Source organism: Acinetobacter sp. ANC_7634, assembly GCF_056779875.1.
In genome coordinates this window covers 57,672-115,342 of sequence record NZ_JBWYIT010000007.1, presented here as the reverse complement: position 1 = coordinate 115,342, position 57,671 = coordinate 57,672, and the positions used below count along the sequence as shown (strand labels likewise).

The 57,671-nt window shown below is 39.1% G+C and carries 61 protein-coding genes (1 of these 61 only partly in view); 28 read left to right on the top strand and 33 right to left on the bottom strand.

Going from position 1 to position 57,671, the window contains the following annotated elements:
• Positions 1 to 90: 90 nt before the first annotated feature.
• Positions 91 to 480 (top strand): hypothetical protein, encoded by a 390-nt coding sequence (locus AC1M9A_RS09045; RefSeq protein WP_481610066.1) that lies wholly within the window; start codon positions 91 to 93, stop codon positions 478 to 480.
• 195 nt (positions 481 to 675) lie between these two features.
• Here the strand turns inward: AC1M9A_RS09045 and AC1M9A_RS09040 are convergent, their stop codons facing one another.
• The gene (locus tag AC1M9A_RS09040; RefSeq protein ID WP_481610065.1) at positions 676 to 1,209 is read right to left on the bottom strand and encodes an HPP family protein; all 534 of its coding nucleotides are present in this window, start codon (positions 1,207 to 1,209) and stop codon (positions 676 to 678) included.
• 96 nt (positions 1,210 to 1,305) lie between these two features.
• Between AC1M9A_RS09040 and AC1M9A_RS09035 the strand changes: the two genes are divergently transcribed.
• The 3 genes from AC1M9A_RS09035 to AC1M9A_RS09025 all read left to right on the top strand — a co-directional run bounded on the left by AC1M9A_RS09035 (position 1,306) and on the right by AC1M9A_RS09025 (position 5,370).
• On the top strand, positions 1,306 to 1,845 hold the full coding sequence (locus tag AC1M9A_RS09035) for a TetR/AcrR family transcriptional regulator (RefSeq protein ID WP_481610064.1): 540 nt from the start codon (positions 1,306 to 1,308) through the stop codon (positions 1,843 to 1,845).
• A 500-nt stretch (positions 1,846 to 2,345) separates the two neighbouring features.
• On the top strand, positions 2,346 to 4,364 hold the full coding sequence (locus AC1M9A_RS09030) for a CocE/NonD family hydrolase (RefSeq protein ID WP_481610063.1): 2,019 nt from the start codon (positions 2,346 to 2,348) through the stop codon (positions 4,362 to 4,364).
• 373 nt (positions 4,365 to 4,737) lie between these two features.
• Positions 4,738 to 5,370, top strand: coding sequence for a hypothetical protein (locus AC1M9A_RS09025; protein WP_481610062.1), 633 nt, complete (start codon positions 4,738 to 4,740; stop codon positions 5,368 to 5,370).
• Positions 5,371 to 5,480: 110 nt separating this feature from the next.
• Here AC1M9A_RS09025 and AC1M9A_RS09020 read toward each other — a convergent pair whose 3' ends face one another.
• The 3 genes from AC1M9A_RS09020 to AC1M9A_RS09010 all read right to left on the bottom strand — a co-directional run bounded on the left by AC1M9A_RS09020 (position 5,481) and on the right by AC1M9A_RS09010 (position 8,813).
• Complete coding sequence (locus AC1M9A_RS09020) at positions 5,481 to 6,434, bottom strand: 2-hydroxyacid dehydrogenase (RefSeq protein WP_180028624.1); 954 nt, start codon at positions 6,432 to 6,434, stop codon at positions 5,481 to 5,483.
• A 70-nt stretch (positions 6,435 to 6,504) separates the two neighbouring features.
• Positions 6,505 to 7,245, bottom strand: coding sequence for a TetR/AcrR family transcriptional regulator (locus AC1M9A_RS09015; RefSeq protein WP_092766779.1), 741 nt, complete (start codon positions 7,243 to 7,245; stop codon positions 6,505 to 6,507).
• Positions 7,246 to 7,550: 305 nt separating this feature from the next.
• Positions 7,551 to 8,813, bottom strand: a complete 1,263-nt coding sequence (locus tag AC1M9A_RS09010; RefSeq protein WP_481610061.1) for a hypothetical protein — start codon at positions 8,811 to 8,813, stop codon at positions 7,551 to 7,553.
• 121 nt (positions 8,814 to 8,934) lie between these two features.
• Here AC1M9A_RS09010 and AC1M9A_RS09005 point away from each other — a divergent pair, with 121 nt between their 5' ends.
• Both AC1M9A_RS09005 and AC1M9A_RS09000 read left to right on the top strand, forming a co-directional pair.
• Positions 8,935 to 9,708 (top strand): class I SAM-dependent methyltransferase, encoded by a 774-nt coding sequence (locus AC1M9A_RS09005; protein WP_481610060.1) that lies wholly within the window; start codon positions 8,935 to 8,937, stop codon positions 9,706 to 9,708.
• A gap of 53 nt (positions 9,709 to 9,761) precedes the next feature.
• The gene (locus AC1M9A_RS09000) at positions 9,762 to 10,337 is read left to right on the top strand and encodes a hypothetical protein (RefSeq protein WP_481592251.1); all 576 of its coding nucleotides are present in this window, start codon (positions 9,762 to 9,764) and stop codon (positions 10,335 to 10,337) included.
• A gap of 49 nt (positions 10,338 to 10,386) precedes the next feature.
• Here the strand turns inward: AC1M9A_RS09000 and AC1M9A_RS08995 are convergent, their stop codons facing one another.
• On the bottom strand, positions 10,387 to 10,824 hold the full coding sequence (locus AC1M9A_RS08995; protein ID WP_180028899.1) for a protease inhibitor I42 family protein: 438 nt from the start codon (positions 10,822 to 10,824) through the stop codon (positions 10,387 to 10,389).
• A gap of 78 nt (positions 10,825 to 10,902) precedes the next feature.
• Positions 10,903 to 11,472: a hypothetical protein gene (locus AC1M9A_RS08990; protein ID WP_481610083.1), complete on the bottom strand. Its 570-nt coding sequence runs from the start codon at positions 11,470 to 11,472 to the stop codon at positions 10,903 to 10,905.
• Positions 11,473 to 11,713: 241 nt separating this feature from the next.
• Between AC1M9A_RS08990 and AC1M9A_RS08985 the strand changes: the two genes are divergently transcribed.
• Positions 11,714 to 12,346 (top strand): class I SAM-dependent methyltransferase, encoded by a 633-nt coding sequence (locus tag AC1M9A_RS08985; protein ID WP_481610059.1) that lies wholly within the window; start codon positions 11,714 to 11,716, stop codon positions 12,344 to 12,346.
• A gap of 31 nt (positions 12,347 to 12,377) precedes the next feature.
• Here the strand turns inward: AC1M9A_RS08985 and AC1M9A_RS08980 are convergent, their stop codons facing one another.
• Positions 12,378 to 12,845, bottom strand: coding sequence for a Holliday junction resolvase-like protein (locus AC1M9A_RS08980; RefSeq protein ID WP_481610058.1), 468 nt, complete (start codon positions 12,843 to 12,845; stop codon positions 12,378 to 12,380).
• A gap of 132 nt (positions 12,846 to 12,977) precedes the next feature.
• Between AC1M9A_RS08980 and AC1M9A_RS08975 the strand changes: the two genes are divergently transcribed.
• From AC1M9A_RS08975 to AC1M9A_RS08960, 4 genes are all read left to right on the top strand, one after another.
• Positions 12,978 to 13,622, top strand: a complete 645-nt coding sequence (locus tag AC1M9A_RS08975) for a ParA family protein (protein WP_180028902.1) — start codon at positions 12,978 to 12,980, stop codon at positions 13,620 to 13,622.
• Positions 13,623 to 13,748: 126 nt separating this feature from the next.
• The gene (locus tag AC1M9A_RS08970; protein WP_481610057.1) at positions 13,749 to 14,858 is read left to right on the top strand and encodes an AI-2E family transporter; all 1,110 of its coding nucleotides are present in this window, start codon (positions 13,749 to 13,751) and stop codon (positions 14,856 to 14,858) included.
• 120 nt (positions 14,859 to 14,978) lie between these two features.
• Entirely contained in the window at positions 14,979 to 15,557 is a 579-nt protein-coding gene (gene sodC / locus AC1M9A_RS08965) for a superoxide dismutase [Cu-Zn] SodC (protein WP_481610056.1), read from the top strand.
• Positions 15,558 to 15,825: 268 nt separating this feature from the next.
• A complete protein-coding gene (locus AC1M9A_RS08960) occupies positions 15,826 to 16,116 on the top strand; it encodes a DUF3817 domain-containing protein (protein ID WP_179998758.1) in 291 nt (96 codons plus the stop codon).
• A 29-nt stretch (positions 16,117 to 16,145) separates the two neighbouring features.
• On the opposite strand, the gene craA is transcribed toward AC1M9A_RS08960, so the two are convergent.
• Both craA and AC1M9A_RS08950 read right to left on the bottom strand, forming a co-directional pair.
• Positions 16,146 to 17,369 (bottom strand): chloramphenicol efflux MFS transporter CraA, encoded by a 1,224-nt coding sequence (gene craA / locus AC1M9A_RS08955; protein WP_035264265.1) that lies wholly within the window; start codon positions 17,367 to 17,369, stop codon positions 16,146 to 16,148.
• Positions 17,370 to 17,539: 170 nt separating this feature from the next.
• Positions 17,540 to 18,421: a pirin family protein gene (locus AC1M9A_RS08950; protein WP_481592255.1), complete on the bottom strand. Its 882-nt coding sequence runs from the start codon at positions 18,419 to 18,421 to the stop codon at positions 17,540 to 17,542.
• A 305-nt stretch (positions 18,422 to 18,726) separates the two neighbouring features.
• On the opposite strand from AC1M9A_RS08950, the gene AC1M9A_RS08945 reads away from it, so the two are divergent.
• Positions 18,727 to 19,455 (top strand): YoaK family protein, encoded by a 729-nt coding sequence (locus tag AC1M9A_RS08945; RefSeq protein ID WP_481610055.1) that lies wholly within the window; start codon positions 18,727 to 18,729, stop codon positions 19,453 to 19,455.
• Between the two features lie 61 nt (positions 19,456 to 19,516).
• On the opposite strand, the gene AC1M9A_RS08940 is transcribed toward AC1M9A_RS08945, so the two are convergent.
• The 3 genes from AC1M9A_RS08940 to AC1M9A_RS08930 all read right to left on the bottom strand — a co-directional run bounded on the left by AC1M9A_RS08940 (position 19,517) and on the right by AC1M9A_RS08930 (position 22,028).
• Positions 19,517 to 19,876 carry a hypothetical protein gene (locus tag AC1M9A_RS08940; RefSeq protein WP_228133217.1) on the bottom strand — a complete coding sequence of 120 codons (360 nt, stop codon included), beginning with the start codon at positions 19,874 to 19,876 and terminating at the stop codon, positions 19,517 to 19,519.
• Positions 19,877 to 20,112: 236 nt separating this feature from the next.
• The gene (locus AC1M9A_RS08935; protein ID WP_481592256.1) at positions 20,113 to 20,541 is read right to left on the bottom strand and encodes a hypothetical protein; all 429 of its coding nucleotides are present in this window, start codon (positions 20,539 to 20,541) and stop codon (positions 20,113 to 20,115) included.
• 77 nt (positions 20,542 to 20,618) lie between these two features.
• Complete coding sequence (locus tag AC1M9A_RS08930; RefSeq protein WP_180028909.1) at positions 20,619 to 22,028, bottom strand: FAD-binding oxidoreductase; 1,410 nt, start codon at positions 22,026 to 22,028, stop codon at positions 20,619 to 20,621.
• A gap of 352 nt (positions 22,029 to 22,380) precedes the next feature.
• On the opposite strand from AC1M9A_RS08930, the gene serA reads away from it, so the two are divergent.
• The 3 genes from serA (at position 22,381) to AC1M9A_RS08915 (ending at position 25,610) form a co-directional block, all read left to right on the top strand.
• Positions 22,381 to 23,613 (top strand): phosphoglycerate dehydrogenase, encoded by a 1,233-nt coding sequence (serA, locus tag AC1M9A_RS08925; RefSeq protein WP_035264273.1) that lies wholly within the window; start codon positions 22,381 to 22,383, stop codon positions 23,611 to 23,613.
• A 135-nt stretch (positions 23,614 to 23,748) separates the two neighbouring features.
• The gene (locus AC1M9A_RS08920; RefSeq protein ID WP_481610054.1) at positions 23,749 to 24,618 is read left to right on the top strand and encodes an EamA family transporter; all 870 of its coding nucleotides are present in this window, start codon (positions 23,749 to 23,751) and stop codon (positions 24,616 to 24,618) included.
• A gap of 113 nt (positions 24,619 to 24,731) precedes the next feature.
• Positions 24,732 to 25,610 (top strand): EamA family transporter, encoded by an 879-nt coding sequence (locus tag AC1M9A_RS08915; protein WP_481610053.1) that lies wholly within the window; start codon positions 24,732 to 24,734, stop codon positions 25,608 to 25,610.
• A gap of 35 nt (positions 25,611 to 25,645) precedes the next feature.
• On the opposite strand, the gene AC1M9A_RS08910 is transcribed toward AC1M9A_RS08915, so the two are convergent.
• From AC1M9A_RS08910 to truB, 3 genes are all read right to left on the bottom strand, one after another.
• A complete protein-coding gene (locus AC1M9A_RS08910) occupies positions 25,646 to 26,104 on the bottom strand; it encodes a hemerythrin domain-containing protein (protein ID WP_035264279.1) in 459 nt (152 codons plus the stop codon).
• A 148-nt stretch (positions 26,105 to 26,252) separates the two neighbouring features.
• The gene (locus AC1M9A_RS08905; protein WP_092766679.1) at positions 26,253 to 27,020 is read right to left on the bottom strand and encodes a sulfite exporter TauE/SafE family protein; all 768 of its coding nucleotides are present in this window, start codon (positions 27,018 to 27,020) and stop codon (positions 26,253 to 26,255) included.
• Between the two features lie 12 nt (positions 27,021 to 27,032).
• Positions 27,033 to 27,938 carry a tRNA pseudouridine(55) synthase TruB gene (gene truB / locus AC1M9A_RS08900; RefSeq protein WP_481593377.1) on the bottom strand — a complete coding sequence of 302 codons (906 nt, stop codon included), beginning with the start codon at positions 27,936 to 27,938 and terminating at the stop codon, positions 27,033 to 27,035.
• 146 nt (positions 27,939 to 28,084) lie between these two features.
• On the opposite strand from truB, the gene AC1M9A_RS08895 reads away from it, so the two are divergent.
• The 7 genes from AC1M9A_RS08895 to AC1M9A_RS08865 all read left to right on the top strand — a co-directional run bounded on the left by AC1M9A_RS08895 (position 28,085) and on the right by AC1M9A_RS08865 (position 36,087).
• The gene (locus AC1M9A_RS08895) at positions 28,085 to 29,125 is read left to right on the top strand and encodes a lipase secretion chaperone (protein ID WP_481610052.1); all 1,041 of its coding nucleotides are present in this window, start codon (positions 28,085 to 28,087) and stop codon (positions 29,123 to 29,125) included.
• Between the two features lie 37 nt (positions 29,126 to 29,162).
• Positions 29,163 to 30,149 (top strand): esterase/lipase family protein, encoded by a 987-nt coding sequence (locus AC1M9A_RS08890; protein WP_481610051.1) that lies wholly within the window; start codon positions 29,163 to 29,165, stop codon positions 30,147 to 30,149.
• Positions 30,150 to 30,432: 283 nt separating this feature from the next.
• Positions 30,433 to 31,416 carry an esterase/lipase family protein gene (locus AC1M9A_RS08885; RefSeq protein ID WP_481610050.1) on the top strand — a complete coding sequence of 328 codons (984 nt, stop codon included), beginning with the start codon at positions 30,433 to 30,435 and terminating at the stop codon, positions 31,414 to 31,416.
• A gap of 220 nt (positions 31,417 to 31,636) precedes the next feature.
• Entirely contained in the window at positions 31,637 to 32,626 is a 990-nt protein-coding gene (locus tag AC1M9A_RS08880) for a lipase family alpha/beta hydrolase (protein ID WP_081403225.1), read from the top strand.
• 158 nt (positions 32,627 to 32,784) lie between these two features.
• Positions 32,785 to 33,759, top strand: a complete 975-nt coding sequence (locus tag AC1M9A_RS08875; RefSeq protein WP_035264290.1) for an esterase/lipase family protein — start codon at positions 32,785 to 32,787, stop codon at positions 33,757 to 33,759.
• Between the two features lie 227 nt (positions 33,760 to 33,986).
• Entirely contained in the window at positions 33,987 to 34,964 is a 978-nt protein-coding gene (locus AC1M9A_RS08870; protein WP_481590092.1) for a lipase family alpha/beta hydrolase, read from the top strand.
• A gap of 142 nt (positions 34,965 to 35,106) precedes the next feature.
• Entirely contained in the window at positions 35,107 to 36,087 is a 981-nt protein-coding gene (locus AC1M9A_RS08865) for a lipase family alpha/beta hydrolase (RefSeq protein WP_481587371.1), read from the top strand.
• Between the two features lie 61 nt (positions 36,088 to 36,148).
• Here AC1M9A_RS08865 and rplS read toward each other — a convergent pair whose 3' ends face one another.
• From rplS to ispH, 12 genes are all read right to left on the bottom strand, one after another.
• On the bottom strand, positions 36,149 to 36,520 hold the full coding sequence (gene rplS, locus AC1M9A_RS08860) for a 50S ribosomal protein L19 (RefSeq protein WP_004787066.1): 372 nt from the start codon (positions 36,518 to 36,520) through the stop codon (positions 36,149 to 36,151).
• Between the two features lie 179 nt (positions 36,521 to 36,699).
• Positions 36,700 to 37,440, bottom strand: coding sequence for a tRNA (guanosine(37)-N1)-methyltransferase TrmD (gene trmD, locus AC1M9A_RS08855; RefSeq protein ID WP_092766672.1), 741 nt, complete (start codon positions 37,438 to 37,440; stop codon positions 36,700 to 36,702).
• 26 nt (positions 37,441 to 37,466) lie between these two features.
• Positions 37,467 to 38,015, bottom strand: coding sequence for a ribosome maturation factor RimM (gene rimM / locus AC1M9A_RS08850; protein ID WP_035264305.1), 549 nt, complete (start codon positions 38,013 to 38,015; stop codon positions 37,467 to 37,469).
• 18 nt (positions 38,016 to 38,033) lie between these two features.
• Complete coding sequence (rpsP, locus tag AC1M9A_RS08845; RefSeq protein WP_035264308.1) at positions 38,034 to 38,291, bottom strand: 30S ribosomal protein S16; 258 nt, start codon at positions 38,289 to 38,291, stop codon at positions 38,034 to 38,036.
• 144 nt (positions 38,292 to 38,435) lie between these two features.
• Positions 38,436 to 38,900 carry a type IV pilin protein gene (locus AC1M9A_RS08840; RefSeq protein WP_481610049.1) on the bottom strand — a complete coding sequence of 155 codons (465 nt, stop codon included), beginning with the start codon at positions 38,898 to 38,900 and terminating at the stop codon, positions 38,436 to 38,438.
• Positions 38,884 to 39,381 carry a type IV pilin protein gene (locus tag AC1M9A_RS08835; RefSeq protein WP_481610048.1) on the bottom strand — a complete coding sequence of 166 codons (498 nt, stop codon included), beginning with the start codon at positions 39,379 to 39,381 and terminating at the stop codon, positions 38,884 to 38,886. The genes AC1M9A_RS08840 and AC1M9A_RS08835 overlap by 17 nt, the downstream gene beginning before the upstream one ends.
• Positions 39,382 to 39,390: 9 nt before the next feature.
• Positions 39,391 to 43,062 carry a PilC/PilY family type IV pilus protein gene (locus AC1M9A_RS08830; protein WP_481610047.1) on the bottom strand — a complete coding sequence of 1,224 codons (3,672 nt, stop codon included), beginning with the start codon at positions 43,060 to 43,062 and terminating at the stop codon, positions 39,391 to 39,393.
• A gap of 12 nt (positions 43,063 to 43,074) precedes the next feature.
• Positions 43,075 to 43,818, bottom strand: a complete 744-nt coding sequence (locus AC1M9A_RS08825) for a pilus assembly protein PilX (RefSeq protein ID WP_481607267.1) — start codon at positions 43,816 to 43,818, stop codon at positions 43,075 to 43,077.
• Complete coding sequence (locus tag AC1M9A_RS08820; RefSeq protein WP_481610046.1) at positions 43,815 to 44,852, bottom strand: PilW family protein; 1,038 nt, start codon at positions 44,850 to 44,852, stop codon at positions 43,815 to 43,817. Before AC1M9A_RS08820 ends, AC1M9A_RS08825 begins: the two co-directional genes overlap by 4 nt.
• Positions 44,852 to 45,370, bottom strand: a complete 519-nt coding sequence (gene pilV, locus AC1M9A_RS08815; RefSeq protein ID WP_228143086.1) for a type IV pilus modification protein PilV — start codon at positions 45,368 to 45,370, stop codon at positions 44,852 to 44,854. Before pilV ends, AC1M9A_RS08820 begins: the two co-directional genes overlap by 1 nt.
• Positions 45,370 to 45,801, bottom strand: coding sequence for a pilus assembly FimT family protein (locus tag AC1M9A_RS08810; protein WP_481587375.1), 432 nt, complete (start codon positions 45,799 to 45,801; stop codon positions 45,370 to 45,372). Before AC1M9A_RS08810 ends, pilV begins: the two co-directional genes overlap by 1 nt.
• Before the next feature lie 153 nt (positions 45,802 to 45,954).
• Positions 45,955 to 46,905 carry a 4-hydroxy-3-methylbut-2-enyl diphosphate reductase gene (ispH, locus tag AC1M9A_RS08805; RefSeq protein WP_092766665.1) on the bottom strand — a complete coding sequence of 317 codons (951 nt, stop codon included), beginning with the start codon at positions 46,903 to 46,905 and terminating at the stop codon, positions 45,955 to 45,957.
• Between the two features lie 134 nt (positions 46,906 to 47,039).
• On the opposite strand from ispH, the gene gmk reads away from it, so the two are divergent.
• The 6 genes from gmk to bfr all read left to right on the top strand — a co-directional run bounded on the left by gmk (position 47,040) and on the right by bfr (position 51,826).
• The gene (gene gmk / locus AC1M9A_RS08800; protein ID WP_035264330.1) at positions 47,040 to 47,660 is read left to right on the top strand and encodes a guanylate kinase; all 621 of its coding nucleotides are present in this window, start codon (positions 47,040 to 47,042) and stop codon (positions 47,658 to 47,660) included.
• A gap of 75 nt (positions 47,661 to 47,735) precedes the next feature.
• On the top strand, positions 47,736 to 48,017 hold the full coding sequence (rpoZ, locus tag AC1M9A_RS08795) for a DNA-directed RNA polymerase subunit omega (protein WP_035264331.1): 282 nt from the start codon (positions 47,736 to 47,738) through the stop codon (positions 48,015 to 48,017).
• 204 nt (positions 48,018 to 48,221) lie between these two features.
• On the top strand, positions 48,222 to 50,324 hold the full coding sequence (locus AC1M9A_RS08790) for a RelA/SpoT family protein (RefSeq protein ID WP_481590097.1): 2,103 nt from the start codon (positions 48,222 to 48,224) through the stop codon (positions 50,322 to 50,324).
• Between the two features lie 75 nt (positions 50,325 to 50,399).
• Positions 50,400 to 50,783 (top strand): RidA family protein, encoded by a 384-nt coding sequence (locus AC1M9A_RS08785; protein ID WP_035264336.1) that lies wholly within the window; start codon positions 50,400 to 50,402, stop codon positions 50,781 to 50,783.
• A gap of 153 nt (positions 50,784 to 50,936) precedes the next feature.
• Positions 50,937 to 51,131 carry a bacterioferritin-associated ferredoxin gene (locus AC1M9A_RS08780; RefSeq protein WP_035264349.1) on the top strand — a complete coding sequence of 65 codons (195 nt, stop codon included), beginning with the start codon at positions 50,937 to 50,939 and terminating at the stop codon, positions 51,129 to 51,131.
• 230 nt (positions 51,132 to 51,361) lie between these two features.
• Positions 51,362 to 51,826, top strand: coding sequence for a heteropolymeric bacterioferritin subunit Bfr (gene bfr, locus AC1M9A_RS08775; protein WP_035264352.1), 465 nt, complete (start codon positions 51,362 to 51,364; stop codon positions 51,824 to 51,826).
• Between the two features lie 37 nt (positions 51,827 to 51,863).
• On the opposite strand, the gene AC1M9A_RS08770 is transcribed toward bfr, so the two are convergent.
• The 6 genes from AC1M9A_RS08770 to AC1M9A_RS08745 form a co-directional block, all read right to left on the bottom strand.
• A complete protein-coding gene (locus tag AC1M9A_RS08770; protein WP_481610045.1) occupies positions 51,864 to 53,486 on the bottom strand; it encodes a PglL family O-oligosaccharyltransferase in 1,623 nt (540 codons plus the stop codon).
• A gap of 62 nt (positions 53,487 to 53,548) precedes the next feature.
• Positions 53,549 to 54,847 carry an O-antigen ligase family protein gene (locus AC1M9A_RS08765; protein WP_481610044.1) on the bottom strand — a complete coding sequence of 433 codons (1,299 nt, stop codon included), beginning with the start codon at positions 54,845 to 54,847 and terminating at the stop codon, positions 53,549 to 53,551.
• A gap of 52 nt (positions 54,848 to 54,899) precedes the next feature.
• Positions 54,900 to 55,370, bottom strand: coding sequence for a pilin (locus AC1M9A_RS08760; RefSeq protein WP_481610043.1), 471 nt, complete (start codon positions 55,368 to 55,370; stop codon positions 54,900 to 54,902).
• A 182-nt stretch (positions 55,371 to 55,552) separates the two neighbouring features.
• On the bottom strand, positions 55,553 to 56,113 hold the full coding sequence (locus AC1M9A_RS08755) for a TPM domain-containing protein (RefSeq protein ID WP_481610042.1): 561 nt from the start codon (positions 56,111 to 56,113) through the stop codon (positions 55,553 to 55,555).
• Positions 56,107 to 57,171 (bottom strand): TPM domain-containing protein, encoded by a 1,065-nt coding sequence (locus tag AC1M9A_RS08750; protein ID WP_481610041.1) that lies wholly within the window; start codon positions 57,169 to 57,171, stop codon positions 56,107 to 56,109. Before AC1M9A_RS08750 ends, AC1M9A_RS08755 begins: the two co-directional genes overlap by 7 nt.
• 30 nt (positions 57,172 to 57,201) lie before the next feature.
• Positions 57,202 to 57,671, bottom strand: partial view of a LemA family protein gene (locus tag AC1M9A_RS08745; protein ID WP_481610040.1) — the 3' portion only. 121 nt of this gene lie beyond the right edge of the window; 470 of the gene's 591 nt are visible here — the last part of the coding sequence; the start codon falls outside the window, past its right edge — the gene reads right to left on this strand; its stop codon occupies positions 57,202 to 57,204.

The following is a 57,671-nucleotide window of genomic DNA, read 5'->3' as shown; positions in this document are numbered from 1 at the left end:
TACAACTTAGCACTTCATCTCAAAAAATATAGGCATCTCCCTATATATTCCATATACTCAACCTAACAATACTCAACAAGAAACAATCCTATGAAATTCCAAGGAACGGTATTTATTTCTCTTATCGCTGTATTTGTTAGCGCTTGCTCAACAGCTCCATCAAATCCAAATACCCCTATCGTATTAGAACAACATAAAAACATTGCTGTAGAACCTGAAACTCAACACAATATTGCTCGCCTCATTAAACAAAAAGACAACTGCCTCATCGAATTTACAGGCAACTTTGAAACAGGTAAAGCCACTGAATACTGGTTCTTCCAAGGAGAGCAACTGATTTCGGCTCATTCAAATTTAGATGCTGATGTCGAAAACAAACAAACCGTATTTGATATTCAAGATTCGGTGAAAAAATCCAACTTCAACGCGCTAAAAAACCACTTTAAAACGAAAAATCTTCAACAATGTGAACATTTCTAAGACTCTAAAAAACCATTCATCTGATCACTCATGAACTACAACAGCACAATTGGCTAAAACCAACTGTGCTTTTTTTATACGTGGGGAGTATAAAGTGACTCGACCAGTGCAAAGTCTCACAAAAGATAGGTTTGAGTGAAAGGCTATCTCAGGTATTTTCACATAAGATTAAAAAAAGAATGATGCAAATTTCAATCATGGCTTGGATTTGATTATACCTAAACCGTAAAGTGGCCATTTATGATTAGGTTTAATATTATTCACAACCATCGCAATCACTACTAAAGCCACAGATCCTAAAAGCACAGGAAATATGAGGAAATTCCATCCATAGCTGATTGAATCTGCTGTTAATAAAATGACCAATGGATTTGCTCCAGCTGGGGGATGCACACATCTAAAAAATTGCATTAAGGCAATCGCACACCCAACTGATAAAGCTACAGTCAAAATCGAATCAGGAAAGAATTTAAGAAAAAATAGACCGATAAAAGCAGAAATAAAATGACCAAAAATCACATTTCTAGGTTGAGCTAATGGCGACTGTGATACTGCATAAAGAATTACACAAGTTGCGCCAAAAGGCGCCATGATATAAATATTTCCCGTTAATTTACTCAACAAAAGTAGAAAAAAAATACTAATTGTTCCTCCAATAAAGCTCCGAATCATTTCGTGCGGTTTAGGAAAAGCAGTAAGTTTTTCTTTTCCTTCAAAAATTGAAAGCATACTGATATCGCCTTTTTAATATTGTTTTAAAAGCATAATACAGATAAAATAAAAATAGTACAGATCTGTACTATTTTTATTTTCAGGATTGCAAGGATGTCAAAATCAGCATTAAAAATTCTTGATACAGCAGAAAAACTATTTAACCAAAATAGCTTTGTTGGCGTAGGTGTAGACTTAATTCGAGATCAATCAGGGTGTTCGAAAACCACGATGTACACGTACTACAAAAATAAGATGCAGTTGGTTGAATCCGTTCTCAAAGCTCGTGATGAAAAATTTAAAGAGAGTTTGTTTCAATATATCGGCAAATCAGAAGATCTTGCTGCAATAAACAAAATTTTTGATTGGCATATGCAGTGGTTTCAGCAAGACTCCTTTAAAGGATGCTTATTCGTTAGAGCTGTTGCTGAATCGAACCAAGACGATAAATCTATAATCTCAGTTGCTCAAAATCATAAGCAATGGATAAAAGAATTAATATCAACACATTGCTTGAATATGGGCCGACAAGACTTATCGGAATTAATTTACACACTAATAGAAGGATTAATTAGCCGATTCTTGGTAGATGGATTTGATCCTCAACTTGGTGCTCTGATTAAGAAAAATATAAATCATCTATTAGAGGAATGACTTTGATTTAACGCTACGCATATTTTGCTTAAATCAGTTTTGCTTCAGATATCAAAGTAAAAAAATTTGATTAATCACGATTTTTTCATAAAGGTGAAAGTCTCACATAGCGCTGAGTTTCTACAGTTTCAATAAAAGCTCCTGATTGGCATAAATGCTCACAATTCATAATTTTCTTTAGAAATCAGATAGAAGAAATATCTTCTAAATTATGATTAATTTATATACAGTTGTATTTTTTAAACTGACCCAATCAATATTTTTTTATATTAAAAATAAAATACTTAATCAAAACATCATTGCCAATCCGACAAACAGCAAGACCCCAACTTGTTAGTTAAACTAAACAGTGATACAACATCAAAGCCTAATCTGAATTATCTTTTTTGATCAGATTAGGAGACATAAAAATAAAATGAATGGAACGATTTTGCTTTATGCATATTTCATTCTTCACTCAAGCACTACTAAAAAAATGAAAAACAAAAAGGAATTATGTAATGAAGTTGCTAAATTCTTTCTATGCTGCTGTTGGCATCGGTGTCACGATACTTGCGACCACCATTGGCATAGCGAATAAAACAATTAATCCAACTCCAAATGTGACACCAGACTTAAGCTATTTAAGTCCTCAACCCGACCCGGTGACCTCCCCAGATGTCACACTCCCAGGTACTCCCGTTGCATTAAAAAACACCCGACTCGGAACTAGACAATCTCCGAATCAACCTCAAGTCCCATTACTTTCCAATGCCAATGCTCAATGGCAATTGTATGATCGACCTGCTGAATATCCTAAGTCGGTGACCTTGCCAGCACAGTGGATTACCATGCGTGATGGAACGCGAATCGCCACTTATGTCACGCTCCCTGCGGATGAGTCAGGTCGTCCTATCAATGCAAAATTCCCTGTGATTGTTATTCAAACGGCCTATAGCGCAGGGGTTGCAGGTAAGGTTTCAGCAATAGCAGGTGGTGCAGACCCTGAAATGGTGAAACGTGGCTATGCAACAGTCGTTGCAGATGTTCGCGGAACAGGTAACTCTACAGGCAAGTGGGAAGCTTTTGGCAAAGTCGAACAACAAGATGCTTATGAAATTATTGACTGGTCAAGTAAACAAAGCTTCTCTGATGGAAATGTCGGCTTATATGGCGTTTCTTATTTAGGAATCACTGCGATGCTGGGTGCAGCGACACAACATCCAGCAATCAAGGCAGCGTTCCCAATCGTACCTATGGGTGATGCGTACCGCGATATTCTTTTCAATGGCGGGCAGCTAAATACGAACTTCATTCCACTTTGGATGAGTTTAATTACACTGTTGGGTACTTTACCGATTGATACCTTGGTGCAAGACCCGATTACTGGAAAACTGACCGCACTCGACAAAATTATTAACAGTACAGAATTCCAAATACCGCTTTTTGCCAATGCTCTAAAAGGCAAAGCTGATGCATTTGATAATGACTTTTGGCAAGAAAGATCGCTGTTAGAACAAGCCAATAATATTGAAGTTCCGACTTTTATTGTCGGGGGAACACGTGATTTGTTCCAACGCAGTGAACCGCTTTGGCATGAAGCATTAAAAGGTCATACAACTGTTAAAACCTTCATTGGCCCTTGGGCACATATTCAAGCAGCGCAACTTTTCCCAAGTTTGCCTAAAGGTAATGTACCGCGTTTAGACAAAATGCAACTTCAATGGTTTGATCAATATTTAAAAGGCATCAACACTGGCGCTGAAACTCTACCTAATGTCACACAATGGGTGCACGGTTATGAAGATTATGTCGTCAGTACGGATTGGCCGCATGTAGCATTAGAACCTGATCGTTTATTCTTAAATACACGTGGAAACCTTGCAAAAGATCGACCAACGTCAAGCTCTGGTGAAAACTACTTATTACAAGCACCAACTTTCGGTTTATGCTCAAGTACCGTTGAACAAGTTCTCATTGGTGCAACATCTATCCTACCGTTCCCATGTCTGGAAAATAGCAACTTAGCGAATATTCCTGCTTCGGTCTTTAACTCAGTACCTTTAACTGAAGACTATTATTTAAATGGGCCAATGCAAGCTGACTTGTGGATTTCATCCAGCTCTAAAGACAGTGGTTTAGTCGTACGTGTATCCGATGTGGACCCAAGAACGGGCAATGCTAAAACATTAAGCACGGGTATTATCACAGCGTCCATGCGTAAAGTTGACGAATCACGTTCTCGTTATATCAAAGGACAAATGATTCAACCTTGGCATACATTTAAAGCATCGGATATTGAGCCTTTAGAAAAAAACAAGCCAGTCTTGGTCAATGTTGAGATTCCAGCAACTGCTGCGCTTATTCCTAAAGGACATCGTATTCAAATTTCGGTGGTTTCCAGTGATGTATGGAAAGGCGTTGCCCCATTACCAAGTTTAACTTCATCGCTTTTGGGATCGATTTCGATCTATTCGAATTCACAATACCCATCCAGCGTGGTTTTACCAAAAGTCCCGACTCAATATCTGAAGCATTGATTTTTAGATTTCTTATAGACAGCGTCTGAGCATGAATCCTTGCTCAGACTTTTTTATGTTGAATATATTGGTTTGATCAACACCTGTCTTAGAATCGGAGGATAAACTTTACTTTTAATTTTATTGTCCACGATCCAATGCACACAATTTAGTGTTGTATCCTAAAAGCCTTTAAGCGATGCAAGATGAATAAAAATTGTAGCTTTAATCATTAAAACTGCCGAAGCACAACGTTACAGATACATTTCAACATTGAAACAGCCCCATCGCTCATGTAGTTTGCTTGAAAACTGATAAAAAATTCAAAAGTTTTGTACAGATGAGGCGATTGAGTCACAGCGCCACCCATACAGAACCGAGAAGAGGATCCTTCATGAATATAATGAAAACGATGCTGGTAAGTTGTATTACGCTATGCTCAGCAACTACATTTGCTCAAGACTCTACTTTAACAGGCAATAATCCTGCTTACGGTGACAATCCAAATTTAGCCAAAGTACTTGCAGTCAAAGCACAAGAGACTTTACAAAATACAGCCAATACCGTTGATGATGCGACCAAGCGTGGTATTGCTAAAATCAAACCATCCGTCGATTCAGCTTGGCAAAACACCAAAGAATTCACCAATGAAAAAGCGGTTGCATTACGTGACGGTGCTCGTCAAGGCGTAGATACAACTGTTAAATCTGTGCAGCATGTTAAACAGAACCTCGTCGGTGCAGGTGGTGTTCCCATCGAAAGAGGCAGTTTGAGTCAACCTAACCCAACGACAGCACCTGCTGCCATAGCCTCACCTGCTCCAACTACTGCATCGGTCGCTTTACCCATTCAAGAAAATTCAGTCACCCTTGAAACTGCGCAATCAGCCAACACCACGCTAGCAAGTCTAAATCAAGCACCTGAAGCAGAACCGACCATTCAGCGTCAAAGTGTTGCTTTACCTAATAGTGGAGCTACCACCTCTAGTCCAGCTGTAGATGACAGTGATGCAGGTGTCCCACGTTAAACCCTGTCGTTTTATTCAAACCTAAGTGGAGTTTATTTATTAGGTTGAGTTTATTTATATCTCTTCAAGAAAAAAGGTGCTTCTCACAGCACCTTTTTTATTACTTAACTTCAGTTAACTTGACGGATCGGTTGACCCGCCTTAAATGCAGCTGCGTTTTCCTGTACTTGTTGCACAATGCGTTGACGTGCTTCAACGCTTCCCCATGCGCTGTGTGGTGTAATAATGAGATTAGGGATATCCGAATTCAATAACACATTGCCTTGCTGAGGCGGTTCTATACTCAATACATCAGTCGCTGCCCCTGCGATTCTCCGATTGATTAGTGCTTCCGCCAATGCTTGTTCATTCACAATGCCACCACGAGCACAATTAATTAAATATGCACTTTCTTTCATTAGACTGAATGCTTCTGCATCAATTAAGTCGCGTGTTGTTTCAGTCAATGGACAATGTAAGCTAATAAAGTCTGATTGACGCAGCAAGCTTTCTAAACTGACACGATCAGCGGCTGCAGGTCGTCCTGGTAAATGAGCCACAATCACCTTCATACCAAAGGCTTCAGCCAATTTCGCTACGGCTTGACCAAGTTCACCATAGCCCAAAATCCCTAAGGTCTTACCATTCAATTCAGCAATGGGGAAATCTAATAAACAGAATTGTGATGCTTTATTCCATTCACCCGCACGAACTGCACGATCATATTGAATAAAAGACGTTGCCAAGTTCAGCATCAACATCATGGTATGTTGAGCTACAGCGGCAGTACCATATGCCTGACAGTTACATACCACAATGTTTTGAGCTTTTGCTTGGATTAAATCGACATTATTGGTGCCTGTGGCTGAAATTAAAATTAATTTAAGCTGCGGTCGTTGTTGCATCATGTCTGCCGTAATCACCACTTTATTGGTCACCACCACATCTACATCCGCAATGCGTTCAAGCACTTGATCTGGATCAGTGCGCTCAAAGAATGTTACCTCATCAAAGACTTGATACCACCCCGAAAAATCTAAATCATTCTGATCGAGAGAGAATTGATCCAAAAAAACAGCTTTCACGTTGAACCTCAGCAATATTGATCTGCATTTCGACTGCAAGATTTTCATGATAATTCAACTGATTGTAAGCTTAATTGTAAGTCAACAATAGTTGATTTGACTGGTTTTTTGTCTCAGATTGCGTCGTTGCTGCACGCTGTGCTTTTAGGGAAAATTGATCTTCTTTTAGTGCATTTAAATATGCAGTCGCCAAACGATACGCCTCTTCACAAATACGTTCAGAAATCCGATCTTCTGTGTAATAACCATGTTTCATACAAGTAAAGATCATTTCAATAATGATCAACATACTGTCAGGTTGTTGCGGTAAATAATCATCTACCCGAATTGCTTTAAGTGCATCTCTTAAATCTTGACTGAACTGTTTGAGTTCCATTTGATGACGTAAATACACTTGTCGGTTCAGTGGACCTGACAATATTAATAATCGTGCCACAGCAGATTCATTATAAAACTTGGCAGTGGTTTCAATCACAGCTGCAGCCACCATTCGACCATAAGCCGCCATACTTTCGTGCGGATGTTCGCGTATGACGTTTAAACCAGCTTCCTTGAGCAAGCTTACTAGTTTCTGCAAATGCAACTGTGCCATATGATGCAACAGATCATATTTTGTCGGAAAGAACTGATAAATACTCGCTCTTGGAATGTTTGAAGCATTGGCAATTTCAGGAATTGAAATTGACTCTAAGCCCATTTTAACTAAAAGTTTTTCAGCGGTTTGAATCACCTGCATAACACGACGATGTGTACGCGATTGTTTTGGAGGATTCATTCCTGTTTCAGTTTTTGCAATTTTCTTTTTATTCATTTGTCCCACCTAAATTCCATTTATATGGGTTTTTTTGTGCTCAAGTAGACACGTGAAAGATGCATGAATATTCCGATATTCATGAATACATCATCATTTGAATCATTCAAATTCGTTATATATTGCCTGATCTTAGCAACGAAACAGAGTCATTCCGTCGCTTTCGTTACAAAATAAACACGGGTAAATTTTAAACAATATCACTTTTTATGACAGATTGAGACCTATCACACACTCTATCTTTTTTACTTAAAGATAAAAAAAGCGCCGAAGCGCTTTGATCAATAACTATGAAAAATTCAGCCTTACTCCACTGAAAATTTTTCTGCTTCACCAACAGTATCTGATTCAAAAATACAGTTTCCTAACTCATCGCAGTGCATATAGAGATGCTTATAACTGATGCTAAAGAAACCTTCGCCCTTTTTCACAATCAAAGGGCTCATATCCGCACTGAGCGCATCATCCATTTTGATCAATTTGGTGACACGGCGATCATTCATACAAATGAGATAGTGCTGTTTTTTAATTTCAATCTGGGCCAATCCAGTACTTTCCACATGTAATGGAATAATATATTTACCATTAATATCAATCACATGTTGTTCATAGCTTTCTAGTTTTTGGGTGATCACGTTAAAGACCAACACTTTGCCAAAGCTGTCATGAAGTTGTGTTTTATTTTCAAACGGCAAATGAATCGAAATACCGAGCTTTTGTAGATCTTGCTCATCAACTCGTTTATTGGTCAGCAAAATACGGGTAATCGTCTGTTTAAGACTGGCATCAAAAAAGCTACTGTCTAGTTGTAAATCGATGGTTTTTAAAATATTTCCCAATGCTTCATTGTGAGTGCCAAGCAGATGTGCGATCACGCTTCGATAGTAAAATTTACTGTTCTTTTTAACTGCTCGAATCTGGCGATAAAAGTAGGTTGCATCAAATTCATGTTCAATAAAATCATGCAATAACGCAGAATTTGCTAATACAGCAACCGCATCATGGCCTGTATAAGGTAAATGTAGTGTATTGAGTTGAGGAATAAGTGGCTTAATCTTTTCATAGTGCTCGCGATCCAGATCAAAGTAAGGATCATAAACCACGATATATTCTGCATCGGACGCAATATCTGTCGCGTCAATTTGCATGTCAGCATTGACGTTAGGATCGTAAAAATCAGTATAACGGCGGTCTTCGATTTCAGCAGGATTAATTGAATATTGTGGCACCATAGAGATCACACGTGCTGCGCCCAATAGCTTACTGTACTTAATCGCTGCGTAGCCGCCCATAGAACCACCATAAGCCACGACACGCTGAAATTGATTCAACAAAGGTGATATTTGCTCGATTAAAGCGTGCATGCTCTGTGATGGGAACCATGACTTTTGTTTTGGCATGATACCTATGACATTGTAGTCATATTTGGCTAAGGATTTTTCAGCATTAATGGCATTGCCTTTGGCACGACTGATCAAGTCACCAAAAGAGAGAACCAATGTTTCTGTTGTTCCTTTTAAATAAATTGCTCTGATGTGTTCGTCTTCAAATACTATTTGCTTATCCATTGCAATTCCAAAAAAGGGTTCTCATCATCTGGTTTGCAAAATGAATCAATCGTTCACTTGCTTACATCACATTGTCGGTGTCATATTTTATAGATACTGTTCAGATTAAAAAGCGCAAAATATGACACATTCACTTCATCCTGCTGCTGAAAATGGGTTTAGTTCTGCGGCTGAACTTTATCAACAAGTCCGACCAAATTATCCACAGGCTATCGTCACGTGGTTGAAAGATGAATTGAATCTTCATCCTGATGCAGTTGCGATTGACTTAGGTTCAGGGACAGGAAAATTCCTGCACTATCTAAAACAAGTCACCTCGAACATAATCGCCGTTGAACCGATTCCAGCAATGCTCGAACAATTGAAAATAGTACATCCTGAGGTGAAGACACTACAAGCATCAAGCCATCAAATTGCGCAATCAACGCATAGTGTTGATGCTATTTTATGCGCACAGTCATTTCATTGGTTTGCTGAACGACAAACATTGCAAGAAATGCATCGCCTTCTTAAACCCCAAGGGCATTTAGGTCTAGTCTGGAACCAACGAGATATCTCAGTGGATTGGGTCAAAGCATTGGCAGATTACATCGCACCTTTTGAGTCCGATACGCCACGCTTTCATAGCAACCAATGGCAAAATGTATTTCAGCAGCAAGAATTATTTGAATTCCAAAGTTTAAGCACCTTCACTCAGCATCAAGTCGGCAGTGTTGAACAGGTCATCAGCAAACGACTCTTATCTACCAGTTTTATTGCGGCAATGTCAGCGGCAGACCAAGCAAAAATGAAGACAGCATTTGAATCGATAGTATTTGAACATACGGGACTCATGCTCCATGATGAAGTTTCCTTTCCTTATATCACTTATGCCTATCACTATCGTGCGCGATAAACTAAACTTAATCTCGATCATTCATTAAAAAAACCAACAGAGGATTGACTCTCATGACGGCAAATCTTCACCCTATTCGACTTTCGATATTTGCACTCTGCTTGAGTATGCCTTTCATGCTCATTGGATGCCAAAAAACAGAACAAAACCCTCAGACCGAACAAAAAGAATCCGTTGATCCATCTGTTGAATTGAAAACACAAATTGAAGCACAGCCGATCAAATCGTTTGAATCCACTCCAAATGACGCACATGACGTTGCTTTGCTGAATCAATATGATCAAAGTTTTGAGCAATTAAGTGATGAGCTAGACGCAGAACTTCAGCAATTAAAAGCAGATGGCAATTTAAATGCGGATATGGAGTTTCAGCGTAAACGAGATCTCATTCAGTCCTCCCTCAATATGTTGAAAGAATTAGATCTTAAGACGGAACAAGGTAGATATATTCAAGGCTTATTTTATCAATACTGGGAAAATCAGATTGAGGTCTATCAAGAGCTCGAACAGTCTCCCGAAGATGAACTTCGAAATCCTAAAGATGCAATTCGAAATATGAGTGATTATTATACTGCGAAAGCCCAACTCCAACATTGGAGTCAAAATACTAGTGTCACGAAAGAACAATAGCGTACATAGTAAAAGTACAACACAATTTTAGAAACAGTCTTCTGCCTGCTTAAGAAATACGTACTCGACATTGCCACGATGTTGGGGCATCTGTTTGAGTACGGTCTTGAGCAACTTCCCAAGGTCGCACATACGCCAATTCAATGAGTTCCTGACCAGGCTTTAGCGCAGTCAGCTTCACTGTCTTTTCACCTCCAACGCCTACCATCGCTTTTGATTTTTCAGTCGCCAAATATTGTTCTTCAACTTTAAAGAGATGAAGCGGTTGCATAATTTGCCATTGATAACCCGTACTTGGATTTTCTGCTGCATTAAATTCTAAGGTTTCACCCACTTTCATCACCAATAGTGCAGGACAATTTTGCTGATCAGTATAGTGATGGGACTCCGCTTGCACTTCAGAGACTGGATTTTGACATGCGGCAAGACTACTCCCGAGTACGCCAATACATAAACTTATCCATAAGGATGTCTTGCCAACGCTCATGATCCCACACTCTCATTTATCTAATGATCAAAACTTTGAGCTGAAAATCATTTCAAACTCATCAATCTCAAATCATATTTAAATATTTCGCTTTTCTAACCATTCAATTGATTCGACACGAATTAATTTGCATGCACCATCGCCGATACCATTCCAATCCAAAGCTGACTTCCACACCAAATCTTTGGCATTGATTTGCACCAATTCCCCTTCTAGGCGCACCAGATCACCACGTTGAACTTTCTTAATTTCTTTCGCAATTTGTGGATTAGCCGGGATAATGTGCATGTTACTCACCAACTGTGTTGCTAAGCGTGGGTGAATCGGTGGTTTTGCCATTTTCCAATTTAAATAGCGGTCATACTGATTAATCGAAATTTGTCGTGCAATTTCAGGTTCTGTGAAAATACCGCGGGTCACTGCATAGTCGATGGGTGAAAATTGGGCTTGCGGATCATCGGTATATTCTTTCGAACCAAGAATACGAAATTCCCCTTCAAAAGGTTCCAATACCGAAATTTTTTGATCTGCCGAAGCTGGGGGTAAACCATTGGCAATATTAAAGTCGCTCGACTTCACACTGGCAGAGCTATAAGCCGAAACACCACCAAGGGCGATACATAATGCGAGAACTAACTTTTTCAACAGACATCCATCCTTCTTTCTAAGTGTCAAAAACAACTCAACAGCAGCACATACATCTACTATGGACAACATCCGACTGAATTGTATTTAACCTAAATCTATATGATCTATCTTAAAACTTCATTCTGAAAAGGAAATTGATGAACAGTAACAATCTATCGTGCTTTAGTCACAATTTTGTCTACTGTTAAAAGTTTATTGAACGTGTAAAATAATCGAATAATGGAAGATGTTAAGAACAAAAATGATTTATAAATTTTATCAGCAACGAGTATTCCCGCATATTCTGAATCAAGTCATGCAGTTACCAAGTATGATGGATAGCAGACGCCGTCTTCTGCTTCCGATTCAAGGTGAGGTATTAGAAATCGGTTTTGGTACAGGAATTAACCTGCCATTTTATCAAGCTGTGGACAGTCTCTATGCGCTTGAACCGAGCCTAGATGTATACAAATTAGCTGAACAACGTATTCAAGATGCACCGTTCCATGTGGAACATATTCATGCTAAAGCGGAAAATTTACCATTTGAAGATCAATCTATTCAACATGTGGTCAGTACATGGACATTGTGTAGTGTAAGTCATGTTCAACAAGTTCTACATGAAATTAAACGTGTATTACGCATCGGCGGTACTTTGCATTTGGTTGAACATGTTGCTTACGATGCACAACAGCAAAAGAGTTTAAAGCGTCTTCAAGATCTTTTAACGCCTGTACAGAAAGTGATTGCTGATGGTTGTCATTTGAACAGAAATATCGAGCAAGCACTGCTTGATGCTGGCTTTGAGATTTCTGAACTCGATTATTTCAAAGCAGAAGAAGTGCCCAAAGTAGGTCGTCGCATGATGCTTGCTCGAGCGACTAAAACCAACTGATCACTTCTACGTAGTGGATGAGTAATCCAAGTTAGTCTTGAAAGTCGATACGGATCGTCTCAAAACGCACACGCCCTTCGGCAATTGCATTCGCAATTGCCGTCTGACCTTTGGTGAGCCGTGCTCCACCACTTTTAATATCAATCAGTACAATTTCAATATCTTCTGCCGCGCCATCACCATCACGGAAATCTGTATATCCATCAAATACCACATAGTCGACAGGATCACCTAAGAATTTAGCATCACTGGGTAAATATTGAAATTCTGGCATAATCGGTGCTAATTGTTCAGCCATTTTACCTTTCAGTACCGCACGACTGGTATTTACACTGCGTTTTTGAGCAGCAGCTAATGCGTGTTGATGCTCAAGTTCAAGCTCTGCAATATATTGTTCATATTCTGCTTTGATACGGCCATTGCGGGTTGAGCTCAACATCATTGTGGTGATTACCACGCCAATACAGGCGCCTATTAACATTGACATCCAAATGGGCATTGACGTTCTCTATGACTTGTTATGCGGACAATTTAAACAAGAACTAAACTTTTGTCATGTATGCGCGTTTTGGCTGATTTTAATGCTAAGCTAAGATTAGACCTTATTTGAAGCATGTATAATTTTAAACTCATGAAAACGATACTGATTGCCAACCAAAAAGGTGGCTGTGGAAAAACAATTTCTGCGATTACGCTGGCGACAGCACTCGCACAGAAAGGTTATAAAGTTGCATTGGCGGATGCGGACAATCAAAAATCTGCATTACAATGGTTAAAGCAGCGCCCAGAATCAGCAACACACATTCAAAGTTTAGATTGGCGCCATGAAAAATCGATTGGTGATGCACCGAAGAATCTTGATTATCTGATTATTGATGCTCCAGGTGCATTAACAGGTGAACACGCTGAACAATTAATTGCAGAATGTCATGCAGTGGTCACACCTCTGCAACCTTCTTTTTTTGATATCGACAGCACGCGTCGCTTCTTAAAACACATCCATGACATTAAACGTATTCGGAAAGGTAAAGTTCAAGTTCATTTGGTGGCAAATCGTGTCAAACCAAATAGTCAGAGTGCTCAAGAGATCCAACAGTTCTTTGCCAAGATTGATCAACAACCTGTTGCTTGGATTTCTGAACGAACAGCTTATGGTCAATTGGCGATGCAGGGTCTCAACATTTTTGATAAAAATCAAAAAACTTATTTATCAATACAACAACAATGGCAACCCTTGTTAGATGTTTTAATTGATGATCCAAGTGATTGGTTCTAAATAAAGAATACAGATTGTCATCGCACTTTTTTTTCATTTTCATATATGATGTTAAATGCATACTCGAAATGAATCAGATGTGCGGCAGATACGTGTGAAAATCAAGAATATAGATCAGAGACTTTAGTGCAAGATTTTAACCCAACTTTACAGCGTGTACTTTTATTTGGCTTGTTTTTTATTCTGCTTTATTTGGGATATGACATTGTCAAATACTTTATCGTACCTGTGTTATGGGCTTGTATTATCGCCTATATGACTTGGCCTTTATACAAACGTATTCTCGCTTGGTGTGGTAATCGACCTACATTGGGTGCGTCTGTTATGACGTTCTTATTGGCACTCGTTGTCGGTTTACCGTTCACCTTTGCTATCTTCTTACTTCAACATGAAGGCCGAAACTTATTCTTTGATTTACAGCGCCAACTGGCTTCTGGTCATATCACCGTTCCTGACGTGATACGTGAGTTACCCATTGTAGGTAAAGAAGTTTCTCGAATTGTACGTGACATCAATGCCGACCCAAATGCACTTTTTAGTAATATTAGTGTATGGATTCAAGGACATCTAAATTACGGTAAATTCGTGATTAGCGAAATTACCAAAAATTTAGTCAAACTTGGTTTTGCCATGCTCTCTCTCTTTTTCTTTTACCGTGATGGACAAACGATTGTTCAACAGGTCAGTAAAGCGATGGAGAAAGTCATTGGTCCACGTATCCAACATTATATCGACACGATCTCTGAAACAACGCGTGCAGTGGTATATGGTGTTGGTTTGACTGCCGTTGCACAGTCGATATTGGCAGGAGTCAGCTATTACGTTGCTGGTGTTCCAAATCCAATGCTTTTAACCATTATGACCTTTATCATGGCGCTAATTCCTTTTGGTCCTCCAGTGGCATATGGTGCTGTTTCACTGTGGTTATTTTCACAAGGTCAGACCGTTGAGGCGATTGGCGTAATGGCTTGGGGCGTTTGTGTCGTGAGTACAGCCGATAATGTCATTCGTCCTTTGGTCATTTCAGGTGCTACTCAAATTCCGTTCTTATTGATCATGTTTGGTGTATTGGGTGGTTTAGCGAGCTTTGGTTTAGTTGGACTCTTTATTGGTCCTGTAATTCTCGCCATTCTTTTAGCCATTTGGCGTGAATGGTTACATGAAACACTGGAACCAGAACCCGTGCCTAAAGCCACGATGGCCTACGATCAAGACAATGAAACACCACTCTCATAAGTGGTGTTTTATTTTTACTGATAAGAAATCTATACAATCAAATACTTAAATCGTTCTTGTTGCTAAATGCCAAATTTGTTTCAATGCGTTATCACTTACATGGAACAAGGATAGAACAGCATGCAAATGCAATCGAAAGTTTCAGCATTCAAAGTTTCTATGCTCAGTGCATTGCTGAGTTTAGGCTTTGTGGGATGTGCAGCAACGCAAAATACATCTGCATCCAAAGAATCCAACTCTAAAATCCAAACCATTCCTGTAAATGTGGTGAGTGCTCAAGGAGTTCATGATCAAATTGGAACGATTAGCTTCCAAGATGGTGACAAAGGTCTTGTGATCACAACGGACTTAACTAAATTATCACCTGGATATCACGGGTTCCATATCCATGAAAAAGGCTCATGTGAACCTGCTGAAAAAGATGGCAAAATGGGTGCTGCGCTTGCCGCTGGTGGACATTACAATCCAAATCAAGCGCCTGGGCATGGTACGCCAAACGATGGTCATCTAGGTGACTTACCAGTGTTAAATGTTGACGCGTCAGGTAATGCAAAAACACAAGTGATTGCACCACGTCTCACACTTGCAGACATTCAAGGTCTATCCATCATGGTACATGCAGGTGGTGACAATTATTCAGACCAACCTAAACCACTAGGTGGTGGGGGTGATCGTGTAGCATGTGGTGTTATACGCTAAGCTACACTCAAGACTCATCAAAGGATTAAGCTCTAGCTTAGTCCTTTTATTATTTCGCTGATGATCTATAAAATGTTGTGAGTATCACTTCATATTCATCTTTATAGACATGATTGACATATTAGCTTATTTTTAAATCTACTATCATAAAAAACGATTATTATAAATTATATTTCCCTTAAACAATGCGATCTAGTCCACATAGATTCTAACTTTGCTATAACAACGATTAGGTAAAATAGGATGTCTTCTTTTGTGGGGTTTGAGAATGAATATTAAGTCCTTACGTATTATTGGTTTACTTGAAGGGATTTCATTCCTACTACTGCTCTTTTTTGCCATGCCAATGAAATATATGTTAGATCAGCCTATTTATGTGAAATATATTGGCATGGGACATGGCGTTCTATTTGTGCTGTTTTTAGTCGTATTATTTGTGGTATGCGAGAAGCAAAAGTGGTCTATCAATGTATTTATTCTTGGGCTGATAGCTTCCGTTCTACCCTTTGCCCCTTTTATTTTTGATCGTAAACTCAAACATCTCGAACAAATACAATGATTAAAAAATCCTCCACAAGGAGGATTTTTTTATGCTGAAGTGGCTCTTTCTTGCATGATCTGATGAACAATTTTTCTTGGAGCACTAAACCACAGTGCAATAAGGATAAAACAAGCCAATGCATATGCCATCGTGCCATAGGATTCATACATAATGCGTACAATTTCGATCACAACAAAGAATGCAATCATCATAATCATGCCTACTGCGGCAGCAACAGTTCCTTTAGATACCTCAGAAGCATCTAAACTGAAACGATAAAGCACAGAAAAACTACAGCCCTCACCAAAACTGATTAAGGTCATGCCGATAATTAAGCACCATAACAAATAATCCTGCCAAATCGCACCTGCCAAAACAATAAGCGTTCCAACTAACATCAACGGCAATGCAACTACCACGGTCTTTCCTACTGCATAGCGATCAATAACACGAATCAGGACAATATTTCCAATAATTAAACCACCCAATACAGGCACCTGTGCATAGCCATATTGCATATTGGTCAGACCGAGCTGTTCGACCAAAATTACAGGTGACATAGCGATCCACAAAATCAGTGGAATTGAGACCATGGGTACTGACAAAGCCAAGCCCATAAATTTTTTATTTTTAAAAATGGCTTTGAAATCATCCCATACATAACTTAATGGTTGCTTTGGAATACTCAAATGCTGCTCAGGCATTTTTGCTTTAAGACCAAACCAACTTAAGGCTGCTAAAAAGGCAATCCCAATGAAACCCCAATGCCAAGACACATGGTCTATCATAAATGCGCCGAGCACAGGACCAAGTAATGGTGCGATCAATGAAATATTCGCCATTAAAGCCATGACTTTAATCGCATCTCTTTCTTCAAAAATTTCTTGGATGGCAGCATAACCCACAGCTGAAATAATGGTCAGCCCAATCCCTTGTAAAAAACGAAATGCAAGAAATTGCTCTATAGACTGGGTGAATAAAATGAGCAAACAGCAGACTACAAAAAAGAAAACACCTCCAAGGAGTACTTTTTTACGACCTAAGCGATCTGATAACGGTCCTAAAAACCACGCCAAAGATGCTCCACCCAATAAAAAGAAAGACATGGATGATGGCGCCCACTCACTGCCTACACCAAACTCACGTGTAATCGTAAGCATCGCAGGTTGTACAAGATCATTACAGATATAGACTGAAAATTCGAAGAGCACCAATGCCAAAGGAAACATAATTGTTGCCCGACTTAAGGTTGCTTTACTCACCTTTTGCATGTTTTTTTCACATGTTTGAATATTTTTTGGAAGCGTAGTTTACGTGAAATGCATCACAATGCCATGACAAAGTTTTGCGTTTTTGTAACCCTGAACTACGAAACAAAGTCTGAAAATTAAACGAAAATTTAGCCTTTATCGTAAATCAATTTCTCACCCAAACATTGACATCATTTGGCATCAATTGCATGACTTTTCAAAAAAGTACCATGCTTCATTTCCTCAATCGCTTCAACAATCTCATCTTGCGTATTCATGACATAAAAACCACGCCCGACTAAAGGCTCGTTCAGCGGCTGCCCCATGAGATATAAAATTTTGCTATCAGACAATGTGGTGAATTCAACATTTTCACCATGACTTGAAAACACCGCCATTCCCTGATCAGTCAGTAATTCATCATCTGTACCAAATTCAACTTTACCACGGCGCATATACATCAGTGTGGTATCCAAATGTCCTGCTGGTAATGTGAGTGTGTGACCTCCTTTTAAATCCAAATCCAAAACCAGCAAAGGACTATGGACTAATGCTGGTCCTTTCACTTGCATAAAGGCTCCAGCAATGACACGCGCAGTACCCGCATCATGAGCTAACTCTACAACCGGGATATTAGATTTGAGTAAGCTTTGATAACGCGGATTCGATTTTTTTGCAATTGCTGGCAAATTCACCCACAGCTGAATCATTTCAAATCGTCCACCTTCTCGGGAAAATGACTCACTAAATTTTTCTTTATGAATAATGCCTGATGCAGCAGTCATCCACTGTACATCACCTTTCTGAATAACACCTCCACCACCTTGCGAATCCCAATGCTCTAACTCACCTTCATACACGAACGTGACTGTCTCAAAACCACGGTGCGGATGCTCTTCAACACCTTTACGCAGTTGAGAGGGTTTCAATATACCGGGACCAATATGATCGAGAAGTAAAAATGGGGATACTGTATTTCCGAGTTCATAGTGTGAAAAAACAGACACGACCGGATTAAAGTCTCCAACTGAAAAATGACTGTCGTTACGATGGATAAAAGCGAGTGTTTTCATTTTTTATCTTATTTATTGAATGACTTTAGTTTAATGCGGTTTTAGATTTCCCTCTACGTTAATTTTATGATGCTTTCAGTTGTGTTTTATCAATTGAAATATTTTTGTCATCAAAATTTGATGCAATTTGAAACATATAAAATGTTAGAAATCATCTAATCTGAACATTCACCACTGATCAATATGAAACTTTTAATTACTTAATGTTCATGTGGATTAATTCCACAAAGCAAAGGATCTGCAGACTCGATAAAACACTTGTTTTGTCGATGTAATCTCTCAGTACACCTTGAGCTTTTAGAACTATGTCAAAATGCTACATACCAATTAAAAATCGCTGGCGACATCATCATGAAGCTTCGATTCTATCGCTCGTCGGTGGTTGGCTAAATACCGTTGGATTTATTTCATTATTTGGCATTTATACCAATCATGTTACTGGCTATATCGTGACTGCAGGCAAAGAAACGATCTTGGGAGGATTAGGACTGTGGGCTCTTTTTATTGGCATTTTCGTAGTTACGATTGGTATTACTGCGTGGTGTGAACAACGTTGGAAAGACAAGTATCCGAACATCTTACTGGGGTTCTTTATTGCAGAGACAATACTGTTAACGCTCTTCATGCTGGCGGGACTTAATTTCAGACCCTTTTATACTTTGGCTGAATTTGGCGCAATACTTACCGCAACATTGGGCATTGCTGCAATGGGAATTCGAAATGCCATTATCCGAACATTACTATCTACAATGGCTACCTCAACCTTAATGACGGGCAATCTTGCTCAACTAACCATTGATTTTACTATTGCTTATGGGGCGCCTCATGTATCAGAAGAACGCAAACAAGTTGCCAAACAAAATATTCTAAAAATCTTACCGACTATTTTATCCTTCAGTTCAGGTGCAATATTAGGTGCGATTACTTATATGTTGTTTGGCTTCTTATGTATGATTTTTCCCATTTTAGCGATGGGCTATATTTGCTATCGTGAGTGGCGCTTCTCGTCTACTCATCCTTATTCGACTCAATAGTGCATGCAATAAAAAAGGCATAACTCACTATGCCTTTTTAAACCGAATTTCTGGTCTGATGTCATGGACAAAGCGCAGTTTGGAAAGATTTTGTATTTTTTCCTCGCACACATTTGTATTCCGTTTTCTTATTAACTTGCTGCCATTTACCATCGTTCAATTTAAAACTATAGATAAAGCGCTCGGCAGCAATTGAGTCATCCATCAAGCCTGTTTGTGTCACTTTGACTTCGGCTACGGTCGGTGCTTCGGCACGATTAAAATACTGACGTAATTCAACAGTCGCAAGCTCATTGCGTAATTCAGGATGTAGCTTCAAGACTTGCTCTAAAGGAGTGTCATTCCCATGTACTTTAGAAATAACATTTTTCGTAGTAGCACACCCCGTGAGCATCATACTAACTAGACCAACTGTGGTCATTATTTTCATCATCATTGTTTTACTCAGTTCGCCATTGATCTTTTACATATGATGTTCTGAACTGTTGTGACAAAAAAGAACAGATATGTATGTTATTTTTTCTAAAGCTCATTAAAAATGATTAATAGAACGAGAAATACGAATAAAAAATGCAGCATATTGATGCTACATTTTTGAATTTAAACAGTTCAAATGACGCTCGTAACAATTTTATGGAAAATTTCGAAAGTAAATTTTTAAGGGCATAATTTATTATGAAAGTTTGTAGTATCTGGTCCACGACCACATTTCCAAGTTTCATCTTTTGATATTTCTTTCCACTCACTATTGATGTATTCAAATTGGTAAGTTTCACGTTGTGCAGAAACAGAGTCATCCGCTAGTCCACCATAGGTGACAGTTACTTTTGCATGAGATTTTCCAGATTCAGGTGTATCGAATTCCTGTTGTAAATCTACTGTTCTCATATCTTCAAAGCTTTGAATTTTCCGATACACTTGATCTAAAGGAGAGTTTTGAACAGAATTGGCATTTTGTTTCGACGTTTCTACTTGACCAGCTTCAGAATTATGATTTTTAGTATTGATCTCATTCGACTGTTTTTGACCTATACATCCATTAAGTGAAAGTGCAATTGCACTTAGAAAAATTATTCTTTTTAACATTAAAATTTCTCATGAAATAAAAAAACAGCATGACAAGCATGCTGTTTTTTAGACCTTATTTATAGATAGATTTTGTTTCACAAATCAAATAATTTACCTGGATTCATAATCCCATTTGGATCAAATACTTGTTTGAGCGCTTTCATATATTCAATTTCTTCAGCTGAACGTGTGTACTCAAGATATGGCTTCTTCGTCATACCTACACCATGTTCCGCAGAAATTGAACCATCATACTTTTTCACAGTATCAAATACATACTTGTTCACCACCTGACATTTCGCAAAGAATTCATCTTTGGTTAAATTTTCAGGCTTTAAGATATTTAAGTGCAAGTTACCATCGCCAATATGACCAAACCAGCAGATTTCAAAGTCAGGATAATTGTCAGCAACAATTGCATCAATTTCTTTAATGAATGCAGGTACGTGTGTGATGAGCACTGAAATATCATTTTTGTATGGGATAAATGGTGCGATTGACTCAGAAATATCTTCACGCAGACGCCATAAGCTTTCTACTTGGTCTAAGCTTTGACTAAGCACGCCATCAAGTACCCAACCTTGTTCCATACAATGCTCAAAGATTTCCATTGCCTTGTCCATAATTGGCTCAAATGGCGCTTCAAACTCAAGCAATACATAAAATGGGCATTCGGTTTCAAATGGACGTTGCACGTGACCATTTGCCAATACTTTTTGCATCGCAAGTTCACCGAAGAACTCGAACGCAGTTAAATCAATTTTCGCTTGGAACGCGTGAAGAACTGGCATCACGGCATCAAAGTCAGGTACACCGAGCACCATCACTTGCAAATCTTGTGGTTGACGCTCAAGTTTAATTTCCGCTTCGGTCACTAAGCCTAACGTACCTTCACCACCAATAAATAAGTGTTGCAACGCATAACCTGTCGCATTCTTGATCATGCCTTTGTTTAAACGCAGCACATCACCTTTACCAGTGACCACAGTAAGACCGAGTACCCAGTTACGTGTCATACCGTATTTAATGACTTTAATACCGCCTGCATTAGTACCGATGTTACCGCCGATTTGTGATGAACCAGCTGAAGCGAAATCAACTGGATAATACATACCTTGTTCTTCAGCATAGTTCTGAAGTTGCTCAGTGACCACACCTGCTTGTACACGCACCATACGGTCTGCTGGGAAGAATTCCAAAATTTGGTTCATCTTATCCATGCTGACCACGATTTCACCGTTGGCAGCGACAGCACCTGCAGAAAGACCAGTACGACCACCTGATGGTGTCACAGCAACATTAAATTGGTTTGCTAGTTTCACAATTGCCTGAACTTGTTCAGTCGTCGAAGGAAAAACGATGACTGATGGGTTTGGATCAAAATGTTTAGTGTGATCGCGTCCCCAATTTTGTAGGCTGTCCGCATCAGTTTTGATACGGTTTTCACCAACAATTGACGTTAATTGAGTCAATAACTCTGGGGTTAAAGCAACTGGAGCATTCATCGTTTGCAGACCTAGCAAGAAAGATACAAGTTGTAGATTGCTTAAAAAACAAACCTTTAATCAAGATTTTAAAAGCGTATTTGTTAAGCGAATGTGAAGAAAATATCACCTCGACTGGATGAGTCAATTTCACGATTGTGCATTATAAAGCATTTTCCCATGAAACCCCGATAAAATCAGACATTTTGCGAATGTTACTTAGATATGATGCAGTTAATTCAACCGCAGTTTGTCTGATAAGGACTATATCTTGCAAAAATATCCATAGCTCAAGTCATAAAGGAAATGTATATAGCACGCTCACGTATGCTATCATACTGCCACTAAATTTGGCCTTTGTAGCGGAGCCGTAATGAGCCAACATCTCTCTTTGCCTAAAGATAAAATTCGTTTCCTATTGTTAGAAGGCGTTCACCAAAACGCAATCGACACTTTGAATGCTGCTGGATACACCAACATCGACTATCGTAAAACTGCGCTTGAAGGTGAAGCGCTGAAAGAAGCGATTAAAGATGCTCACTTCATCGGTATTCGTTCGCGCACACAATTAACTGAAGAAGTTTTTGAAGCTGCGAATAAATTGATCGCGGTCGGTTGTTTCTGTATTGGTACAAACCAAGTGAACTTGAATGCTGCGATGAGCCGTGGTATTCCAGTGTTCAACGCACCATACTCAAATACTCGTTCTGTTGCTGAACTTGTATTAGCTGAAGCTATTCTTCTCCTTCGTCGTGTACCTGAAAAATCTACAGATACACATGCAGGTGGTTGGAACAAATCTGCAGTAGGTTCATTTGAAACACGCGGTAAAACTTTAGGTATTGTGGGTTACGGTTCAATTGGTTCACAACTTTCTGTACTTGCTGAAAGCATGGGTATGAAAGTGATTTACTTTGATACAGTAACAAAATTACCTTTAGGTAATGCTCGCCAAGTTGGCTCAATGGGCGAACTTCTTGCCAATGCTGATGTTGTATCACTACACGTGCCAGATGTTCCTTCTACACGTAATTTCATGACCAAAGAGCAATTTGCTCAGATGAAACAAGGTTCAATCTTCATCAATGCTGCACGTGGTACATGTGTAGTAATTGAAGATTTAGCTGATGCTCTGAAATCAGGTCATTTGGCTGGTGCTGCTGTTGACGTATTCCCGAAAGAGCCTAAAGCGAACGGTGAAGAGTTTATTTCTCCACTACGTAATATCCCGAACGTGATTTTAACACCGCACGTGGGTGGTTCTACGATGGAAGCTCAAGCAAACATCGGTCTAGAAGTTGCAGAGAAATTCGTTGCTTACTCTGACAAAGGTATGACATTGTCAGCAGTTAACTTCCCTGAAATTGCGCTTCCGTTGACTGAAGGTAAACACCGTTTACTTCACATTCACAAAAATATTCCAGGCGTGTTGTCTAAAATCAACAACCTGTTTGCTGAACACGGCATTAACATCTCTGGTCAGTCTCTTATGACCAAAGGCGATGTGGGTTATTTAGTCATGGATGTTGATGCTACAGCTTCTGCTGAAGCACTTGATACACTTCATAACGTAGAAGGTACAATCCGCGCTCGCGTATTGTTCTAATCTCTAATACGTTTGGAAAACCACAGCTTTTTCGAGCTGTGGTTTTTTTATGGTGTCTCATCTGAGTTGACGTTAGCTCCGCCAACTTAGATGAAAGATATCCCTTTCTAATCTAACCACCATACATTTAAAACCATGTCTTTGTTAAAAATAAACCCGCAGTTACAAGCACTCGGTTTGTTATTGATCGCCATGATCAGTCTACAAAGTAGTGGTTCATTAGCAAAAGTTTTGTTTGAACAATTCCCGATCATTACTGTGTCAGCTCTACGTCTGACATTTAGTGCTGTGATTTTGGCGCTTATTTTTCAAGTTTGGAAAATTCAATTTAAACAAATTAAATGGACAGCCATTGTCAGTTATGGTGTCGCATTAGCTGGCATGAATATGTTGTTCTATCTTGCCATTGATCGTCTTCCACTCGGTTTAGCAGTTTCATTTGAATTTATTGGTCCACTCAGTGTGGCCTTATATTATGCGCGTCAAAAGTTTGATTTTATTTGGGTTAGTTTGGCCATTATTGGACTGATCCTTTTATTTCCCTTTGACCAAGCCAAACAACCTTTGGATTTACTTGGTGTATTTTTTGCGTTGGCAGCTGGCGCATGTTGGGCACTTTATATTATTGCTGGTCAGCGGCCTTCGGGAGTTTCAGGTAATCACACCGTATGTTTAGGCATGTTTGTTGGAAGTATCATTCTCATGCCGATCGCCCTCAGTATCGGCTTGCCAGCAAGCGTATTTGAAATTAATCATCTAATGTTATTCATCACTTTAGCGATACTCGCCAGTGCTTTACCCTTTACTTTAGAAATGATTGCACTACGAAATCTAACAACATTAAGTTTCGGTACCCTGATGAGTATTGAACCAGCTGTTGCCGCATTATCTGGGTTTGTATTTTTGGGTGAGCAATTGTTATGGAATCAATGGCTAGCATTGTTTACCATCATTTGTGCCTCAATTGGCTGCACCTATACCACTCAACACGCCAAACAAAAATGATCTCATACTTAATTTAAACTACATTTTCCATGATGGATTGAAGCACTGTGGTCATCATAATAATGTTAAAATTTGAGCAGTCTCACTCTTTTTAATTCGGCTTCGTTTTCCCAATGCCAAATGCTCAACTCACTGCCGTGCTGTTCATGGTCTTATCCATGATCGCCTATCAAATTAGTGCATCCTTCGCAAAGCAGCTTTTTGAAGTTTTAGATCCATTTACTGTGGTCACTTTACGTCTATGCTTTGCATCAATTATGGTTGTATTGATGTTCCGTTCATGGAAAATTCTTCGTCGCCTTCCTTACTTAAAATGGAAAGATCTTCTCTTTTATAGTGGTTCAGTCGCTTTGATGAATGTCTTGTTTTATGCATCATTAGGAAAACTACCGCAAGGGATTGCAGTAGGACTTGAGTTCTTAGGACCACTCACCTTGGCTTTACTGTCAATTCAACAACGAAGTGATTACATTTGGGTCATCCTGGCAATTTTCGGTGTAGCACTGATGGTGCCTTGGCAAGATGCCAATGCGACTAACTTTTCATATCTTGGGGCTGCTATGGCCATTGGTGCGGGCGTTTGTTGGGCATTCTATATTTATTTTGGACAGAAAGTCGTTCGGCAGAATATCGGCATGCATGCTCTCAGCATTGCAATCGTCCTCTCAGCGTTGACATTATTACCGATCAGTATGGTTCATAATCCATACGCATTAGTTCAATTTGAATATTGGCCACAAGCCATCGTCATTGCGCTTTTGGCTACAGCCATTCCCTATGCATTGGATTTATTGGCATTGAAGAATTTAAGTAAAATGTCTTATGGAACGCTATCAAGTTTGTCACCAGCATTAGGCGCATTGACAGGTTGGTTACTGTTGAATGAACACATTACCTTATTACAAGCCGTTGCTTTGGGTTGTATTATGATTGCATCAATTGGTGTTACTTATCGCGCTGCTAAAATGAAATCACATGGCATAGAAACATAAAAAAGATGGCATCTGCCATCTTTTTTATCATGGGATTAAACCAAGCTGTCTTTATCTAATTTCTTATATTTCTTATATTCAGTTTGATATTTTTTAGCCAAACTCTCTTTTTGTTTATCCTCTAGAATTTTTCCTGCTTGCTGAAAAAAACCATGCTCTTCTTCTTCAAGATGATGATGCACGGTTTCTGACAATTTTTTTGCGATGGCTAGCCATCCTGGATTACTGAATTCAGTTTCTGTGAGTTGCTCAAGTAATTCGTCCATTTCATGATGTTCAGCCAATGCATGACGCGTAATATTCAAACCTGAATCGGTCATCATCAGTGGAATATAGAAGTATCGGTCTTCTGCCACTGCATGAGCAAACAATTCATTTTTTAGCTGTTCAAATAATGTTCGGCGTTCTGGCGTATCCCCTGAAGTTTGAACCAACTTCTCAGCAAGTTCACGTTGAACATCATGACTTTCACGTAAAGCTTCAAAAATATTCATCTTGTTATCCTGTCTTATAAATATGATTTGAAAAAAGAAAAACTTGAATGGTCTTCAAAACACTCAACTTACTATAAGAGCTTAGGCGATAACTTAGAGATAGGTTTAAGAAGTGATTTGTATAAAAAAGTTTAATGTTGAGAATGGTTTACATTAAGAACATCTGATAACTTAATCGAACAATTAAAATAGATACCAGAATTAAAAACAGAATACGAATAAAACCGCTACCGTATTTAAGCGCCAATTTCACCCCCACAATCGAACCAATCATATTAGCAACAGCCATCATAGCACCCACTGCAAATAAAATATGGCCTGCAGGAATAAAGAATGTAAGAGCGGCTAAATTGGTCATCACATTACCAATCTTGGCCAAAGCTGCTGCATGCAAAAAATCGACTTGTAAATATCGAATAAAATAAAAAATAAAAAAACTTCCTGTTCCCGGACCGAATAATCCGTCATAAAACCCAATCGCCAAACTTCCTATTCCAGCCAAGATCAGAATTTTAGTGTTTACCGTTTGTGCAATATGAACCTGTCCAAACTCCTTCTTTGACAATGTGTAAATTGCCATCACAATCAGCATCACCAAGACAAAGGGCTGCAAGATTGATTTCGGAATCATGGAAACACTGGCAGCTCCCGCAAAAGAACTGATGGCAGCACATATCGCCACCACCAGTAATAACTTCCATTCAAACTTAACTTTTTTAGCGAAAGTCCACGCAGATGTTGCTGTTCCAACAACCGCAGCTAGCTTATTGGTGCCAAATAATGTTGCTGGCGCCATATGAGGAAAAGCACTCATCAATGCTGGAATCTGAATGAGACCACCACCACCGACTGCTGCATCAATTGCGCCTGCGCAAAATGCAAAAAAAATCAGGCTGAGGATGATGTCTAATTCCATAATTGAGTTCGCTTATAAATTTAATACACGTTTAGGAACTAGACGTTTTTTATCAGTAATTTCAGCTAAACCTAAACACTTTTTTTCGTCAAAAACGAGGACTTGAGATTCGGCAGGATGATCAATATTGCTTTCCATCCCACGACAAAAATATTCTGCACGACCTTCTGGTACTTGAACTTTTGGAAAATGATCCACAGGCGCATAAGCAGGTAACAACAATGCTTCACGTTGTTGTTCAGTTAGACTTTCTAAGTATTCAATGGTGTACTCTGGCACAATACCAAAATGTCCAGTTTGAATACGATGTAAATATGTTAAGTGCCCATAACTTCCTAAAGCTTTAGCAATATCCTCTCCCAATACTCGGATATACGTTCCTTTTGAGCATGTCACATCCAAAGTAATTGAATCTTGAGTGAAAGACATCAGTTCAATCGCGAAAATATGAATTGGACGAGCCTCACGTTCGATTTCAATTCCTTTACGCGCCAGCTCATACAAAGGACGACCTTCTTTCTTTAAAGCAGAATACATTGGAGGAACTTGTTGAATGTCTCCAACGAATTGCTGAATCACGCTTTGAATTTTATCTTCGTTAAGTTCAATCGGTTGTGCCTCGAGCAAAACTTCACCCTCGACATCACCTGTAGTTGTACTATTTCCCAATTGAATCGTCGTTTGATAACGTTTAGTAGATTCCAGTAAAAAGTGTGAAAACTTGGTCGCTTCACCTAAGCAAATCGGGAGTAAGCCTGATGCTAATGGATCTAAAGCGCCAGTATGACCACCTTTTTCAGCACGATAGAGCCAACGCACTTTTTGCAATGCTGCATTTGAGCTAATCCCCAAAGGTTTGTTGAGTAGAAATACACCACTTATATGACGTCGAGTAATTTTTGGAGATTTAGCAGACATTAGATAATATTCAGATCAGTAAAATACTGCTATTTTATCAAATCCATTTATCGAATATTGATTAAATTTTTATGCATAAAATGTGACATTTGTGGCAAATTATTCTACACCATTAATAATAACTAAATGATTTCATAGGATGTGAAATGAATTCAAAAGCTAAATTGAAAATTACACTGCTGATTCTGGCGTGTCTGATCGTTTTATTCCTTCTCTTTCAATGGTTGAAACCTGACTCAGCTGAATCTGCTGAAAACTCACAACGAGCAGCACAAGATGCCGAAATTCAATCAGAAAATATGGCGCTACAACAAAGTACAACCGTGAATGGTTCTAGCTTTGCAAGTAAAAGTCAGCAAGATATTCAAATCAATTGTCAAATCCAAACCGATAACGCCAACCGTTTGATTGTGAATGAAAATACTAAGAACTGTTTTGAGTTTTTTATTACCCAATACGGCGAAAAAGAGATTCCGCAAATCAAGGCTGATTTTATTAAATTTGCTCAAAGCACCTATCAAGAACCATTACTAGGTCAACTGACAGATTTATGGTCACGCTATGTTCAATATCGTGAAAAAATGGGTGACCTAACACCACCAAACCATGACAAAGAAAGTGCGCAGTATTACAAAGCTATTTTTAATCAGATGAAATCATTGCGTAAACAATTTTTTTCAGACTATGAAATTGAAGGTTTATTTGGTATAGAAGATGAATATCATGATTATACCTTGGCTCGCATGAGTGTCATGGAAGATAAAAATTTATCGGAAAAACAAAAAGCCGATAAATTAAAAGATCTGTTCAATGATCTACCTGAAGATTGGAAAGAAAATTTAAAACAACTTTCTCAACTCGAAGATCTTCGTCAATTAACTGCAGAAATTAAAGCTCGTGGTGGTAGTGCAGAAGAAATTCGTCAAATGCGTCTCAGCTTAGTGGGTCCTGAAGCAACACAACGTCTAGAAAATCTTGATGGACAGCGCTCAAATTGGAAAAGCAAGGTCAATCAATATTTATCTGAACGTGACAGCATTGTAAAAAGTAATATGAGCCCTAGTGCAAAGCAGGAAGCTGTACAACGCCTCCGTTCCCAACATTTTAATAATTCACAAGAGCAACTTCGGGTAGAAACATTCGAGCAAGTTCATGATCAAGGCGGTCAACTTCCTTTTGCCGATTAATCTTTTCAAGGAACACATTCATTCACAGGGAAGAACGATGAAAAACTTAAAACTTAAATTGATACCTACGACGTTAGCATTCGTCACAACGCTATGCTTATCAAGCTCATTCACTGCCCACGCAGGTCCGGGATTACTCGAAGTAAATGAGACAAAGATCGGTAGTTACGCAAAAACCAAATATCCTATTGTGATGACACACGGTTGGTTAGGCTGGTCTCGCATAGGCAATGAAACATTCAATATTGACTATTGGTATCAAATCTTACCTGATCTATCGCGCAATGGTGCACGCGTTTTTGCAGCACAACTCTCACCTGCTCATACGACTGAATTTCGAGGAGAACAATTAATTTCTCAGGTCGAAGAAGTAATTGCGATCACTGGGCAGAAAAAGGTCAATCTGATTGGTCATTCGCACGGCGGACCGACTGTACGTTATGTTGCAGCAGTAAAACCCGACTATGTTGCTTCTGTTACTGGTGTAGGAGGGACTTTCAGAGGTTCTATGGTCGCAGATAAAATTCAAAATAATGAAGCAACTCGAACAATATTTAATATTTTAGGGGATTACATCATTCCCCCATTAATTGCTTATGCACAAGGTCGTCCTGATATGCCGATCAGCTTTGATGCTTCGATGAAATCATTAACTGAAACAGGCTCTGCTGCATTTAATGAACGTTTTCCAACAAAAGCTCTCGCGTCAAGTTGTACTCGTTTAGGCAGCCCAATGGACAACGGAATCTTTTATTATTCTTGGACTGGTGTTGCACAAACCACCAACCTCTTAGATATCGATACCATTTTAATGCAGCTCGGGCCTTTAGCGTATGGCAATAAAGATAATGATGGCATGGTTGGGCGCTGTAGCACGCATATTGGACGTGTGATTCGTGATGATTACAAACTAAATCATACCGATTTAGCTAATATGATGTTCGGTCTCAGAGGTTTATTTGCCCCAGATCCTATTTCACTTTATCGCCAACATGCCAATCGTTTGAAACTGACAGGACTCTAGACGCACAAAATAGCGCAGTCAAATGGAAAGCTATTCATCAGAATAGCTTTTCCGACCATCAGCGACTCTCGACCAAATTTAAATAATGCTTTTTGAACACATTTGCTAATGATTAAATCCTTTAATTATTTCAACTTTTGATTCTTTTTTGCTTTTTATATGTTAATTCGGCAAGCTAAATTGGCATTTTTTGTATCTTGTTGCATTCAATAACATCTTTTAAGGTCTTCTGTATGTTCATCTGGAAGAACATCATAGATTCACTAAAAAACTAGGAATAATAATGAAAATAAAACACATTCTAGGCTCGCTGGTGACAGCGCTATGTCTAACATCTACGACAACTTATGCTACTCAAGCTCAACAGATCAAAGTCTCAAGTGTCAAATCTGATTATGCCAAAACGAAATATCCTATTGTATTCGCTCATGGAATGGTTGGATTTATACGTTTGGGCACTGAAAGTCTAGGCATGGATTACTGGTATCAAATTTTACCTGATCTAGCAAGAAACGGTGCAAACACATGGGCGGCTAGGATGTCTCCTTTCAATTCTTCTGAAGTCCGAGGTGAACAATATGTTCAACAACTTGAAGAAGTCATGGCGATTACTGGTGCTGACAAACTCAATCTGATTGGTCATAGTCATGGTGCAAACTCTGTTCGTTATGCCGCAGGTGTAATGCCTGAACATGTTGCATCGGTGATGACTGTAGCCGGTGCCAACAAAGGTACAATCATCGCGTCAGATGTATTAAAAATCGCAGATAAAACAGGAACATCAGAGCTACTGAATGTTCTCATCAGCACTTTTGGTAAAGTCATTATGTGGGCGCAAGGTCTTCCTGCTGATACGTTCCCACATGATGCGATGGCCGCTGGTGTGAGTACATCTGTTGAAGGAACTGCCTTGTTTAATCAAAAATTCCCTCTCGGTTTACCATTAACCCACTGTGGCGAAGGTGCTTATCAAGAAAAAGGAATTCATTTATATTCAATGACAGGAAACAAGCCTTTTACGAATGCCTTGGATCTAGGTGACCCTGTCATGGTTCTATTTGACCGTTTGTCGGTTCATAAAGCAGGAAAAAATGATGGCATCGTTCCTGTTTGTAGTGCTCATTTTGGTAAAACTATTCGTGATGACTTTCCGTGGAATCATTTAGATGAGGTGAACTTGCTGTTCGGAATTAAAGGATTTTTTGCTCCTGACCCAGTTGCAGTTTATCGACAGCATGCCAACCGCCTTAAATTACAAGGACTTTAAATCTCTAGCTCTTTAATAGAGTGATTGCTTTCAAATTCATTAGACTGGATTTGAAAGCAGATTAAAATCTTGATCAAGATAGTCTTTTGATCAAATCTATCTCGCTTTTTAACCTTAAAAACCCACCATTCATCTATTCGATATTTAAAATGTGATTTACATCACTATAATCAATTTAACTCTAGGATTAGGGTTTGATAATAAAAAATTGAGGATGATGATGAAATACAACAAAATTATGGCGTGCCTACTTACGTCTGCAGCTTGCTTAACGACTCAATTATCTAATGCTTCTGCATTGGAAGTGAAACCTGTAACCTCGACACTCGGCAAATACAATACCTACGCAAAAACTAAATACCCAATCGTATTCGCACACGGACTAACAGGATTTGTCCGTCTTGGTACAGAGAGCTTTGGTTTAGATTATTGGCACCAAATCCTGCCAGATCTAGCGCGTAATGGTGCTAATGTCTGGCCTACACGAGTATCTCCATTCAACTCCAACGAAATTCGTGGAGAGCAATTGCTTCAACAAGTTGAAGATATTTTAGCCATTACTGGTGCACAAAAAGTGAACTTAATTGGGCATAGTCAAGGTGGACCATCAATACGTTATATTGGTGGAACAATTCCTGAACATGTGGCATCCATGACCACTGTCGCTGGTGTGAATAAAGGATCACCTATGGCAGACTTTATCTTGCGTTCAGAAGGAACAGGACTTGATACTGTGCTTGCGACAGCGATGAATTTTGTCTCGGGAGCAATTGTTTGGGCACAAGGATTAAATGCGAAAAGCCTGCCACATGATTCGCTTGCCTCGGCTAAAAGTTTATCTACAGCAGGCTCATTAGCATTTACAGAACGTTTCCCTGCGGGTGTACCAACCACAAAATGTGGCGAGGGTGCATATCAAGTCAATGGCATGCGTATGTATTCATTTACTGGTAATACACCGTTTACCAATGCCCTTGATCCATCAGATTATGCAATGCAAGCGGCATCTTTCATTGTATCTAAGGAAGGTGCAAATGATGGTTTAGTCCCAGTTTGCAGTGCTCGCTTCGGACAAACGATTCGGGATGATTACCGTTGGAATCATTTAGATGAGGTCAATCAAATGATGGGGATGACTAGCATTTTTGCAGCAGATCCAGTATCGGTTTATCGACAACACGCAAATCGTTTGAAACTTCAAGGACTATAATCTTCTCAAGCCTCCATACGCTCATCACGAAATTATGGAGGCTTATCTTAAAAATTGTTCCCTAAAGTTTAAATCCACTTTTCTTTCCTTTTGCTTCGCTATACTCTTATTGTGACAACGGAAATTGTCGAGTATTTCAATCCATCTAAGGAATAGAGATGAGAAAATTTATTTTGGGGACATGCCTCTCTTTCGCATGTTTAATTGGCACGAGTTACGCTGCTACAGCACCTGAACAAGTGACTTCAAAATTTCAAACTACCTATGCAAAAACCCAGTATCCAATCGTATTTAGTCACGGAATGTCTGGTTTTATCCGTATTGGCACTGATCCACTCGGTGTAGATTATTGGTATCAAATTTTACCTGATCTCGCCCGTAACGGTGCAAATGTATGGGCTTCCCGTGTATCGCCATTTAACTCATCAGAAATTCGGGGTGAGCAACTTTTACATCAAGTTGAAGAAGTCATTGCACTCACTGGATCGCCTAAGGTCAATCTAATCGGTCACTCTCACGGCGGGCCCACAATTCGATATGTCGCAGGTGTAAGACCTGAATTAGTCGCATCAATGACAGCGATTGGGGCGCCACATCAAGGCTCACCAGTGTCTGATTTTATATTAAAAATTCGTGATACAGCACCAATCCTTGAAACACCTATTGTGGCTGTAGTCAATCTATTGTCTAAAGCTATTATTTGGGCACAGGGACTTGATCCAGCATCCTTCCCTCATGACTCACTTGCGGGAGCCAATAGTTTGAGCTTAGCAGGATCAGCAATATTTAATCAAAAATATCCTATAGGTGTTCCTCAAAACTCATGCTCTGAAGGTTTATATCGTGAACAAGGAATATATAACTATTCCTTTACGGGTATCGGAACGGTCACAAACCCACTTGATGTAGACTCAGCTTTAAAAATTACCAGTTTATTAATTGATGGTGGTCAAGAGAATGATGGTCTAGTTTCACGCTGTAGTGCGAAATTCGGTAAAACCATCCGTGATGATCTCAATTGGAATCATCTAGATGAAGTCAATCAAGTGCTTGGTTTAAAAAGTGTCTTTGCGCCAGATCCAGTCTCGATGTATCGTCAACATGCAAATCGCCTTAAACAACAAGGTCTCTAATATATTTTTTTGTCTGCACTCATCTCTAGATGGGTCCAGACTGTTTAAATAGGCCTCATTAGCATGACATATCTATCCTATAAATGAGTCAACCATCCAATTTATATCAATAAATTTGCACTTTATCTCTTTTTATAGACTTAAGTCACAATTTTAGTATCTTAAATTATGGCGATGGATATCGCCTGAATCATAAAAATAAACGAATCACTGAATGAGTATCGAAAATGAAACTAAAAAAAATAGTCATGAGCCTATGCATAGGTTCATGTTTTCTTCCTGTTGCACAAGCCTCAACGCAAATTAAAGATTTAGCCGTTAACCATACCGTCAAAACACCTAAATCAAATTATGCACAAACCCAATACCCTATTGTGCTTGCCCATGGCTTATTTGGCTTTGGTAGTATGGTCGGTGTTGACTACTTTTATCAGATCACTCCTGATCTTGCTCGAAATGGTGCAAACATCTGGCAAACACGTGTTTCAACGATGAACTCAAGTGAAGTGCGAGGCGAACAAGCACTGAGTCAAGTTGAAGAGATACTTGCCATTACCGGCAAGCAAAAAGTGAATTTAATCGGACATAGTCATGGTGGTCAGACTGTTCGATATATTGCAGGTGTTATACCTGATCATGTCGCATCTGTTACGACAATTGCTTCTGGAAATCAAGGAGCAAGAATGGCTGATATACTAGAAGGTGTTCTGGTAGGTAATATTTTAGAAGCACCTGCTCGCGCGATTTTTGACAATCTGGTATCGCCAGTGATTACATTCGCATCTGGTCTTGATCCAAAAGTCTTTCCTTATGATGCTAAAGCAGCCCTACAAAGTTTAGGAACGAAAGAATCACTCAAATTTAGTCAGAATTTTCCAAATGGTGTACCTACAACCCAATGTGGTGAAGGGGCTTATCGTGTCAACAATACTCATTATTATTCATTTATGGGTAACTCTCCATTTAATACCGCTTTAGATCCATCTGATTATGGCATGTTAGCTTCTTCGCTTTTGGCTGAAAAAGATGGAGATGGAATTGTAGGACGTTGCTCCGCTCGATTTGGCAAGGTCATTCGTGATAATTATAAATGGAATCATTTAGATGAAATTAACCATCTACTCGGTTTAAAAAGCATTTTTGCACCAAGCGCTGTAGATGTTTATCGTCAGCATGCAAATCGACTTAAACTCCAAGGGCTATAAAACCTAAACACAAAGGGTGAGCTTTTCACCCTTTCTTTCAGTTTAATAATGATTAATATTTAGTCGGATTTATCTTATTTTTGTTTAGTTTTTCTTTACAATATTTTTTGACAATAAATATTGTCTTTTTAAGGAAGAAAACATGAAAACAAAAAAAATGATCCCAGCACTTCTGCTAAGTCTGGTAGGATTATCTCAACTTACATATGCTTCCGGCCTGATCGATGTCGAAGCTAAATACGTAAATACCAATTATGCGCAAACTAAGTACCCTATTGTTATGGCCCATGGCTTTGCATTAGGTTTTAGCCGCATTGGTACAGAACATTTCGGTTTAGATCAGTTCTATCAAATTACCCCTGACCTCGCACGAAATGGTGCACGTGTTTTTGTCGCTCAAATGTCTCCTGTCGAATCAACTGTGGTTCGTGGTGAGCAACTGTTACAACAAGTAGAAACAGCTTTAGCTATTACGGGTAAAGACAAGGTCAATTTGATCGGCCATAGTCATGGAGGACCTACTGTACGTTACGTTGAAGCCATTGCTCCTGAGAAAGTTGCTTCTCTAACTGCTGTTGCAGGCAGTATTAAGGGCTCTCCCCTAGGAGATACTTTCGTAAATAGTAAAGTGCTTAATAGTGTAGCAAAATTAGTTATTGGTGATATTTTGGCACCTGCAATTTCAATTATGGAAGGTAATCCAAGTCTTAGCGTTAATTACGAGCAATCCATGTATGATCTTTCTGTAAAAGGTTCTTTAGAATTTAATCAAAAGTTCCCATCTGCTGCGATCCCGAAAGACTGTAATTCTAACGGTTCATCACAAACGGCTAACGGCGTATATCATTATTCTTGGATTGGTTCTTCAAAGGTGACTAATGTTCTCGATATTTTAGATACCGCAATTGTTGTCTTAGGGACAGCGATTATGCCTAATGAACGCAATCACGATGGTCTCGTGCCTATTTGTAGTGCTAAATACGGTAAAGTAATTCGTGATAATTACAACTTAAATCATTTTGATGAAGTCAATCAAATACTTGGGCTTAAAGGCTTCTTTGCTCCTGATCCAGTATCAATCTTTAGACAACATGCCAATCGTTTGAAGATTCAAGGTTTGTAAGTTTTGATCATAAAAAAATGCGCCAAAAGGCGCATTTTTTTGCTTCGAAGCAAGGCTAAAATTAACCTTGTTTACGAGCTGGTAACTTTTCACGAATACGTGCAGCTTTACCAGAAAGTTCACGTAGGTAATAAAGTTTAGCACGACGAACGTCACCACGACGTTTAACTTCGATTTTAGCTACGATTGGTGAATGAGTTTGGAAAACACGCTCAACACCAACACCGCTAGAAATTTTACGTACTGTGAACGCAGAGTTCAAACCACGGTTTTTCTTAGCGATTACAACGCCTTCGAACGCTTGTAGACGTTCACGGTCGCCTTCTTTTACTTTTACTTGGACAACTACTGTGTCACCTGGTGCAAAAGCTGGGATGTCTTGCTTAAGCTGAGCATTTTCTACAGCTTGTACTAAAGGATGCTTACCGCTCATGGGGTATCTCCAATATGTGTGGGTCAGAAGAGGTCTGATATCCACTGGGGCTAGAGGCTAAGGCGCATAGACCCGATTGACTTTCCCTTCATGCTTGACCGCTTCAATGCATAAAGAGCCTATTTAATACTTCAAGCAATATGCTTGAGGTCATATTTGCTTAAATAAATCTAAAAGATTTATTTTTGCGAATCTTTGAGCCATTTCTTTTGCTGCTTAGTCAACTCAACTTTTTCAACCAATTCAGGTCGACGTTCAAGCGTTCGTTGATAGCGCTGCAAAAAACGCCATTTTTCAATATTTGCATGATGACCTGATTTTAGTACCTCAGGCACATCCAAACCTTCAAAATGATCAGGCTTTGTATATTGCGGACAGTCGAGTAAACCATCTACAAATGAGTCTTGAACGTGTGATTGTTCATCAGACATTGCACCCGGAAGTCTCCGAATAATACTGTCCAATAAAACCATCGCAGGCAGTTCTCCCCCAGATAAAACGTAATCCCCTATGGACCATTCCTGATCAACATATTTTTGGATCAAACGCTCATCAACACCTTCATAACGACCACACAATACAATTAATCCGTCATATTGCACGAAATCTTGTACTGAAGGTTCATTTAAGGTTTTACCTTGTGGCGACATATACACCACAGGTACATGAACAGCACCTGCTTGCGTTGCAAGCTCTTTGGCACGATGAATTGCTTTTGCCAATGGCTCAGCCATCATCACCATACCAGGACCACCACCAAATGGACGCTCATCCACTCGTTTGTAGTTCCCTGTTGCAAAATCACGAGGATTAATACAATGAATTTGCATTAAATCGCGTTTCGCTGCGCGACCGCTAATACCAAAACTTGTAATCGCTTCAAACATTTCAGGAAAAAGCGTAATGACTGCAAAAAACATCGCAGACTCCCGTATTTCCGAAAATATTAGTAATCTACGCCCCAATTGACATAGATACGACCAGTTTCGAGATCAACGCGTTGCACCACATCTTTATGCCATGGAATCATTCGCTCTTCGCCATCGACACTGTCAGCAGTTGCGCGAACTACCATCACATCGTTAGCACCTGTTTCAAACAATTCGTGGATTTGACCAAGATTGACTTCTTGCTCTTCATCATCCAGACCTAACACTGTTAGACCCTTTAGATCAGACCAATAATACTCGTCCACGCCTGGTTGAGGCAGTTGCGATTTAGAAATCCAGATATTTGCGCCAACTAAATTGTCTGCTGCAGTACGATCACTCACACCTTTCAGCGAAACAACTAAGCCTTTACCATGTGGCTTCCAACGTTTCACATCTACAATTTGCCAACCTGCTTTGGTCTCGATGTACCAAGGCAGATAGTCAAATATGTTGCTCATAGGTTCTGTATTGGAATAGACCCAGAGCCACCCATTTAATCCATAAGCTGAACGTAGCTGTCCAATCTGAATACGATCTTCGGGAACATTCTGTGTTGGTGTCATGGGCTAGCTTCTACCGTATTAAACAGCAGCTGCAGCTTTTTTAGCTTGAGCAGCTAATGAAGCAACACGTTCAGAAGGTTGAGCACCTTGAGCAACCCAGTGAGCGAAACGATCAGCATCTAAACGAAGTTTTTCTGCTTTACCTTGAGCTGTAGGGTTGAAGAAACCGATACGTTCGATGAAACGACCGTCACGTGCATTACGGCTATCAGTCACGATGATTTGATAGAACGGACGTTTTTTAGCACCACCGCGTGCAAGACGAATAACAACCATGATAGAACCTTATAGTTTTTACGGATTATCCCTGCACCGACCATCGATACATTTCAAACCCCTTTCATAGAGGGCAGTATTTTACGTGAACTTTGATCCGATTGAAAGCTCAAAAATTATTTATCCACATTTTTGAATTTAAATTTATTTTCCATCCCAGTTTGTACTTGAAGAAGGCGTACAAGAAGCTGCTTTCACCCAACATTTTTCATTGGCTTCATTTATGACAAAGTGACCATCTGTTTGCATCAATTTTCCACTCACAGGCACTGCACTCAACACCCAACTGTTGTTGGTTACATCTGATATACCAACCGTATAGACAGGATCATAATGCGGAACTTCAACTCGATTTTGCGCATTGGTCTGAAATCCCAATTCAGCTAACGTGACTGCTTTGCCATCCGATTTAATATAACTGTAATTCGCAGCCTGATAGTGCTGAAGTCGAGCTGCAATATCTGCCAATGTGGTTTTTACTTCGACACGTTTAGTTTTACGAACATATTCTTGGTAGGACGGATAGGCAATCATGGCTAAAATTCCAATGATGACCACTGCAATCATAATCTCTACTAAAGTAAATCCTGAATTACCATTGTTTTGCATTTGCACCACATCCTGTATATGCATTGACTTCTTTTAAGTCATTTTCCACCAAATATTCTGTTTTACAACGAATACCCTGACTCGTCGCCAAAAACGCATCATAGCCTGTCTGCGTTGGTACAGCTCGAATCCCCCATGCCCGTCCCAAGCCCTGATCTGAACTTAATAAGGTTTTAGGTTTTTTTTCACTGATATCGGCAATACTAATCACATATTTTGGTTTCTTCGCATCAGGCAGGGAAATACTCGTCATTGAAGTATCTTGATCGTAAATATACTTCGCATCAAAACCTCGATAGGAAAAACTGCGACTTTTATAGCGTTCTAGTTGTTCAATAATTTTGGATACTTCTTGCTGAGCCTGTGCAGCAGCATTACGTTTTAAATAACTTTGGTATGATGGCACTGCGATTGTCATCAATATGGCAATTATCACTACAACAACCATCAACTCAATCAGCGTAAAACCTTTTTGATTCATGGTAACCACCTACTGACGCTCAAACCAGTTATAAGCTTTCAGCACTTTGGTTGTGATGTAGTTGGTATAACCACCGCCCAGCAAAGTCGTTTTCTTTTTACCATTCTGGACAATAGGTACGCTGTTTAGCTTACTAATCCCATCAGACTTAGTGTCTGAGATTTCTGCCACAATTTTATTTTGAAGATTAGACGTTGATCCAGCATCTCCACAAACACCATACGGCAAGCAAAGCTTTAAGGTACGACTTGCTCCTTTAATGCCCCCAGTACATTGGTTCGGTTGTTGTGACGATGCATCATTTGGATTGTATAAAGACACATATAAATCTGAATGACTTGGACTATTTGCGATCGCAATATAACCATTTAATGCTTTAACTGTACCAGTATTCGCTGTTTCGTTTTTAGCCGTTGTTCGTTGCAGCACATAGAACCAACCACGCTTATTACGGTTCATCAGATGTGGCACTGTTGTACCTGATAAATTAGACCATGCAGTTAAATGAGCTTCGGTAAGGTTTTGTGTTTTAGCAAAATTCGCTTGAAACAAATTCGGTTGTGCCAAGTCATAATCATGTAACACATAGACTCGATTGTCATAAATATTGCTGGTATTTAATGGAAAGCTGCGATTTCCTGACGCAATACTCACCGCACCAAATCGCTCACCATTCAGATCATGGATGGTCAAAGCAGGCATTTCATAAAAACGTTGGTGATACGCACTAAAATCAGCAAGACGTGTCACTCGTCCAAACGCGGTTGTATTCGTTCCAAGACGATTATTGAGATCGACGCGCCACACTTGCCCACCTAAATCACCAAAATATAGGTGATCGATCAAACCATCCGTATTGCGGTCAAATGCTTTAATTTGACTGACCACACTATATTTCATCTCAGCATGCTTAACATCAACACTGGTTTGATTCGATTGGTTGCCATAGCGTGCATTCCACAATAATTCGCCCGTTTCAGCATCAAAAATATAGACACCCGCCCCTTGATTAGCTCGTTGACCAGTTAATGCAGATTGAGGCTGATAACCATCCGTTTCATAGGCCATATCATAGCCACCACCCACAATCATGACCGTTTTAACTTTGCCGTCAAAACGAATTTTAGCAATGGTAGGTTTAGACCAACTATATCCCATAGCTTTTAAGGCATCTGATTGATTTGTGCCGCTCACTGATGTTGATTTACTCTTTATCGTTCCAGAACTTGGATCAACATGGAAAAGTAATTCAGGTTGGTTCGGATTTTTCATATCCAAGGCATAATAACTACGCCCACCCATGCGCATACCACCATAAATGTTGGCTTTCGCAGCAATAAACTTATTGTTGTTCTGATCAATCTTATATTGAACATCTGAAGTCCATGATCCATCCATGCCATAAATAGGATGCGCAGATGACAATAATGTATTGGACTGTTCAAGTAACGCGTCTCGTCGACTTGGATCTTGAACCATTTCATGAGCTAAGAAACTAAATGCCTCTTCACCAGTTTCTTGATCCACAACATGCAATAATCCTTGCATCGTCCCAAATACCACGTAATCTTTTCGATGAGTCGCATTACGGGTATTCGCTAAAATGGTACCAGACCCCGCGTTATATTTTGCTTCGAGCGTCACCAACAATGGTTCCGAGTGAACAACGCCTCCCATTTGCTGCATCACCTTAAGATCTTTAACCTTATTTAGATCATTCCAAATGTATCCAGCAGGTAAGCTACTTAAGTAGTTTTTATCAAGTCGATAACCCAAAGCCGACAGTAAATAGGGTTGATATACATTTTGTCGCCACCCCGACTTGGTTGAATCAATATAGGTCGCGGCTAGCACATTCTGTGTCGTTAATTTCGTCAGTTGTCCATTCTCAGAACCTACCAATCGTTTTGCTTGATCACCCGTTGTGGCAATCGTTGCATTGGTGAATAAAGGGCGCGTTTTTATTTTGTCTGTAGCAGTAACACCTGCTAGTGGTGAAGGTGTGGCAATCCGAGAGAACACGCCCCCTTGAATTGCACTCAAACCATCATCTATTCCAGTATTGTTCCAAAAATCATGCGTATTGGTTCGTATTGCACCTGATCGATCAAGTACCTCTTTCCCCCCACGATCAATCATCACAGCTTGAGCGTTAATACTGTATTTCTTTAAGTTCCCTAACCATAATTGATGTGTGGAAGCCAATACCGAATTTGCTGTGCTCACCTGTGGTTGAAACTGCGGTGCGAACACATAAGGATATGCTGAACTTGTTGATAAACGGTCAAATGGCACCACATAAGTACCAAAACTAGCAGCCTCAAAGTTACCGTGAGAGACGGCAACCAAGAAGGTATTCAATGCATTCTGAATATCTTCACCAGAAGTCGCTTGGGTATACCCCCCAATTTCTTGGCGAGTCCCGTAGGTATCCCCTTTACCAATCACATTCCCCAACTGTTTTAATGCTTGAGCATTCATACTATTGGAAATGTCATTTCCAGAACCTGTATAGCTACTATCAAAAGTACAATGATCGTATAGACCGTCATTGTCATAATCACGACAGGTTTCTCGTGGATGCTTTTGGAATAAGGGACCAAAACCTACAGTAGATGTATAAACACGCTTCTGATTCGCATCGCTGGTCATCTGTGTTTGATTTGCCAAACGCTGAACCATCTTACCCACACAAGCCCATGAACTACGGTTTTGCCAGGTGGTTTGATTGGCTGACACAGCATTACCAATATCATCTTCATAAAAACGATATGGCTGCGTCGCCATTTCCTTAAACTCGCCATTGAAGGTCGCGGCACCACTGGCACCTTTGGCATTACCGTAATTGTAATAGACATCTTTTAAGGGCGAGCCTTCACAAGTAAAGCTGTCATCTGCCAACGCATTTTGCATGACAGGGAGTACCGTCTTTGGTCTCAAACCAACTGGCGCCCCATCTGTTAAGAAAAAAACACCTTGCGTACTACATTGGGCATCACTGTTATTCAACTTGTTGAGTGGCGCTCTATAACTACCATCCGCTTTGCGAATGTCCGCTGGCGCAAATGATGCTCCAGATAAACCACGGCTATAATTAGAATATTTAGATGAAGGAAGTAAATCGATGCCTTTTAGGTTAGCCCCAAAGGTACGATTTCCTAGTAAATACGCATAAGTTTCTGAGAGTAATAGTGGTGTGGGCGTACTACCTACGGCTCCAATACTATTAATTTTATTGATTAAATCCGTACGGTGAGCAGGTGTAAGTTGTTTTGCTTCTAGTAAGATTTTAGATGAACGAGCATTTTCACCATAGCTTAACCAATCTTCTGTTGTCCCTATTTCACCCGTTGACGTAAACACCGACACCCCAATATAAACATTATCTGGAATACGATAATTTCCTGATAAGTCCTTTGCATTTAAGGCATCTACCAATGAGTTTTTTAAGGCATTTAAACGGCTAACACTTTGACCTTTATAAGTTGCATCTACTGCACTCATACTCATCGAGTTATCAATCGCCAACATGATAATCGGATTATTTTTTGCTACAGGATTTTGATAAATTTGTAGATCACTGGCGTTCATTTGCATTGGGATCGCACCCAATGCCATCACGACTGCAATACTTTGCGCAATCATCTTTTTTGTAAAATGATTCTTTATCTTTTTATTCACAACACATCCCCATTAAGATTCAGCGCGCTGATAAGCATCAAAAATGTAACTTTGAATTTGGGTGTTATACGGCACACCAATTTCCTTTAAACAGGACGAAATGGTTTGTGCATTACCCACCAATGGTGCTGTATGTGGTCGGCGCAAACAAAGATGGATTTCATCCGTTAAATCTGTCGAAGACAATGCGGGTAAGAGCGATGTTGAATAGACTGTTATTTTTTTAGTATCAGAAGGTTGTCCTATACTTTCAGTGTCAGTTCCAACGTTTGCGTTTGAAAGTGGGATATCATGATCACTGTCTGATGGAGGGCTTACGATTACAGACACCTGAGTTAATTGCGCCTTACGAGCACTGGCATAATCCCCATCATTTGATAAGGAACAAAACCCAGAAACACCATCGACTGAGACATCACTCATTGCTTCATTCCAACGCAATACACTACTGTTGGAAACATTAAACATCGCACTATTGGATTGGTTTCTAAAACAGAATACGACTTCGTTACCTTCATTCTGAATCGAGTAACCAATTAAGCTCAGAGGGTTACCACTGGAGGCAGCATAGCCGCCATGCCCCAATCGATAAAAAACAGTATCGGAAGATTGCATTAACAATTGTTGCGCTTGGCTGTTGGTGGTGATATTCAAACTCACCATACTTTGTCGAATCGCCCAAGTACCAATAATGGTGAGCAGAACTAACATAATCAGTACCACAATCAGCGTTGCACCACGTTGATGTTGAATCATAAGCCCTCCGCTGAATCCATCACACTCATACCATTTCGAATCGCGATCGTTTGTGTAATGACTTGTCGAATAAATTTAGTCGCGACGGTTTTTTGTGCTTTTTTTAATTTTACTTTTTGATCAAGAACTTCAAATTCTTGATGAGGAGAAATTGCTTGATTTTGACCTACATTCTCAGATGACCTTACTAATAAACCGACCTGTATTGAATTAATGCGTGGACGTGGATAAACATTGAGCTTTTTATAATCTTCAATACTTATATATCTTTGCTGTGCCGTATTATCGTCATTAGAAATCCCCAACAGATAGTGAAAGTGATCAACACGATGCATCAAAATTTCACCATTCGTTGTTCCAAAGACAGTCTTTTTATTATTAAAATTTTTTAAAATTTGAGTGCTGTTACGCGTGTACCACCCTGCTTCACAGGCCAAGACCAATGCATCGTGTGGTTCTTTTTGAATATTTGCATTTGCATCTTTACGTAGAAAAAAACGTTGAACAATATATCGTCCAGCATCGTAATTATTACCTTCACAATCCACACCTTGTGTATCAGCATAAAACTGCATGACCAATTGGTCGCTCATTCCCGCTTGAGCAGGTTGTGAAGATTCAGCGGAAACCAACTCTATATTACTCGGCATACCAGATTGCGATACAGGCACAACCTCCGTATTTGGAATATTTCGTGAAATATTGACGGGAATATTGGTCGCATTAAATGCCAAATCACCAGATGTAGGCACCACTGGAGACTGAGCTGAAGTGATAACAATGCCACCATGCGTCAAACGATCATTTATGATATTTACTTGACCATAATTTGCTTTACGAATTTCATAAGTAAGAAAGCGCAGACCGAAGTTGCCGTTATCTTGAACCTCCGACATCCCTTTCTGCATCGTGAATCCCATCTGCCCTGTAAAAAACAGATGTACCGCAGCAGCGGTAATCAATAATCCAAGCACCAAAGCGATCATAAGCTCGACTAGCGTCAAACCTTTTTGTGTATACCTACGATGCTGCATCAATAAAGCTCCATAACGATGCATTGCGCTTTTGGTAAATAACTTCCACCATGGGTACATGCATCTTTTGCAGAAGCATCATCGATAGGTTTTGTTTTTCCCCAGGCTACGTAAATGCATCGGCGAGATTGCAAATTATTACTGACTTGGCAATTCGGCATTTTGATACTCATACCAAGACCATTGGCATTTTTTATTATCTGGGCAGCATCATAATGGGCAAAATCGGCTGCTTGAACACATGGATTCGTCGTTCCTTTTTGCACACATGATTTGGCTGTAGTTGTTTGTGTTTCTGCATTTATTCTGGCTTGATACTGAGTATAAGCATTTGAGTTCGCACGTATCTTCTCAGATAAGTCACGCGCTAAATTCATGGCTTGTAATTTAGACATTGCTTCATGTGAAGCATCAATTGCGCGCATTTGTAAAAATGAAAACCCCAATACCCCAATGGCCAAAACCAATAAGGCAACTAGAATTTCGATCATTCCTACCCCCTGTTGCGCAGCACGCATTAGCATGTCCCCTCTGCTTTTAAATATTGTGTTCCCATTCTTGTTATTGCTATCGTTTTAGAAACACCTAACACCTTATTACAAATAGAAAAATTTATGTCAGATGTAAAGTCAGAAATTCCCCCATCCATCCAGAATGTGACTTTTTCTTGTGATGAAGTCAATTTATTTTGCGCTTTGGGTGTCCAATGAAAGATTGTACTGCTATCTGATTGATTCGACTTAAGATCTACAGTCACATCTTTTCTTAACAATGTTGCTTGATTACGCGCCATCATCAGCACGCTTGATAATTCACGCACATCTGAATTTAGGCGATATTGCGCAACAAGATTTTTAAAAGATGGAATAGCCATGGTTGCTGTGATTGATAGCACAATTGTGGTAATCAACAGCTCAATAATGGTAAAGCCCCGTTGTAAGTCTTTCATATTCAAACTTTTGTATTTATTTATTAATGTTACAAAAGTAATATTTTATAATTATAAAACCAACACAGTTATGACAAATGGTATTAAAATGAGGATAAGATCACGCTTTTGCAATCTGTTCACTTATCCTGCTATGTCATTGATAATTCATTATTAAGCTTGAGTAACTTGAATTCTCAATTCTTTAGGCAAGCTAAAGGTTATGTTCTCTTCTCGCCCATTTAATTCCTGTGGTGACGTAGCGCCCCAATCTTGTAGACGCTGAATCACTTGTTTAATCAAAATTTCAGGTGCTGAAGCACCTGCGGTAACACCAATTTTAGTGGTTTCAGCAAACCATTCCTTTTTCAGCTCATCCGCATTATCTACGAGATAAGCATGCTTACCCATTCGCTCTGCCAATTCACGAAGACGATTAGAGTTCGAAGAGTTTGGAGAACCAACAACTAAAACGACATCACATTGAGTCGCTAAATCACGGACCGCATCTTGACGGTTTTGAGTTGCATAGCAGATATCATCTTTACGCGGCCCTTGGATCGCTGGGAATTTAGCACGCAATGCATCAATGACCTTTGCAGTATCATCAATTGAAAGTGTCGTTTGAGTGACAAATGCTAACTTATTAGGATTATTCACCTGTAAAGCAGCAACATCATCTTCATCTTCAACCAGATAAATTGCACCACCATTTTTTAGATCATATTGACCCATGGTGCCTTCAACTTCTGGATGCCCTTCATGACCAATCAGAATAGCTTCAATCCCTTCACGCGCATATTTTGTTACTTCGATATGCACTTTTGTCACGAGAGGACATGTGGCATCAAATACCTTTAATCCACGGCGCTCAGCTTCTTGTTGTACAGCTTTTGATACACCATGTGCACTAAAAATCACAATATTGTCATCAGGAACTTCATCTAATTCATCTACAAAAATTGCACCACGTTGGCGTAAATCGTCCACAACAAATTTGTTATGTACCACTTCATGACGAACGTAAATGGGAGGATTAAAGCTTTCAAGTGCACGATTAACGATCGCAATAGCGCGGTCTACACCAGCACAGAAACCACGTGGATTAGCTAAAACAATTTCCATAAGACCCTCAAACGATCGCTAAAATTTGGTCAATGAATCAGAATATTTTTTAAAACAAATGCGAATTGCTATTTAGTTTAAAAGCACTCTGCTCTAAAATAGAGAAGATATTTTATCATATCAGGAAAAATATCATGTCGGGTCTCTTGTTTGTCGTTTCAGCTGCTTCTGGAACTGGCAAAACATCATTAGTTAAAGCCCTACTTGAGCGCGTAAGCAATTTACACGTTTCTGTTTCACACACTACTCGAGGTCAACGCCCTGGTGAATTAGATGGTGTGCATTATCACTTTACCAGCAAAGAATCTTTCATTGAGCAAGTGAATCAAGGTGGTTTCATCGAATACGCGGAAGTTTTCGGTAACTACTACGGCACTTCACAAGCGACTGTAAAAGAACAACTTGCAAAGGGTCATGATGTTTTACTTGAAATTGATTGGCAAGGTGCAGAACAGGTTCGCAAACTTTTTCCTGAATCAAAACAAATTTTCATTCTTCCACCTACTCAATTTGATCTTCGCCAACGCCTATCAAACCGCGGTACAGATTCTGTTGAAGTGATTGAACATCGCTTAAGTTGTGCGGTAGAAGATATGCAACAGTACGTAAACTTCGATTACATCATCTTGAATGATGATTTTAATAAAGCTTTACATGATCTTGAGTCTGTCATTAATGCGAACCGTCTTTCATTATCACAACAGGCTCACCGACATAAAGATTTAATTCAAAAATTAATCACACCGAATTCGTGATTAAACTTGAGTCTATAGACAAAGCATTTTATACTGCGCAGTCTGTTAAAAAATTTCATACATACGAGAACTCTTATGGCACGCGTAACCGTTGAAGATTGTTTAGACCATGTAGACAACCGCTTTGAGCTTGTACTAGTGGCAAGCAAACGCGCGCGTCAACTTGCTCGTCAAGGTATCGAACCAACTGTAGAATGGGACAATGACAAACCAACAGTGGTTGCTTTACGTGAAATCGCTGAAGGTCATGTCACTAAAGATATCTTGAAACAGCGTGAGCAAGATTATCAAACGTCTAGCTTAGATTTAGCACTTTCTGCAAATAACTTAAACTTAGATGGTTTTTCTTTCCAATAAGCTTTAAGACCTGCATTTAAAAGAGCCTAGTCCAGTGACTAGGCTTTTTTATTGAATTTTTTTAGAGAATGATTCGACAAAATTGAAAAAATTTGTTAAAAAAATTAGAGCTATTCTCTATTTAAAAATAGAGCATTGTAGCAATATGAATTTTTAGTAAAGTCTTTTACTTTTTACTCTCTTCCACGGATTCAAAGGTGTAGTATGCCAGGCCCATTGGTCAGCCAAGCTAAGCAACAGCTAAAAGTCATCATCGACGCGTATTTATCTGAAAAGGACGTCGACAGAGTGCTTGTGGCCTGCGATTATGCTGACATGGCACATGATGGTATTACACGCAAAAGCGGTGAACCCTATATTCTGCATCCGATAGCCGTAAGTTGTATTCTGGCGCATATGCGCCTAGACCCAGAAACGTTGATGGCAGCACTACTGCACGATGTCATTGAAGATACCGACTTTAGCAAAGAAGACATTACTGAAAAATTTGGCAAAACAGTGGCTGAGCTGGTCGATGGTGTTACGAAATTAAGCCACTCTAGTGACAAAGAATATAATAAAGCAGCCTCATTCCGAAAAATCCTACAAGCCACATTGCAAGATCCTCGTGTGATCATCATTAAACTTTCAGACCGTTACCACAATATGACGACTTTGGAAGCTTTAAGACCGGATAAACGTGCCCGTATTGCGCAAGAAACTTTTGATATATTCGTGCCAATGGCGCGTTTGGTCGGCATGAATGAAATGGCTGACAACCTTGAACACCTCTGCTATCAAAATCTTGATTTAGATATGTTCAATGATGTTCAAGATGCTTTGGCGCAAACCAAACCTCAACGCTGTAAATACCAAGCCATTTGGGAAAAGCATTTGAGTGACCTCTTGGAAAACTCCAATATTCCTGGGCGGATTAAAAAGAAAAACAATAACATTGAATTGCTACGCCACTTTGTTAAAAACGAAATTAACCTTCAAGAACTCACACATAGTCATGCGTTTGAAATCGTTCTCCAGACCATTGCCGATTGCGATCGTTTAGTTGAGTTGTTAAAAGATAACTTCCAAGTTTTAAATTACCAAGATCATATCCGCCGCCCTCTTCCAGGTGGCAATCAATCCTTAATGCTGCGTTTGAAAGGCGAGAAAACAACGCTTTCGCTCACCATACAAACTGAACTTATGCGTAAGGCTGCGCGATTTGGGGTGGTATTAGGTGAAAATGCTCCTCAAACATGCCGATCTGCCATTCAAGCATCTATGCAGAATTTGCATACCTTAGTCGGTGGCGACTGTGCAAAGACCACGTTTAATGATCTATTAGATTATCTACATCAAGAAAAAATATGGGTCTATACTCCTCAAGGTCACTTACATGAGTTACCACAAGGAGCGACAGCAGTAGATTTCGCTTATTCTGCAAGCTTGTTCTTAGGTAACCATGCAGTCGGCTGTAAAATTGATGGTGAAATCAAACCGCTTTCTACACCACTCTCAAGTGGTCAAGTCATTGAGGTGATTACAGATGTTCTCGCTTCACCCAACCCGGATTGGCTGAGCTTTATCAACACTCAAAAAGCCAGACGCTCTATTCAAAATATTTTGCGAGACCAAGATATTGATGAACAGCGTCTTGTCGGTCAACAAGCTTTAAATCGTGCATTAAAGTTATTTAATACGTCTATTCATGATCTAACCGATCAAAATTGGACTGAACTATTACAATGGCGCCATATTCCAACCAAGAATCAACTTTTTGAACAAATTGCTGTAGGTGATTTGCTCCCACAACTTGTGGCGAACCATCTCTTTGCTCAAGATCATCATCAAGATCAAGCATCAAGTCGCCTGATCTTAGGTACTGATGGTGTAGATGTAAAATATGCCCATTGTTGTAATGCAGTGCTAGGCGATCCTATTCAGGGACATTTATCTCGCCGCGGTCTTATTGTTCACCGTGCTCGCTGTAAGAACCTTCTACACGAACAACAGTTACACCCTGAAAATATTATGCCGTTGCACTGGAAAGATGAAGGTGAATCAGAAATCAACTTCAATGCTTACTTGTGTATCGATCTATTATTAAGTGATGAGCAAATTTCAGAACTGATTTATATCTGCCGTAAATCAAAAATAGGAATCGAGTCCGTTCGAAAATACGATTCAAAAACCTATCTGAGTATTGTTGTTCATAGTCGTCAGCAAATTGCGCAAATCATTCGTGAACTCCGCATGCAATTTGGTTTTCCGCGTATTTCACGCATGTCAGCTCCTCTTGCGGTTGAAGAAGTCTCACAAGCCTGCTAAAGAATACAGATTAGAGCTTTCACCTATAGTGTTCATCCTTTATGATGAAGCTAGATTTGAATAATGGAGAAATAGATGTCCCGCCAAGTCATTCATACTGAAAATGCACCTGCTGCAATTGGTACTTACTCTCAAGCCATTCTTGTCGGCGATACACTTTATCTTTCAGGACAAATTGGATTAGATCCATATAGCATGGAATTGGTTGAGGGCATTGAAGCTCAAATTCGTCGTGTATTTGATAATCTAAAAGCAGTTTGTGAAGCTGCTGGTGGTTCTTTAGCTGATATTGCTAAACTGAATATTTTCCTCACTGATTTATCTCACTTTCAACTGGTAAACCAAATTATGGGGGAATATTTCGCTCAGCCTTACCCTGCACGAGCGGCATTAGGCGTTGCAAGTTTACCTAAAGGCGCACTGGTTGAAATGGATGGTGTTGTAATTATTTCTAAATAATTTCAATATCTTAGAAAATACCACCTATAAGGTGGTATTTTTTTATCTGGAAAAACGATGAATTAAACAGCATTATTAAATGAATTTAATTGACAAACGATAATAATTATCAATAATATCAACTATCGCATTTATCCTTGTGGTTGAGCAGAAATGTACGTTTGTTTATGTCGTGGAATTACAGATCAAGATATTAAAGATGCTATGGCAAATGGCGCTGAATCTTATCGTGAAATTCGTGACTTGCTTGACCTAGGCACTTGTTGTGGACGCTGTGTTCCTGAAGCACGCAGTATTATTAATGAAGAACTTGCTGAAATAGCTGCCAGAATTTCAATCGCCGCTTAGTTCAGAATGTGCTAAAAAATAATAACAACTCATTCTATAACTATAATTCAGATTTCCAATTTCTCCCCCCGCTTTGACTCAGCGGGGTTATTTTTTGCAAAAGTGTATTTGATTGCGATTTTCATTTGCTGTTCAATAAATTACTCGTCAGGCTTTAGCAAGTTGGGTTAAGATAATCTCTATCGATAGCCTTCTATGATAGGCTGAATTTTGAGTTTGGAGCTAAGATCATGAAAGGCAACCGTGACGTTATTCATCAGTTAAATCAGGTGCTTTACCACCATCTTACAGCCATCAACCAATATTTCTTACATTCACGTATGTTTAATGATTGGGGTATCGAACAACTCGGTTCAGCGGAATATAAAGAATCTATCCGCCAAATGAAGCATGCAGATAAAATCATTGAACGCATTTTATTTTTAGAAGGTCTTCCAAATCTGCAACATCTGGGTAAGCTCTATATTGGTCAACACACCATTGAAGTGCTGCAATGCGATGTTCGGAAAGTCAAAGAAAATATTGAAACGATTCAAACTGCTGTGAAATTAGCAGAAGAACAACTCGATTATGTTACACGTGATTTAGTACAAGAGATTTTAGAAAAAGAAGAAGAGTATTTAGATTGGGCGACCACTCAACTCGATCTTGTCGATCAAGTAGGTGTAGAGAATTATATTCAAAGCCAAATTTAATGATTGAAATAAAAAAAATCCCCTTTCGGGGATTTTTTTATTTCAATAAATCATCATACTCAATATGCTGCTTATGCAATGTTTCTAAAATCCATAATTGATGCTTAGCTTCTTGCTCCTTACCATTAAAAGCCAACACTTGTGCATACTTATGTAAATCATATTTTGATGCCAAGTTTGCAACCATTCGCTCTAGATCAGCAAGTTGTTGTTCTGTCATTTCAGTTTTAGGATCTAATCCGATCCACCACACACGCTCTTTAAATTGAGTAATCAACCAAATTTTCTTTTGCATGGTGTGTTGCTGATCTACTGTTAAAGCTTCTGTCTTTGATGTGAGTACACTTTGCTCTTTATATAAAAAATAATCCCGTGTCGTAACTAAAGCCCCAACAATCGTGATAAGAGCAATCACTGCAAATACTCGACCATTTATTTTCACTGAAGGCAATTTTGCATATTGCGCCTGAATGATGCCCAGTAAGAAACCTGCCGGAAGTAAAAAATAAGCATAATGTAAAGGAAACTCTAACATGCCATGAATGAGAATCGCACATACCATTAATGTTGCAATGATCGAGATATTATCCTTCACCCCTTTATTGAGCCACAGTAGCCAAGCTGTAAAGTACAGAAGAATAAACCCACCTAAAATCAAACCATTCCAGACCAACAGATCTAGAATCATATTGTGTGCACTTTTATACCAAAGTGAAACTTGGAAGGTATCAGTAATATAGTACTGTGCTAAGCCTGTTTGATTCCATCCATACCCCCACCATGGTTGATGCAGAATTGCAGCTATCATTTGTTGCCACATATCTAGACGAATATCACCTGCACCTTTTGCCACTATTGCTGAGCCTTGAACAGCAGTTTGAGTATCTGTAACAGCAAAAAGCCATTGATCAAGAGATGCTAAATTGGATGAAAGTAATATAAATAAGCCAACCCATAATGCGAGATGGATATGAGAAAATCGATTCTGTTTTTTGACTTGTTTGATTAACCAATAGATCACAATAAAAGCGCAAACGATAATACTTGTTCGAGATTGTGCTAACACCACACCAAACAGTGTGATTAAAGACATTGGCACAAGAAAAAAACTAGAAATTATTTTCTTTTCAAATAGATAAATACTACTTAATAAACTTAGAATGAGTAATGTCGCTAAATTATTCGGCTGAGCTAAATTCGCATACGGGCGATTGCCGTTAAATGAATAAATAATACCTGAAAAGAAGGTATGCATATCCAACCACTGTAGCACAGCAAATATAGCTGAGATAACTCCGACTGAAACAAATGTTAAACAGGTAATTTTAAATACTTGTTCTCTCTTTTTCTGCTCGAGGCAAAGTTGATATCCAGCAATCACCATCAACATAAAGAACAGAATATAAGCAAAACTAAATAAAGCATTGCTGAAATAGATGTTCTGTCCGAAAATAAATTGAATAAGTGGAATACTTAAGAAAGGCAGCAACAGGAGCTGTGGTTTTGGTATGTTTAGTTTAAACTTTGCTAAGCCTAACAATAAAAATGATGCTGCAATAAAAGTTAGTATTTCTGAGCCAAAAGTCGGCCAAGGCGAGCGATGGTATGGGAGGAGCCAAGCCATCACTAACGAAAAAATCGCAAGTACAAAGTATTTCATAACAAGGTTTAAAAAAATGTTTGAGCTATCTTAAATCATTTATTAAATGGAAAGCGTCAAATTTATACGACTCTTTCTAATTTTGTACTACCGCCATGTTCCCAAAAAAATGGGGCTGCTCGACCTTCAGCACTTCCACACCCCACACAAATAATATCCGAACCAAGATGTGTAATAACCAGTAGGCAATAGAGAATAAAAATTGGCAAAAAAAGGTATTTTTCTTTAATTACATATTTCGAATTAGTCGCTACTTGTGTCTTCATTTGACTAAAAGTTAATGCAATAAAAAGTACGCAGATCACTTGAGAAACCGGATAAATAAAATTACCTGAGAACATCGCATCAATTGCAATTGATAAAACACCCATTTTGAGCACAACATCAACGCTAGATTTCAATAATCGCATAAAATGATACCCTAACCATACCAGCGCGATAATGCCCAATATCCCCCATCCAAAAACTAATCTCAAATAAACATTATGGATATGATGACCATATTGATACTGAATTTGTGCTAAATAGCCCCCACCTGTTCCTAATAAAGGATTTTTCTTCCATTGCTCAAACATAAAAGTCCACATTTCAGAACGGTGTGAACTTGAGTACCTTGCTATATTCAATGACCGATCAATTTCATGAATGAAATTATAAATGTAATAAATACTTTGGTAGGTTATAAATGCGAAAAATAACCAGATAAAAGTTTTAGAGACTTCTTTTCTATATTCTTGATTTAAAATGAACAACAAAACTAGAGGTATGATTAGACTCAATAAAGCTGATCTAGCTCCATCAACGAACAAGCCTAATCCAAAAAAGTAGCAAATGAATGGATAGAGAATATTGATATATTTATTTAGTCTTTTAACAAAGAAACTTAACCAAAAGATTGGAATGATTACACTATTCAATATACGAATTGAACTTGAATTCATTTGCCAACTATAAAATTTTCCATTCACTATAAATTCATAAAATACTAATGGTATAAACAAATGTATAAATAAAGCGAAAATAATTAATAAAATGAGTGAATTTCTAGTTACTTCTGAATGAAAATCAAATTTATTAAAAATAAAAAATAATAAGCCTAAATTTAACCATAGAATTAAATCTACAACTTGAAACCAGTTTCCAACAGCGCACCACAAAGCTATGAGAATAAAAAAAAATAGCAATGTTTTATCTACAGTGACTTCTTTTTTCTCTTTTTTAAAAAGATAAAACAAACCTAAAACTAGAGCTAGGATGATTTGTAGCACTCTAGACTCATCATATGGATTCGCGACCCAACCCAAATGAAATCCTAATAGCACTACCACTAAATACAAAAATACAAAAATACTCATACCCATTAATTCAGCAATAAAAAAAGAGCATCATTAGATGCTCTCTCATATTTAGCTATTAAGAAGCCTTGCAAGATGATGGTAAATATTTTTGATCAATTTTGTTTTCACCAGTAGATGTACAAGTCCAATCAGTTGAACCACCATTTTCAACAGAAGTAAGTACTAATTCTTTACCTTGAAGACCACTACTCACATCAGAGGTTTTGAATTGAGCAGTAATAGTACATACTGGAGCTTTACCATCAGCAGCAGCAGTTTTTTGTGCAACTGTCACACTTGCTACATATTTACTTGAGATATCTGCAGCTGCAGGAATACCATTATTTCCGTTGGTAGGACAAGTAGCCGTTTGACTCATAACTTCAATAACTGGAGTTTTTAAACCTGAGGCTAAACTAATTGCATCTGTAACTTGTGAACGTGCAATGTAATTTTGGTAAGCAGGAATCGCAATCGCAGCAAGAATACCGATAATGGCAACAACAATCATTAACTCGATTAAAGTAAAACCTTTTTGAGCGTTCATAACATCTCTCCTAATTTTTTAAGTTCAAAGTTAACAACCTATCCCCAAAATAGATTTTGTTGTTGCTAACTAACTGATGCTATTTTCGTATAACGCTTCAAGATTGCCAATAAATAATTTTCAAATTTATTTTTAATGTTAATTTATGTAAAAAAGTGACATTTTTTGTCACTTTTCTTAACTCAACTTAAAATAATTGGCTGATTACTGAGCTCATTTTCCAAATCTTGCACTTTATCATCGTAAAAACGATTCAAAATTCCCCCGACTTCCATTACGCCAACAATAACACCCTGTTTATAATTTTTATTTTTTAGCTCATTAATCATGTGATCACAGATTGCTTGCCAATCTTGTTGCGTTGTTGCCTTTTGAATTCCACGATCAATCACAATTTCAACTTTCTGCTCACATAGATTTAAATATATCAGTACACCACTATTAAATTCTGTATCCCATACACCTAATTCAGCAAAAAGTTGTTCGGCGCGCTGACGAGTATTCATTGAATAAGCCAAGGCACATGGAATATATCCCTCTATGACCACTTGGATCTCTCCAACATGACCTTGCTCCGCTTGTTTCACTGCCTCTGCAATCGCATTTTGATCCATTTTGGAAAAATAACGTTTAGACGCAGGCAAATAACAAAAGTGCCTAATCCAGCGCTTGAAGCTCGGTTGAGATGCTTGTTGCAACTTAGGTTCAGTGATAATTTCTGTCGTTTCAGTTTTTGTTACCATGAGCCTGACGCACCTCCCCCACCAAAGCCACCACCACCACCACTAAATCCACCACCGCCAAATCCGCCTCGACCGCCACCGCCGCCGCGTCCTCCGCCAGATAAAAATGCATGGAAAATCAACTGTGCGATTGATGTAAATAATAAAAAGAAAATTCCAATACCCACAATTAAGCTGATTAAAATCCCTGAACCATAAATCATACTCGCAGCAAAAGCAGTAACACCCGCGACCGAAGCACTTAAACGATTACCAATAATAAAAGAACCAATCACACCAGCGATTAAAATAAATAATACCGTGTTAAATGTCTTTTCCTTTGCATATTGCGCTTTTAAGGCTTGTTCTTGTCTAAGTTTCAGTTCTTCAGCAGCTTGCTGGGCAATTTCCGGATCAAGGTTAACGATTCGTTCTATTTCTCTGACCCCTGCAATTAAACCCTGTCCAAATTGATTGACTTTAAAATAAGGGGTGATTTGTTCGCGAATGATTCGACTCGCAACGATATCTGGAATCACACCTTCCAATCCATAACCTGTTGCGATATGTAATCTTCGATCATTAATCGCCACTGCGATTAATAAACCATTATCTTGTTGAGCAGAACCTAACCCCCAAGTCTGTGCAGTCCGCATTGCAAAATCAAAGATACCTTCCTGACCAGTTGTCGGAACAATGACGATCCCAATTTGAGCCTTACCCTCGTTATATAGACCGCGAATTATTGTATCGAGTTCTGACTTTTCTTGAGGAGAAAGTATATTCGCCTGATCTATCACAGGTTCGTTTAATGTAGGGAGTTGACGTTGTGTGTCTCCTTCCTGCATATCATTTGAAACAGTAACAGGAGGTACTGGAGTTGGTTTATTTTGCTGAGCACTTGATGATGGATTTGTTGAATTGGGTTGAATCACTTTTCCCAGCACAATCGCGTCAGACTCATGATCTACTGCTGTTGCAGTTTCTGCATGAACCATTTGCAATGTACAGGTCATCGTAAAGACAAATAGCCATGAAATCAATTTCATACTATTTTGTCTAAGATGCTGAGTTCTCATGCTCATATTCATCAACTTATAATCATTGATTTAATCAAAAGAAACATTAGGTGCCTTTTGTGCACTCGCTTCAGCACTAAAGTTTTCTTTTGCATCCATGCCAATGACTTTCGCAGTTACGACTTGTGGGAATTGACGAACATAGGTGTTGTAATCTTGGACGGTAGAAATATAGCGATTACGCGCAACTGCTATACGGTTTTCTGTACCCTCTAATTGTACCTGCAAATCACGGAATTGCTCATTCGCTTTAAGATCTGGATAGTTTTCAGTCACTGCCAGCAAACGTGATAATGCACTTGTCATTTGCGATTGCGCTTCTTGATAACGCTTGAATAGTTCAGGATTTTCAAGGACTTCTTTATCAACTTTGAGCCCTGCAACATTTGCACGTGCCTCTGTGACTTCAGTTAAAACTTGTTCTTCATGTTTTGCATATCCTTTAACTACATTCACCAAATTCGGAACAAGGTCTGCTCGACGCTGGTATTGGTTTTGTA

Coding starts and splice junctions, on each gene's coding strand:
- AC1M9A_RS08890 (WP_481610051.1), top strand. CDS start 29,163: ATGAAAAACTTAAAACTTAAATTGATACCTACGACGTTAGCATTCGTC.
- AC1M9A_RS08910 (WP_035264279.1), bottom strand. CDS start 26,104: ATGAATATTTTTGAAGCTTTACGTGAAAGTCATGATGTTCAACGTGAA.
- AC1M9A_RS08885 (WP_481610050.1), top strand. CDS start 30,433: ATGAAAATAAAACACATTCTAGGCTCGCTGGTGACAGCGCTATGTCTA.
- rplS (WP_004787066.1), bottom strand. CDS start 36,520: ATGAGCGGTAAGCATCCTTTAGTACAAGCTGTAGAAAATGCTCAGCTT.
- AC1M9A_RS08760 (WP_481610043.1), bottom strand. CDS start 55,370: ATGAACGCTCAAAAAGGTTTTACTTTAATCGAGTTAATGATTGTTGTT.
- AC1M9A_RS08790 (WP_481590097.1), top strand. CDS start 48,222: ATGCCAGGCCCATTGGTCAGCCAAGCTAAGCAACAGCTAAAAGTCATC.
- AC1M9A_RS09010 (WP_481610061.1), bottom strand. CDS start 8,813: ATGGATAAGCAAATAGTATTTGAAGACGAACACATCAGAGCAATTTAT.
- AC1M9A_RS09000 (WP_481592251.1), top strand. CDS start 9,762: ATGACGGCAAATCTTCACCCTATTCGACTTTCGATATTTGCACTCTGC.
- pilV (WP_228143086.1), bottom strand. CDS start 45,370: ATGCGTGCTGCGCAACAGGGGGTAGGAATGATCGAAATTCTAGTTGCC.
- AC1M9A_RS08935 (WP_481592256.1), bottom strand. CDS start 20,541: ATGTTAAAAAGAATAATTTTTCTAAGTGCAATTGCACTTTCACTTAAT.
- AC1M9A_RS08770 (WP_481610045.1), bottom strand. CDS start 53,486: ATGAAATACTTTGTACTTGCGATTTTTTCGTTAGTGATGGCTTGGCTC.
- AC1M9A_RS08880 (WP_081403225.1), top strand. CDS start 31,637: ATGAAATACAACAAAATTATGGCGTGCCTACTTACGTCTGCAGCTTGC.
- truB (WP_481593377.1), bottom strand. CDS start 27,938: ATGTCTGCTAAATCTCCAAAAATTACTCGACGTCATATAAGTGGTGTA.
- AC1M9A_RS08875 (WP_035264290.1), top strand. CDS start 32,785: ATGAGAAAATTTATTTTGGGGACATGCCTCTCTTTCGCATGTTTAATT.
- ispH (WP_092766665.1), bottom strand. CDS start 46,905: ATGGAAATTGTTTTAGCTAATCCACGTGGTTTCTGTGCTGGTGTAGAC.
- AC1M9A_RS08820 (WP_481610046.1), bottom strand. CDS start 44,852: ATGCAGCATCGTAGGTATACACAAAAAGGTTTGACGCTAGTCGAGCTT.
- AC1M9A_RS08930 (WP_180028909.1), bottom strand. CDS start 22,028: ATGAATGCTCCAGTTGCTTTAACCCCAGAGTTATTGACTCAATTAACG.
- gmk (WP_035264330.1), top strand. CDS start 47,040: ATGTCGGGTCTCTTGTTTGTCGTTTCAGCTGCTTCTGGAACTGGCAAA.
- AC1M9A_RS08840 (WP_481610049.1), bottom strand. CDS start 38,900: ATGCAAAACAATGGTAATTCAGGATTTACTTTAGTAGAGATTATGATT.
- AC1M9A_RS08980 (WP_481610058.1), bottom strand. CDS start 12,845: ATGCCCATTTGGATGTCAATGTTAATAGGCGCCTGTATTGGCGTGGTA.
- craA (WP_035264265.1), bottom strand. CDS start 17,369: ATGCAAAAGGTGAGTAAAGCAACCTTAAGTCGGGCAACAATTATGTTT.
- AC1M9A_RS09025 (WP_481610062.1), top strand. CDS start 4,738: ATGAATATAATGAAAACGATGCTGGTAAGTTGTATTACGCTATGCTCA.
- AC1M9A_RS08835 (WP_481610048.1), bottom strand. CDS start 39,381: ATGAATCAAAAAGGTTTTACGCTGATTGAGTTGATGGTTGTTGTAGTG.
- trmD (WP_092766672.1), bottom strand. CDS start 37,440: ATGTTTTTTGCAGTCATTACGCTTTTTCCTGAAATGTTTGAAGCGATT.
- AC1M9A_RS09045 (WP_481610066.1), top strand. CDS start 91: ATGAAATTCCAAGGAACGGTATTTATTTCTCTTATCGCTGTATTTGTT.
- AC1M9A_RS08915 (WP_481610053.1), top strand. CDS start 24,732: ATGCCAAATGCTCAACTCACTGCCGTGCTGTTCATGGTCTTATCCATG.
- AC1M9A_RS08865 (WP_481587371.1), top strand. CDS start 35,107: ATGAAAACAAAAAAAATGATCCCAGCACTTCTGCTAAGTCTGGTAGGA.
- AC1M9A_RS09015 (WP_092766779.1), bottom strand. CDS start 7,245: ATGAATAAAAAGAAAATTGCAAAAACTGAAACAGGAATGAATCCTCCA.
- AC1M9A_RS09040 (WP_481610065.1), bottom strand. CDS start 1,209: ATGCTTTCAATTTTTGAAGGAAAAGAAAAACTTACTGCTTTTCCTAAA.
- AC1M9A_RS08765 (WP_481610044.1), bottom strand. CDS start 54,847: ATGGGTATGAGTATTTTTGTATTTTTGTATTTAGTGGTAGTGCTATTA.
- rpoZ (WP_035264331.1), top strand. CDS start 47,736: ATGGCACGCGTAACCGTTGAAGATTGTTTAGACCATGTAGACAACCGC.
- bfr (WP_035264352.1), top strand. CDS start 51,362: ATGAAAGGCAACCGTGACGTTATTCATCAGTTAAATCAGGTGCTTTAC.
- AC1M9A_RS08985 (WP_481610059.1), top strand. CDS start 11,714: ATGATTTATAAATTTTATCAGCAACGAGTATTCCCGCATATTCTGAAT.
- AC1M9A_RS08960 (WP_179998758.1), top strand. CDS start 15,826: ATGAATATTAAGTCCTTACGTATTATTGGTTTACTTGAAGGGATTTCA.
- AC1M9A_RS09035 (WP_481610064.1), top strand. CDS start 1,306: ATGTCAAAATCAGCATTAAAAATTCTTGATACAGCAGAAAAACTATTT.
- AC1M9A_RS08995 (WP_180028899.1), bottom strand. CDS start 10,824: ATGAGCGTTGGCAAGACATCCTTATGGATAAGTTTATGTATTGGCGTA.
- AC1M9A_RS08895 (WP_481610052.1), top strand. CDS start 28,085: ATGAATTCAAAAGCTAAATTGAAAATTACACTGCTGATTCTGGCGTGT.
- AC1M9A_RS08750 (WP_481610041.1), bottom strand. CDS start 57,171: ATGAGAACTCAGCATCTTAGACAAAATAGTATGAAATTGATTTCATGG.
- rpsP (WP_035264308.1), bottom strand. CDS start 38,291: ATGGTTGTTATTCGTCTTGCACGCGGTGGTGCTAAAAAACGTCCGTTC.
- AC1M9A_RS08780 (WP_035264349.1), top strand. CDS start 50,937: ATGTACGTTTGTTTATGTCGTGGAATTACAGATCAAGATATTAAAGAT.
- rimM (WP_035264305.1), bottom strand. CDS start 38,015: ATGACACCAACACAGAATGTTCCCGAAGATCGTATTCAGATTGGACAG.
- AC1M9A_RS08975 (WP_180028902.1), top strand. CDS start 12,978: ATGAAAACGATACTGATTGCCAACCAAAAAGGTGGCTGTGGAAAAACA.
- AC1M9A_RS08785 (WP_035264336.1), top strand. CDS start 50,400: ATGTCCCGCCAAGTCATTCATACTGAAAATGCACCTGCTGCAATTGGT.
- AC1M9A_RS08950 (WP_481592255.1), bottom strand. CDS start 18,421: ATGAAAACACTCGCTTTTATCCATCGTAACGACAGTCATTTTTCAGTT.
- AC1M9A_RS09005 (WP_481610060.1), top strand. CDS start 8,935: ATGACACATTCACTTCATCCTGCTGCTGAAAATGGGTTTAGTTCTGCG.
- AC1M9A_RS08945 (WP_481610055.1), top strand. CDS start 18,727: ATGTCAAAATGCTACATACCAATTAAAAATCGCTGGCGACATCATCAT.
- serA (WP_035264273.1), top strand. CDS start 22,381: ATGAGCCAACATCTCTCTTTGCCTAAAGATAAAATTCGTTTCCTATTG.
- AC1M9A_RS08940 (WP_228133217.1), bottom strand. CDS start 19,876: ATGACCACAGTTGGTCTAGTTAGTATGATGCTCACGGGGTGTGCTACT.
- AC1M9A_RS08905 (WP_092766679.1), bottom strand. CDS start 27,020: ATGGAATTAGACATCATCCTCAGCCTGATTTTTTTTGCATTTTGCGCA.
- AC1M9A_RS09030 (WP_481610063.1), top strand. CDS start 2,346: ATGAAGTTGCTAAATTCTTTCTATGCTGCTGTTGGCATCGGTGTCACG.
- AC1M9A_RS08825 (WP_481607267.1), bottom strand. CDS start 43,818: ATGATTCAACATCAACGTGGTGCAACGCTGATTGTGGTACTGATTATG.
- AC1M9A_RS08755 (WP_481610042.1), bottom strand. CDS start 56,113: ATGGTAACAAAAACTGAAACGACAGAAATTATCACTGAACCTAAGTTG.
- AC1M9A_RS08920 (WP_481610054.1), top strand. CDS start 23,749: ATGTCTTTGTTAAAAATAAACCCGCAGTTACAAGCACTCGGTTTGTTA.
- AC1M9A_RS08870 (WP_481590092.1), top strand. CDS start 33,987: ATGAAACTAAAAAAAATAGTCATGAGCCTATGCATAGGTTCATGTTTT.
- sodC (WP_481610056.1), top strand. CDS start 14,979: ATGCAAATGCAATCGAAAGTTTCAGCATTCAAAGTTTCTATGCTCAGT.
- AC1M9A_RS08810 (WP_481587375.1), bottom strand. CDS start 45,801: ATGAAAGACTTACAACGGGGCTTTACCATTATTGAGCTGTTGATTACC.